This is a genomic window from Halosimplex litoreum, assembly GCF_016065055.1.
GTDB lineage: Archaea > Halobacteriota > Halobacteria > Halobacteriales > Haloarculaceae > Halosimplex > Halosimplex litoreum.
Genome location: NZ_CP065856.1, coordinates 1,617,729 through 1,673,545 on the forward strand (window position 1 = coordinate 1,617,729; position 55,817 = coordinate 1,673,545).

The following is a 55,817-nucleotide window of genomic DNA, read 5'->3' on the forward strand; positions in this document are numbered from 1 at the left end:
ACGGGACTGACGACGCCGAGGCCGAGGAGAGCGAGGACACCACCGCCGCGGACATCCGCGCGGAGCTCGCCGAGGAGGGCGTCTACGCCGGCCAGCCCCACGGCGAGGACGTGTACGCGCTCGTCCTCTACTCCGAGGCCGACCCCGAGACGCTGGACGAGGAAGTGTCGGACCTGCGCGACGGCTTCGGCCGCTACGACACCCACGTCAAGACCGCCGTCTACGGCGACGTAGCCGACGATTCTGACACGACGGCGGTTGTGAGCCTCTGGGACACCGAGAGCGCCGCCGACACCGCCGCTGACTTCCTCACCGATCTGCCGGGGATCGTCGGCCGCCCGCAGGACCGGGAGGGCTTCGGCACGATGGGGATGTTCTACACGGTCAAGCCCGACTACCGCGAGGAGTTCGTCGACACGTTCGGGACCGTCGGCGGACTGCTCGCCGAGATGGACGGCCACCGCGAGACCGCGTTGCTGGCCAACCGCGAGGACGAGACGGACATGTTCATCGCCAGCCGCTGGGACGCCAGAGAGGACGCGATGGCCTTCTTCCGCTCGGACGACTTCCGCGAGACCGTCCAGTGGGGTCGCGAAGTGCTCGCCGACCGACCGCGTCACGTCTTCCTCGCCTGAGCGTCGGCCGCGGTTCCCGACCGACTATCTAGTCCACCCTCGTCAACACTTTCCGCCTTCTACGGGGTCTTTGCCGGCCCCGAATAATGCTCTACGTGCATGTTGGAAGTCGAATCTATTACCTTCGCTTGTACCGAACCGCACGAACTCGCGGCGTTCTGGGAGGCGGCGCTGGACGGCGAGCGCCGCGACCTCCCCCCGTCGGTCGACGACACGGCGATCGTGGACCCGGCCGGGGACGCTCCGGACCTCCTGTTCAGGGAGGCGCCGAGAGGGACCGAGCGCGACCTGCCGATCCACCTCGATCTCTCGGCGGACGACCGGGAGGCGGCCGTCGACCGGCTCGTCGACCTCGGGGCGTCCGTCCGCGAGACGAAGACGGAGCGCCACGAGACGTTCACCGCGACCTGGACGGTGCTGGAGGACCCCGAGGGGAACGGGTTCTGCGTGAGCGAGTACTCGTAGCGACCGCCGACAGCTACAAGCCCGCGATAGCCGAACGCCGAGCCATGACAGGACGCGTGGCCGACAGCGTGGCCGTCGTCACCGGCGGCGCCCGGGGCATCGGCGAGGCGACCGCCCGGCGGCTGGCCGAGGGAGGCGCAGACGTGGTCGTCGCCGACGTACTGGGTGATCGGATCGAACGTGTCGCCGACGAGATCGCCGCCGACACCGGCCGCGAGACGCTGGCCGTCGAGTGCGACGTGGGCGAGGAGCGTGCAGTCGAAGCGATGGCCGACCGGGTCGCCGAGCGATTCGGTAGCGTCGATATTCTCGTCAACAACGCGGGGATCCGCGTCGACCCGAAACCGGTCACCGAGGCCGACGAGGACAGCTGGGATCGGATCCTCGCCGTGAATCAGAAGGGCGTGGCGTTCTGCGCGAAACATCTGATCCCGCTGATGACCGGCGAAGGGGACGGAGCCGAGAGCGGCGCGACCGAAGGGAACGGCTCGGTCGTCAACGTCGCGTCGATGGGCGCCGAAGTGGGCCGACCGGAGTGGGCCCAGTACGACTCGACGAAGGGCGCCATCGTCGCGATGACGAAGGACATGGCCTGCGACCACGCGCCCCAGGGAATCAGGATCAACGCGGTCTCGCCGGGCTACGTCGTCACCGAGTACCACCTGCCCGACGACCCCGAGGAAGCCCGCGAGTACCGCGACGAGCAGACGACGCCGAGCGCGGACGGACCGGGGATCCTCAAACGGGCGGCCGACCCCGGAGAGATCGCCGACGCCGTCCTCTTCTTGGCCTCCGAAGAAGCGTCGTTCGTCACCGGAACGAACCTGCGGGTCGACGGTGGGGTGTCGGCGGTCGGGACCGGCTTCGACTGGGACCCCGAGTAGGGGAGCGGTCACTCCGAGTCGGTGACCCACAGGACGAGCGTCAGCGCCGTCGCGGCGACGAGCGCAGCCGCGAGCAGCTGGAACGCGACGGTGAAGCCGGCGGTCTCGGAGAAGAATCCCACGACGGCGGGGGAGACGGCGCCGGCGACCATCAGCAGCGTCCGAACCACGCCGAGGCTGCCGCCGGCGACCGACTCGGGCGTGACCTCCATCAGGTACGCGCCCCGGACCGGTCGGTAGCCGTGGGCGCCCAGGCCGAGCAACACGACCGCGCCGCCTAGGACGAGGGCGCCGCCGGTCGCCGAGAACGCGAGCACGGCGATCATCCCGACGGTGGCGACCGCGAGCGTCAGGGCGAGGATCGGTTCGACCCCGAACCGGTCGCTGGCCTCGCCGGTGACGAGCTGGACGAGGCTGACCAGAAACAGGGCGCTAAAGAGGAGGTTCGCCGTCGCGGCGGAGACGGCGGTCTCCTCGGCGAGATACAGCGGGAGGAAAGCCACGGCGCCGTTGTACGTAAAGGAGAAGCAGATCGTGACGACGACGAACAGGGTGAAGCGGCGCTCGCGAAAGAGGGTGACGTATGCGCTCAGCGGGACGGACTCGTCGTCGCCGTCCTCGGCAGCCGCGGCGGCCGGTTCGTCGGGCAGCCGTCGCGGGGTGGCCCAGGCGAAGACGGCGGCGAGTCCGGCGCCGACGATTCCGGCGACCAGAAAGAGCGTCCGCCAGGGTGCGCCGAAGACGCCGGGGACCGCCGACGCGAGGACGACAGCGGCCGGCGCGGCGGCGCCGCCGAAGGTCCCGAACGTGTCGTAGATCCCCAGCGCGCGGCCGGTCCCGCGGGGGTAGGCGCGCGCGAGCAGGCTGACGCTGACGGTCTTGTAGGTGCCGGTCCCGGCGCCGACCAGCGCCATCGCACCGACGAGCGCCCACAGGGGGGTGTCGACCGCCAGCGCGAGCGCTGCGCCGGCGGTGACGAGTGCCCCGGCGGTGATCACCCGGACCGACCCGATCCGGTCGGCGAGCAGTCCCGACGGGAACTGCATCAGCGCGTAGACGAGCATCAGCGCCGTAAAGGCCGACCCGAGGACGGTCCGGGAGACGCCGTAGGTCGAGCCGATCGTCCCGAACAGCGGCGGGAAGGCGTAGCGGAGGAACTTCCCGAGAAACCACACCAGCGCGGTCGCGACGAGCGCGTCGAAACGGGCGAACCGGCGAGGGATCACCGGGTCGGCCCCCCTGCGGAGCGCGACCGCTGAGCGACGACGCGGTCCGGACGGTGGGTCGAACGCACGATATCGGAGAAGGCGGGCTCACGGGGAAATGCGTCCCGGTTCCGGCGAGCGCGACCCCGTCAGAGCCAAGGTTCTCGCGGCCGAATCCGTTGTCGTGCCAGACGATAGCGACGACGGGACCGACCGACCGAACGGCGGGCCGACACCGGAAATCGACGACACACCGACGGTCAGTTGCTCGCGCTGTGACCGCGAGTGGGACCTGGCCTACGAACTGGACGACCTCGGCGTCGGTAACCAGGCCGTCGAGCAGTTCGCGCTCGACCACAAGCGCCACACCGGCCACTTCCCCGACGACGTGCGTACCTGGCTCGCCTCCTGTCGCCGTTGTACCGAGCTGTCAGAACACCTCGCGCGCCACGCCGCCGAGCGCTGGGCGCAGACCCACGCCCGCCACACCCGCCACGTCGTCGAGATCCAACACGGAACCGGCGACGAGACGACCGTCGTCGAACCCGACGACGTGCAGTAAGCGAATCGGTGAGAGAACGGCAGTCCGTGGTCCGACCCGACCGGCGCGCGCGGTCAGTCCTCGTCGTCCTCGGTCGTCGTCTTCTCGACGTCCAGTTCGTCGAAGTAGATCTCCGCGCCGTCCTGTGCGACCTTCTCGGCGAGCACGGCGCACTTGACGCGCATCGGAGAGATGTCGACGCCGAGCATGTCGATCACGTCGTCCCTGTCCATCTCCTCCAGGTCCTCGACGGCCATCCCCGCCAGTTGCTCCGAGAGCATCGACGCGGAGGCCTGGGAGATGGCGCAGCCGTCGCCGCGGAACGCGACGGCCTCGATGACCTCCTCGTCGTCGTCGAGCACGACGTCCATCTCGATGGTATCGCCGCACATCGGGTTCTCGCCGACGTGGGTGAACGTGGCTTCCTCGATCTCCCCGTAGTTGCGCGGGTTCTTGTAGTGGTCGAGGATCTGCTGTCGGTACATGTCCGAGCCGCCGATACCCATTGTCGGCCGAGAGTATGCCCTACCGGCGGAAAAGGATTCCGAGGGAGCGGTTGTCACGCAACCGAACGATTTCACGGTATACGTTCTATACTGCCCGATCGGCCGGCGGCTTCGTGGCGTGAATCTACACCGAAGTTTATTACCTACCGTCCCGGAAATACAGCACAACCACAGGGCAATGTTCGACCGAGTAAACGACGCGATATCCGGTGGTGGGTCGGGGGAGGTCGACGCGGAGCACCTCGAAGGGCTGTTGCGCGACGGGGAGGAGCTGCAGCACGCGCTCGCCAACGACGGCACGATCGAGCACACGGAGGACGGTCGAACGACGACGATCGAATCGGGGGGCGGCCACGGGGCGTACATGCTCGTGACCGACGAACGGGTGCTGTGGGTGCTTGGCGACCAGCCCGAGGCGGCCGAGATCGTCTTCGAGATGAACCGGCTGCAGACCTGCCACGTCCGCAAGGGGCTGATCAACAGCAAACTCGAGATCCAGACCTACGACGAGACGGTCGTCTTCGACCCCGACGAGGGCGACGCCGAGGAGACCGAGGACTACATCAGCAACGTAGGCTCGTCGTGGGCGGACATGTCGAGCGCGCTCGCGCAGGCTCGTGACGCCATCGCCGCCTACGAGGACGCCTGCGAACGCGGCGACGACCCCAACCAGCACGCCCTGGCCGCTCGCTCGCAGTTCTCCCAGGCCCGCCGGTGTGCCACCCGCGAGGACCGCGCGCCCGAACAGAAGATCCGCGCGGAGATCCGTGAGGTGGTCGAGGAGCTGGCCCACACCCGCGTGACCGCCTGGCTCGACCGCGCCGAATCCAGATACGAGACGGTCGAGACGGCGCTCGACGAGGGACGCTACGGCGACGCCTGCGAGGCGTACGTCGACGCCGCCGAAGCCGTCGAGGAGAGTCGCGACATCGTCGACGACGTGGACGACGTACCGGAGGGCGCCGAGAGCCGGCTGGACGCCATCGAAGCCGATCTCAAGGAGGCCGGCGAGCGGTTCCTCGACGACGCCGCCGGCCGTTGCGAGACGGCGCTCGACGCCGAGGAGGCGACCGTCGCCGTCGACGCCTGGGAGGAGGCGTTCGACCGCTACCGCGCGGCCACCGACGCGGGCTGGAACGGCCACGCCCCCGTCTCGGGCGACGCGCTGGAGTACCAGCTCACCTGGGTGACCGCCGGCCTGCTCGAGGCGATGAGCACCCACGCCGCCGCGCTCGAACGCGAGGGCGACGAGGCCGACGACACCGACGAGGCCGGCGACCGCTACGGGGACGCCGAGGAGTGGTTCGAGCGCGCCCGGGACCTCGCCCGCGAACGCCCCCACCACGACGCCGACGAGTACGAAGCGGGACGGGACCGCGTCGAGGAGAAGCGCCTGGAGAGCGCCGGCTGGGAGTTCGGCGGCTGATCGCGGCGTTCGTTCGGTCCCACCGTCCGAGTCGTGCCTACCGCGCCACGACGACCACCCGCATCGACTCCAGCGTCAGATCGTCCCCGTCGAACCCGCCGAACAGCGTCACGTCCCCGAAGCCTGCGCGCTCGCAGAGTTCCCGGAGCACCGGCGGGGCGTACAGCCGATTCTCCCACTCCATCGTGTCGACGTGTTCGTAGCCGTCGCCGGTCGCGTCGAACACGTCCAGCGTCGTCGCGAACCGACTCGTCTCGACGTCGAACGCCTGACGGTAGACGGTCAGACGGTCGTCGTCCTCCGTGACCGTGGCCTCGTCGAACTCGGCGACGAACGCGTCTCGGTTCGACTGCTCGACAACGAGGACGCCGTCGTCGGCAAGCAGCGCGTGCGCGTCGGTCAGGACCGCCTCGTCGGTCTCGCGGCCGTAGTAACCCAGCGAGTTCCAGAACACCGTTATCAGGTCGTAACTCTCCGACAGTTCGTCCAGATCGCGCATGTCGCGGTGGCGGAAGGCGGTCCGGTCGGCGAGTCCGCGGTCGCTCGCCCGCTCGCGCGCCCGGTCGAGAAACGGCTCGGAGAAGTCCAGCCCCTCGGCCTCGACCCCGTGCTCGGCCAGCGCGAGGGCGTGCCGCCCGACCCCGCAGGCCACGTCGAGCGACCGCTCGGGCTCGCAGTCGTACTCCTCGGCGAGCACGTCGAGCAGGTCCGCGACCTCCGCGTCGGCCGCCGCGAACATGTCTTCGAACTGTTCCGCGAACAGGTCCGCCTGCTCGCGAAACAGGCGGTCGGCCCAGTGAGTCACGGTCGGCGAGACGGACCACGTCCGCAAAAATCCGGGGGAGCTGCGGTATCGGTCCCGGCGTCAGTCGTCGTGGGCCTGCTCGAACGGGCGCGGCGGGAGCAGCAGATCCTCCAGTTCGGGCATCGACTTGACGTTGTAGACGACCTGGAGTTCGTCGGTCACGGGCATCCCGTTGCAGGACAGCTGGAACCCCTCGTCGAGCATCTCTTGTGGGAGGACGTGGTCGACGCGGGTCCGCATGTCTCCTTTCAACACGATGATCGCGCAGTTCGCGCAGGCGCCGCCGCGACAGGCGAAGGGCCACGCGAACCCGTGGCGCTCGGCGGCTTCGAGCAGCGACTCACGCGGGCGGACCCAGAACTGGCCGTAGTCCTCGCGGTCGAGGCCGCCGTCTGCGGCGGTCTCCATGAGGTCCGCGTCGTCGAGGTCCCAGCCGTGGTCGTCGAGCACCGCGTAGTTGAGGTACTCGACCCGACAGCGCTGTTCGCGGCGCGGTTCCTCACCGTCTTCACCCGGCGACGCGGCGGCTTCGGCCCGCTCGGCCGGCGACCGGTCGTCGCCGTCGTCCTCGCCGACCGCCTCGCCGCCCCCGTCTTTGATCTCCTCGTAGGCGGACCTGACGAGCTGGAACTCGCGGGCCGACCCACCCTGGTCGGGATGGACGTCTTTGATCTTCTCCCGGTAGGCCTCCTTGATCGTCTCCTCGTCTGCGTCCGGCTCGACCGAGAGAACGTCGAACGGCGACTCCACGCGCGTCCCTAGCGGCAAGAGGCGCATAAACCCCATCTTTTTCGCGGAGGGGTGGGCAAACCGCGCCCACCCCTCCGCCAAAAACATGGGTGAAAAAGGCCGCATCTCGGCCTTCGGCCTCGATGCGGTGAACCGGCGCCTCCGGCGCCGGATGCTAACTACAGGCGATAGATTGAGCGATTGCGGTGGCGCGCGCTGGCGAGCGTGCCCGAGCACTGCGAGGGCCGCGAGTCCAAGCCGTGCGAGGGACGAACGAGCGAGCGGAGCGACCGAGTGAGTCGGCTGGGGAGGTGTGTGGCGCTGTGCGGTGCTGTGCGGTTCCTTGGAGGACTGAACGGGCGAGGCGCGCGTTGCGCGACCGAAGGGAGCGCAACGATCGGCCGAACGGGGAGCGAAGCGACCCGTGAGGCGCGCTCGCGCTTGCGTGGTCGCCTGAGCGGGCACTATTCGAGGGAGCGAAGCGACGGAGAATATCCCGTTCAGCGACCGCGAGCGCGGCGAGGGCTTTCATCGCTTGCTGTCCCTGATGAATGTGGTCGCTATCGGCTAACTTCCTTTCACACCACATCGACCAAAAACCACCGCTCAACTCGCATCACGCATTGATCCCTAGCCGGGAGGCAGTCGGTCGACTGGTCCGGATCGATTTCGCCCACCAACACTCACGCCGCGGACTCACAGGTCGAAGCGCAACACGTCGCCGACCTCGACGCCGCGGTCGGCCGTCCACCCGCGGTTGACCTCGAACACGTACTGGCCGCGGCCGGGATACGTCTGGTCCCCACCGTCCTCGTCCGGGCCGGGCGCGGGCGCGTGGTGTATCTCCGTGATAGCGCCCTCGTCGTCGGCGTAGACGATGTCGAGGCCGAAGTCCATCTCGCGCATCACGTAAGTGTGACTCCCCACCTCGTCGTAGACGAACAGCATCCCCATGTCTTCGGGCAGCGACTCCGTGTCGCTCAACCCGGTGTAGCGCAACTGGCCGGTGTCGGCGATCGCCGCCGTCACAGCCCCGAGTCGTTCCCCATCGGGCGTCGTCGCTCGAACAGTGGTCGTCTCGTAGCCGGGGAAGATCCCGCTGCCCGTTCCGGTATCGGTCACCGTCCCGGCCGCGCTCGGGGAGGCCGTCGCCGTGGGTGTCCCCGTCGGGGTCGACCCCTCCGTCTCGGTGGCCGTCGCGGTCGGGGTGGACGTCCCCGTCGACGTCGCCTCATCTCTCCCGTCGGTCGTCGTGTCGAGTCCCGCCCCGCCGTCGTCGGTTCCGCCGTCGGTCGACGCGCCGTCACCTCGACAGCCGGCCACCCCGGCGGCGACACACGCGGCGAGGAACGCTCGGCGTCGCATACTCGCCGTTAGAGCTGTCGGCTGATAAGCACGAGGTTAGCCGCTCCAGGACTCGGCGACCCCGCGGTAGATCCGGTAACAGCGGTCGAGGACGGGCAGTGAGACGCTCTCGGTCGCGGTGTGGGCTTCGCCGGGCTCGGAGGGGCCACAGACCACGCAGGTCGTCCCGGCGTCGGCGAGCCACCCGGCGTCGGTCGCGTGGGGTTTGACCACCTGCTCCGGCGCGCCGTCGCCGGGCGCATCTTCGTCCTCCCGTTCGTGTGCGTCGCGGGCCGCGGCCAGCACCGCGTCGGCGAAAGCGGCGTCGTCGCAAGCCATAGGCGGGAGGTCCTGGTCGACGGTCCAGGTGACGCCGTCGACCGTCTCCGTCCGCTCCAGCGGCGCGCGCTCGCCGGGTACGGTCCGCTCGTCGACGGTCACCTCGCAGCGCTCCGGGATCACGTTCCAGGCCGACCCGCCCTCGATCCCCGTGACCGCGACGCTCCCCGAGAGCTCGTGGCCCAGGACCTCTGTGGTGGGGAACGAGAGCTGGCGGACCGCGTCGACGGCGTCGGTCGCGCGGTAGACGGCGTTGACGCCCGAGTCGACCTCGCTGGCGTGGGCGGCCGTGCCCTCGGCGACGAGTGTCGACCCGCGCCGGCCCTTGTGGGCGACGGCGACGTCGGTGACGCCCGGCGCGGAGTAGCCGGTCGAGCCCTCGCCGACGACGGCGTAGTCGGGCGCGAACCCGTCGTCGATGGCCGCCCGCGCGCCGACGCCGCCGACCTCCTCGCCGACGAACGAGGCGAAGACGAGTTCGACCCCGTCCGGCACCTCGCTGTCCCGGAACGCGCACATCGCCGCGGCGACGGCGCCTTTCATGTCCGCGCTGCCGCGCCCGTGGAGCCGTCGGTCGGTGTCCCCGCCATCACCGTCGCTCTCCTCGCCCGCCGACTCCTCCCGAACGACGTACTCGCCGTCGTCGACCTGCGACTCGTCCGGCGGGACCACGTCGTGGTGGCCGACCAGCGCCAGCGAGGTCTCGCCCGAGCCCGTCCGGGCGATCACGTTGCCGCCGCGCTCGGTCTCGCCGGCGTCGTCGCGGGCCACCGCGGCGTCGGTGTGCTCGCGCAGCCAGCACTCGATGCGGTCGCCCGCCGCGACCTCCGACTCGTGACTGGGGATCGAGACGAGTTCGCGGGCGAGGTCCCGAACGTCCGCCTGCCGTTCCATGGCCGTCCCGTCGGGTCCCGTCGGCTTCAAGCCCCGCCTCCGGTGTCCGGAGCGCGTTCGGAACCCGAGCGGTGTCGCGCTGGGGGCGCGGTGCGTCGGAGCGGTCGCCACACTTAGGCGCCGGGGCGCAGTCACGGCCACGCATGGACGACTCCGCCGCCCTGCGCCTGACCCTCCGCCGCTGCACCGCGGTCGTCGTCGTCGGTCTCGGGTTGATCGCCGCGAACACGCACCCGTACGGCCCGAGCAACGGCTTCGGCTACCCCCTCGCCTACCTCGCCGTCGGCTACCTCGCACTGAGCTTCCTCGTCGGCTTCTTCGGGCGGGGCGCCGAGTCGGCCGACTCGGCTCGCGGGCCGCCGTCGGGTGGCGACGGCGGCGGGAACGGCGGAGACGACGCCGATTCCGACGACGGAACGGACGCCGACGGGGGCGACAGCGACGGCGACGGCTCGGAGCGCCCGCCGACCGCGACTGTCGGTGGCGGACGCTGGTAACCGAGCGAACGCCGGCGGTGTTCGGTTGACCGACAGATTTAGTCGTCTTCCGGTCGCGTCGGCGTGCATGGACGACGCGGCAAGTGCGGCCGATATCGCTGCCCTCGGCCGCACGATCCGGCGGTGTACGGCCGTGCTCGTGCTCACGATCGGTATCCATCTGCTGGCCATCACACCCGGTGAGAGCGACTGGGGCCTCGCGTTGGTGACCCTGGCCGGGTTCTACCTCTTCGCGAGCCTCACCTCCGTGGACGGAGAGGGCGCAGAGACCGACGGCGAGGAAACCGACGACGAGCCCGGAGAGGCGTCGCGGGTTCGGTCGGACCCGGGCGGCTGACGGCGAGCGAACGGACCGCCAGTTTTTCTCGGTGACCGACGCAGGGGCCTCTATGGACGAGACGGCCGCCCTCCGCACCACGATCCGCCGCTGTACGGCGCTGCTCATCCTCTTGCTCGCCTCGGCGTTCGGCCCGCTGAGCAACTACCAGTACGACGGGACGCCGTTCCTCGCGGGAGCGGTGATCTACCTCGTCGTGAGCGCGCTCGGTCGGTTCCCGGGGGAGGACCCGATCGTGGAGATCACCCCCGACGCGGGGACGGAGGCGGATCCGACCCCGAACTCGCCGACCGACTCGGAACCGGGGAGCGGGGCGGATCCGCCGACCGACTCGGACGGGACCGACCGCGAGCCCGGGACGTAGCCCTTAACCGGTCGGCTCGCGTACCCCGGGGTATGACCGACGACCGGGACGACCACGAGTTCTCTTCGGGGCAGGGCTTCGGCGACCCCTACGAGGGGTTCGACATCGACCCGCCGGAGTTCCACGTCGACACGAACAGAGTCGACCCCGTCGACTCGCGGGCCGTCACCGACCTCCTCGACGAGCGTAACCTCGCCGCCGACGAGGTCGACGCCGAACAGCTGCTCGACGTGGGGCTGAGCTACATCGGCATCAACCGCTACGAGCAAGCCACCGAGGCGCTCGAACGGGCCGCCCAGTTCGCCGACGACGAGAAGATCGAACAGGAGGCCCGGACGAACAAGGGCGCCGCCCACGCCGAGCTGGAGGAGTTCGACGCCGCCATCGGCGCCTACCGCGAGGCCCTCAACATCGACGACGACTCCGAACACGCCGCCACCGCCGAGACCAACCTCGCCTTCGCCCTCTGGGAGTCCGGTCGCACCGAACAGGCGCTCGAACACGCCGAGCGCGCCGTCGAGGTCGACCCCCGCTTCGCCCAGGGCTGGTACAACCGCGGCTTCTTCCTGCTGGAACGCGGCCTCGCCGAGGACGCCCGCAACGCCTTCGACAACGCGATCCGACTCGGCTTCCGCAACGCCGAGATCCTCGAAGAGAAGGCCCGCGCGCTGGAGGAACTCGGCGAGGACGACCGCGCCGAGGAACTGGCCGAGGAGGCCGACGAACTCCGCCAGGAGGCTGAGGCGGAGATGCTGGAGTAGGCGATGTTGCTCAACGAACGCGACACCGACGAGGGACTGCTCGTCTCCGTCTGCGACCCCGAGGACCTGGGCGAGACCTACGAGAACGGCAGTATCTCCCTGACCGTCGAACCGGACTTCTACGACGGCGAGGAGGCCAGCGAGGACGAGGTCGTCGACAGCCTCAAGCGCTGTACGACGGCCAACCTCGTCGGTGAGGAGACCGTCGACCTGGCCGTCGAACACGGCTTCGTCGACGAGGAGAACGTCCTCGACCTCGACGGGACGCGCCACGCGCAGTTGCTCTGGATGTGAGCGCGGCCACCGGAACGTTTCTGCCCTCCCCGTTGATACACAGACCTATGCCCGATCGCGGAAACTCCGGACGAGATCCCGACGGCGACGGCGAGCCGGACTCGAGTTTCCCGCTCCGGACTGCGAGCGCCGGTCGAAACGAGTGGTCGAACACGACACCGACGGACGCCGGCGAAGCGCTGTTGGGTTCTCTCGACTCGGACGAGGAGGCTTGATCGACCGCATCGGGACGAGGAGGCTCGATCGACCGCATCGACCCCGGGTTCGGCTGTTCATCTCGGTATCGTTGCGACCGCCTCTCGCTCGTCGACGGGTAGCTTTTCGAACCGCAAACGCGAGTTCGCGCGAACCGAAGGAATGTTGCCCGTCGAGCGCCTACTGTCGAGTAATGGGAGTGTCAGAATCGGAGTCGCTCGACGTCGAGCGCATCCGCGGGGACTTTCCGATCCTCGAACGGAAGTTCGCGGGGGAGCAACTCGCTTACCTCGACAACGCGGCGACCAGCCAGACGCCCGACCAGGTCGTCGACACCATCGCCGACTACTACCGCCACACGAACGCCAACGTCCACCGCGGGCTCCACCAGCTGAGCCAGGAGGCCTCGATCGCCTACGAGGACGCCCACGACCGCGTCGCCGACTTCATCGGTGCCGACGGCCGCGAGGAGGTCGTCTTCACCAAGAACACCACGGAGTCGATGAACACCGTCGCCTACGCGTGGGGGCTCGCGGAACTCGGCCCCGGCGACGAGGTCGTGATGACCGAGATGGAACACCACGCCGCGCTGGTCACCTGGCAGCAGATCGCCAAGAAGACCGGCGCCGAGGTCAAATACGCCCGCGTCGACGAGGAGGGGTATCTCGACATGGACCACCTCCGCGAGCTCGTCACCGACGACACCGAGATGGTCAGCGTCGTCCACGTTTCGAACACGCTGGGCACCGTCAATCCCGTCTCGGAGATCGCCGACGTCGCTCACGACCACGACGCGCTGTGTTTCGTCGACGGCGCCCAGTCGGTCCCGCACATGCCCGTCGACGTGAAGGACATCGACGCCGACTTCTTCGCCTTCTCGGGCCACAAGATGTGCGGCCCGACGGGCATCGGCGTCCTCTACGGCAAGGAGGAGCTGCTGGAGGAGATGCAGCCGTATCTCTACGGCGGCATGATGATCGAGAAGGTCACCTTCGAGGACTCGACGTGGCACGAACTGCCCTGGAAGTTCGAGGCCGGGACGCCGGTCATCGCCCAGGGCATCGCGCTCGCCGAGGCCTGCGACTACCTCGACGACATCGGCATGGAGAACGTGCAACGCCACGGCGAGCGGTTGGCCGAGTACGCCCACGACCGGCTCTCGGAGTTCGACGATATCGACATTCTGGGTCCGCCCGGCGACGACCGGGCGGCGCTGGTGTCGTTCAACCTCGGGAGCGTCCACGCCCACGACGCCTCGGAGATCCTCAACGACTTCGCCGTCGCGGTGCGAGCCGGCGACCACTGCACCCAGCCGCTGCACGACAAGCTCGGGGTCCCCGCCTCGACGCGCGCGAGCTTCTACATCTACAATACGGAGGAAGAGGTCGACAAACTGGTCGAGGCGCTCGACACCGCGCGGGAACTGTTCGCCTAACGGTCGGCGGCAGCGTTCGGCGCCGTAGGCGCCGATTCCTCGCGGTGAGCGAACGCAGTGAGCGAGCCGCGCTTTTTCACCCACGTTTTTCGAGGAGAGGTATCCGCAGCGAGCGAAGCGAGCGAGGATACCCGACGAGAAAAAGGTGGTCGCACGAACTGGTCGAGGCGCTCGACACCGCGCGGGAACTGTTCGCCTAGCGGTCGGCGGCAGCGTTCGGCGCCGTAGGCGCCGATTCCTCGCGGTGAGCGAACGCAGTGAGCGAGCCGCGCTTTTTCACCCACGTTTTTCGAGGAGAGGTATCCGCAGCGAGCGAAGCGAGCGAGGATACCCGACGAGAAAAAGGTGGTCGCACGAACTGGTCGAGGCGCTCGACACCGCGCGGGAACTGTTCGCCTAGCGGTCGACGGCAGCGTTCGGCGCCGATTCACCGCTCGACCGGGCGTTTCGCGCCTCGCGAACTGCGACGGGGGCTTATCTACGCGGGCGGGAAACGGGTGGATGTGAGCGATGCGCCGCCGCCGGACGAGACGCTCGCGCTGCTGGGCGACGAGTACGCCCGCGCGATCCTCATCGCCACACGGAGCGAACCCATGACAGCCGACGCGCTCGCGGAGGCGCTCGACGCCGCGCCCTCCACCGTCTACGACCGCATCGACGACCTGACCGGCGCCGGGTTCCTCTCCGAGGCGACCCGCACCGACGACAGGGGCAACCACTACGCGGAGTATCGCGCCCGCCTCGACCGGCTGGGCGTCGAACTCACCGACGAGGGGTTCGAGCTCGCGGTGAGCCACCGCGACCGCGACGAGACCGCCGCGCGACTGCACGCCCTCTGGGGTGATCTGCGGTGACTTCGGCCGGGACGCTGGCGATGCTCATGTCGCTGGTTCAGGGCCTGATCGTCGTCGGGACGCTCGTCGTCGTCGGCAAGGCCGCGGTCGCCTACCGCCAGCACGACAGTCGTCCCATGTTGCTGCTGGCGGCCGGCCTCTTCCTGGTGCTGATCGCGCCGCCGGCGTTCGAGACGCTGGCCGGCGCGCTGTTCGACGGGACGCTCCCGACGAGACGGGTCGGTGGCAGTCCCCCGACGGCGGCGACGGTGTTCGCGTTCGTCCTCGTCGAGGAACTCCTTCGTCTGGCCGGCGTCGCCGCGCTGCTGGGGTCGCTGTACGTCCGGGAGTGAGCGACTCCCCGATCGGGGGCGGTCGTTGACCCGTGTTTTGATACGGACAGGACCGCTATCGGACGGTGATGGCAACGGAATCCCCCGAATCGGAGTCCGACGGCGAGTCCGCACCGGAGCCCTACCCCGCCTTCGAGGCGCACGTGAAACAGCTCACCTACCTCAACGACGCCGGCGGAGTGTTAGGGTGGGACCAGCAGGTGACGATGCCCGAGGGCGGGACGCCCGCCCGGTCGAAGCAGTCGTCGGCGCTGTCGGCGGTCACCCACGAACGACTGACCGACGACCGGGTCGGCGAGTGGCTGGACGCCCTCGACGACACCGACCTGTCGGGCGGCCAGCGGGCCGTCGTCCGCGAGATCCGCCGCGAGCACGAGCGGGCCGTCGAAGTGCCCGAGGACCTCGTCACGGAGATCTCCGAGACGGCGTCGAACGCCCTGCCGGTCTGGGAGGAGGCCAAAGCCGAGGACGACTTCGACGCGTTCGCGCCGACGCTGGAGAAGATGATCGAGCTCAAGCGCGAGTACGCCGCGGCGATCGACCCCGACCGCGACCCCTACGAGGTGCTGTTCGAAGAGTACGAGCCGTATCTGGGTCTCGACACCGCCGAGCGAGTGCTCGAACGGTTGCGCGACGAACTCGTCCCGCTGATCGACGAGATCGAGGATAGCGACGCGACACTGGCGGACCCGTTCGCCGACGGCGAGTACGGCGAGGCCGCCCAGGAGGAGACCGTGCGTGCGGCGCTGGACGAGCTCGGGTACGACTGGGAGCGCGGCCGGCTCGACACCGCCCCGCACCCGTTCTCGACGGGGACGCAGTTCGACGCCCGCGTGACGACCCGGTTCGACCCGCAGGACCCGATGGGCGCCATCGGCTCGACGATCCACGAGTTCGGGCACGCCACGTACACGCAGGGCCTCCCCCGGGAACAGTACGGGACGCCGCTGGGCCAGTCCCGCGATCTCACCGTCCACGAGTCCCAGTCTCGGCTCTGGGAGAACCACGTCGGTCGCTCGCGCCCCTTCTGGGACCGCTTCGCCGACACCGTCGACGAACACCTGGGGACCGACGCGTCGGCCCGCGAGTTCTACGAGGCCGCCAACCAGATCTACCCCGACAACCTGATCCGCGTCGAAGCCGACGAACTCACCTACCACATGCACATCATCCTCCGGTTCGAGATCGAGCGCGACCTGATCGCCGGGGATCTCGACGTCGAGGAAGTCCCGGGCGTGTGGAACGACAAGATGGAGGAGTACCTCGGCGTGCGCCCCGAGACCGACAGCGAGGGCTGTCTCCAGGACATCCACTGGACCCACGGCTCGCTGGGCTACTTCCCGACCTATTCGCTGGGCAGCGTCCTCGCCGCGCAGCTGTACGCCAGCGCCGAGGAGGCCATCGACGACCTCGACGGAAAGATCCGGAGCGGCGAGTTCGACCCGCTGCACGAGTGGCTCACCGAGAACGTCCACCGCCACGGCTGTCGCTACGAGACCGACGATCTGGTCGCCGAGGCGACCGGCGAGAGCTTCACCGCCGACTACTTCCTCGACTACGCACACGGGAAGTTCGGCGACCTGTACGACCTCTGAGCGCGGGTTCCGACGGGTCACCCGCGCCGCCGTGTGGGAGCGCGTCGCTTAACCCGATCGACCGGGTACTCGCCGGTATGGCAGGGCCGGATCTCGACCCCGAGCAACTCGACCGGTACTCCCGGCACATCATCATGGACGAGGTGGGACCGGACGGCCAGGCGAACCTGCTCGACGCCGCCGTCCTCGTGGTCGGCGCCGGCGGCCTGGGCTCGCCCGTCCTCCAGTACCTCGCCGCCGCAGGCGTCGGGACCATCGGAATCGCCGACCACGACACCGTCGAGCGCTCCAATCTCCAGCGACAGGTCGTCCACGGCGATTCGGACGTGGGCCGTCCCAAAGTCGACAGCGCCGCCGAATTCGTCGCCGAGTTGAACCCCGACGTGACCGTCGACGCCCACCAGGTCGCCGTCTCGCCCGACACCGTCGCCGACCTCGTCGAGGGGTACGACTTCGTCGTCGACGCCTCGGACAACTTTCCCACGCGGTTCCTGATCAACGACTACTGCACGCTCGAAGGGGTCCCCTTCTCCCACGGCGCAATCTATCGCTTCGAGGGCCAGGTGACGACGTTCACCGGCGAGGGGCCGTGTTACCGGTGTCTGTTCCCCGAAGCGCCGCCGGAGGGCGCCGTCCCCGACTGCGCGACGACGGGCGTGCTCGGCGTCCTTCCGGGCACCGTCGGCGCCATCCAGGCCACCGAGACGGTCAAACAGTTCGTCGGCGTCGGCGAGTCGCTGGACGGCCGGATGGTCGTCTACGACGCCGCCGATATGTCCTTCGACGAGGTGACGCTGCGTCCGAACCCCGCCTGTCCGGTCTGCGGCGACGACCCCATCGACTCCGTCGACGACGTGGAGTACTCCGAGAGCTGCGCCGTCCCGGCCGACTGACCGCGAGTCGTCGCCGACGCTCGGTGTTCTCGTCACCGATACGGAGTATCAGCCGTGAGATTCGGTCCTGAGGATTTATCTGGAGGTACTCGAGAGATGGAGTCGAGCGAGAGACGCTCCTGATTGGATGTCAGAGACAGAGACGATCGGCGAGGCGCTCGATCTGTCCGAGATACGCCTGGAGATGCCCGGCTACGTCGAGCTGGTGCTGTCGCTGGTGATAATCTGGGGGTTCGGCGACGCCGTCTCGACGCTGGTGGCGGCCACCTTCGCCGGCCCCTCGCTGGAGGCCAACCCGTGGATCCGACTGTTGCTGGTGCACCACCCGCTGTTGATGGTCGCGCTGAAGGGCGCCGTCGTGCTCTACGCCGGCGTCGTCCTACTCGAATGTCGGTCGGTCGTCGAGCGGGTGCCCGGGTGGCGTGCCTGGTTCCTCGGCGTCATCGCCCTCGGCGCGGTCGTCGTCCTGACGAACGTCTACGTCGGGCTGGCCGCCGTGGCGGCGGTCTAGCTGGTTGATCTCGACCGTAGATCGGTCGGTCCGGTCCGTTCACGGCGCGTCCGCGCCCGATAGCTGTCTCCCGCGAGCGACGGCGTAGACGAGGACGACCGCGGCGCCGACCGCGAGGACGAACTGCCCGATCGCGGCCAGTACCACTCCGAGAAGCGAGTTGCCGAGCGCCAGGAACGTGAGGCCGAACGGGACGAGACTGAGCCCGACGAACAGTCCGACGAGCTTGCCGATCGGGACCGCTTCCGAGACGACCTGCGTCGTGTCCAGTTCGCCGGTTGTCGAGTCGATGAACGGTTTCGCGGAGGGCATGCAGTCCCAGGTCTCCGGGCTGCAATACGTAGGTTGTGGTCGCGGCATCTCAGGGCCTGGGACCCGTTCGCGCGGATTCGCCGGCAGACAGCTCGCGGGCGACCGAGTCGGACGGCGCCTCGAAGCGGTCGGGATGCAGGAGGCCGGCCAGGTGTTCCAGCGTATCGACGAGTCTGGGACCCGGTCGGTTGACGAAGTAGTGGCCGTCCATGGCGTAGACGCGGCCGGATTCGACGGCCGTCAGGTCAGCGAACCCCGGTCGACCCGTGAGGTCGTCGGCGGTGTCGAGCGTCTGGTCGAGCCCGAAGCCACAGGGCGCGGCGACGATAGCGTCGGGGTCGGCGTCGCGGACGCTGGCCCACTCCCGGGGCGTCGAGCGGTCGCCGGCGTCGGCCATCGGATAGGTCCCGCCCGCCGCCTCGACCAGTTCTGGCATCCAGTGGCCGGCGACCATCACGGGGTCGAGCCAGTCGAAGACGGCGACGCCAGGCCGCTCGTCGGCGGGGATCCCCTCTGTGCGCTCGCGGACGGCCGCCACGCGCTCGCGCAGGTCCGCGAGGAGGTCGGCGGCCCGGTCCTCGCGGTCGAACACCTCACCGAACCGTTCGATATCACCATAGAGGTCGTCGAGGCTGTGTACGTCGGTCGTGAGCACCTCGGCGTCGACGCCGGCCTCGGCGATGGCCTCCTCGACGAGCAGCGTGTCGACGGCGCAGACGTCACAGACGCCCTGGGTGACGACGGCGTCCGGGTCGACCGCGGCGAGGGCGTCGAGGTCGATCTCGTAGACGCCGCCGTGTTCCTGTTCGGCCTGGGCGACCTGTTCGTTGATGTCCGCGCTGGACTGATCGGGATCGACCCGCGAGCGGTCGAGCGTCGGCAGTTCGGCGGCCTCGGGCGGCCAGTCGCACTCGTGGGAGACGCCGACGGGTTCGACCCCGAGTGCGTAACAGATCTCGGTGGCCGACGGCAAGAGAGAGGCGACGCGCATACCGGAGGCTGGGGACGGGCGGACGTAAAACCACGGTGGCGGGTCGAAGCGAGGGGACACGGAGACGGTCCCGCCCGCTCGACCGTGTGTCCCGCTCCCAGCGAAGGGAAAGGTATAGCAACGTCGCTGTCCGACGTACGCGCATGACCGCCGGGACAGGAGAGCAACGCGAGCGAGAGCGAGGGTTCGATCACGCGGAGATCGAACCGCGGTGGCAGCGCACGTGGGACGAGGAGGGCGTGTTCCGCATCCCCGACGACGCCGAGGACCCCGAGTACGTCCTCGCGATGTTCCCCTACACGTCGGGCGAACTCCACATGGGCCACGTCCGCAACTACACCATCACCGACGCCTACGCCCGCTTTGAGCGCATGCGCGGCGAAGAGGTCCTCCACCCGATGGGGTGGGACTCCTTTGGCCTCCCCGCCGAGAACGCCGCCAACGAACGGGACACCAACCCTCGCGACTGGACGATGGACTGCATCGACTCGATGACCGAGCAGTTCGAGTCGATGGGCTTCGGCTACGACTGGGAGCGTGAGATCACCACCTGCGAACCGGAGTACTACCGGTGGAACCAGTGGCTGTTCAAGCGGTTCCGCGAGGAAGGGCTAGTCGAGCGCCAGGCCGCCGAACTGAACTGGTGTCCCTCCTGCGAAACGGTGCTGGCGGACGAACAGGTCGAAGAGGGCCCCGGCGGCGCCGAGATCTGCTGGCGCTGTGACACCCCCATCGACCACCGCGAGATGGACCAGTGGTTCCTGACGATCACCGACTACGCCGAGGAGCTGCTGGAGGCGCTGGACGGTCTCGAGGGATGGCCCAACAACGTCCGCGAGATGCAGCGCAACTGGATCGGCCGCCAGGAGGGCGCGAGCGTCGCCTTCGAGATCCCCGGTTACGGCGACGTGGACATCTTCACGACGCGACTCGACACCATCTACGGGGCGACGTTCTTCTCGCTGGCCCCGGGTCACCCGGTCGCACAGGAGATCGCCGAGGACAACGACGCGGTCGCCGAGTACATCCGCGAGGCCGAGGGCGCCGACGAGGACGAACTCGACGTGACCTCCGGCGTGTTCACCGGGGAGTACGCCGTCAACCCCGCCACCGGCGAGGAGATCCCGGTGTACGTCGCCGATTACGTGCTGACCGACGTGGGGACCGGAGCGCTGTACGCCGTCCCGGCTCACGACGAGCGCGACCACGAGTTCGCCGAGGCCCACGACATCGACATCGTGCAGGTCGTGGAGCCGACCGAAGACACCGTCGAGCACAGCTCGACGAGCCACGCAGACGCTGACGCGTCTGCGGACGCCGACGCCGACCCCGAGGACGTCGACGTGCAGGAGGTCGCCTACCCCGAGGATGGCCGCTTGGTCGACAGCGGCGAGTTCGACGGGCTGACTAGCGAGGAGGCGAGGGAGCAGTTCGTCGAGGAGTTCGACGGCGAACACCGCACCGAGTACAACCTCCGGGACTGGGGGATCTCCCGCCAGCGCTACTGGGGCACGCCGATCCCGATGATCCACTGCGAGGAGTGCGGACACGTCGAGGTTCCCGACGAGGACCTGCCCGTCGAGCTGCCGGAGTTCGTCCAGACGACGGGCAATCCCCTCGACGCCGCCGAGGAGTGGAAGTCCGTCGAGTGTCCCTCCTGCGGCGGGCCCGCCGAGCGAGAGACGGACACGATGGACACCTTCGTCGACTCGTCGTGGTACTTCCTGCGCTTTTGCTCGCCCGACCTCGATTCGGCGCCGTTCGACGCCGGGCGCGCCAGCGACTGGATGCCCGTCGACCGCTACGTCGGCGGCATCGAACACGCCGTGATGCACCTGCTGTACGCGCGCTTCTTCACCAAGGTGCTCGACGATATCGACCTCGTGGAGGGCGTTCGCGAGCCCTTCGCGAACCTCACCAACCAGGGCATGGTACTGGGCGAGGACGGCAACAAGATGTCCAAGTCCGGCGACAACGGCGTCTCGCCGACGGAGATCGTCGACGAGTACGGCGCCGACACCGCCCGCCTGTTCATCATGGAGGCGGCCCAGCCCGAGAAGGACTTCGCCTGGAGTCCCGAGGGCGTCCAGTCGGCCCACCAGTTCCTCCAGAACCTCTACGGGCTCGCGGCCGATCTCGCCGAGTCCGACCGCGACGCCGACGCCGACGTGGACGACTCGATCGCCGCCTACGTGGACCGCGAGACCGACGCCGCGGCCGCACGAGCCACCGAAGAGTTCGAGGACTTCCGGTTCAACCACGCGCTGCAGGCGGTGCGGGACCTCGTCTCGCTGCTCCGGCGCTACCACGAGCGACCGGACGCCGACCCCGCCGTCGTCGAGCGCGGCGTGCGCACGGTCGTCAAACTGCTCGGTCCGGTCGCGCCCCACGTCGGCGAGGAGGTCTGGAGCCTGCTCGACGGCGAGGGGCTGCTCGCAGAGGCCGAGTGGCCCGACGCGACTCTCCCGGAGGACTACGACGTGGCCAGCCGCCTGGTCGAGGACACCCGCGAGGACGTGCGCGACATCGTCGAGACCGTCGGTATCGAGGACCCCGAGCGGATCACGCTCGCGGTCGCCCCCGAGTGGAAGACCCGTGCCCACGAACTCGCCCGCGAGTCCGACGCCGACAACCTCATCGGCGACCTGATGGGCCACGACGAGATCCGGAGCCACGGCGACGCCGCCGCCGACTTCGCTCAGGATCTGCAGGCCGAGCGCGAGGCCCTTGCCGACGTGCTCGCCCCCGAGGCGGAGGTCGCGGCACTGGAACGTGCCGCGTGGCTCATCGAGGAGGAGTTCGACGCCGAGGTGGTCGTCCGGTCGGCCGAGGCGGCCGGCGACGACCTGGCCGGCAAAGCCGCGCCCGGCCGACCCGCGATCGACATCGAGTGAAGCGACAGTAGCGGTCCAGCAATTTCTGTGGCCGTCGATCCGTCCCGTCCCGTTCCCCGCGGAATCGCGAAAACGGCGTCCTCCGGCGGCCGCGGTTCAGAACTCTTCGACCAAGTCCAGCGAGTCGGCGTCGCCGTCGGTCAGTCGCACCGTTTCGCCGTACTCGACGAGTCCCGCATCTTCGAGCTTGGGCAGGTGAACGTGATGGAGCGCGATGCGGGCGTCTTCGTGGGAGAGGTCGTCGCTCCACTCGGCCAGGGCACCGGCGAGCGGGTCGAGCGCGGGCGGCGTCGCCCGCTGGGAGAGGTGCGCGAGGACGAACCGCCGGTTCGCACTCGATAGCACGGCGAACAGTTCGTCGGTCTCGGCGGTCGCGTTCGCGTCCGTCGCCGGTTCGAGGGCCTCGTGGTGGTGTCGTCCCATCTGTACCGATTTATACTCCCCTGCGGTATTCAGTGACGTGGCTAAACGGTTAGTGTCGCTGGGTCGTCGAGTCGTCGTCGAACCGGGCGGCGAGCAGCTTGCGCTCGGCGACTCTGAGGTGCTTGTGGAACGTCGGCGCCGAGACGCCGAGCGACTCGGCGACCTCCTCGCCGGTGGACTCGCGGGGCCACTCGAAGAAACCGGCGTAGTAGGCGGTCTCGACGGCCGTCCGCTGGCGGTCGGTCAGGTCTGCGTCGAACGACGGCGGCGAGGCGACCGAGTCGGTCTCGGAGCGCGGGCGGTCGCGCTGGGCCCGGACCTCGATGTCCGCGAAGGCATCGTCGAGCGCGTCGACGACGGCACGGACGTCCGCCGAGACCGGAAGTTCGGCCACCACTTCGCACTCGCCCTCCGCGGCCGAGGCCGAGCGGACGGCCCCGCCGTGGTCGGCGATCACGCCGAACGCGCTCCCGGCGTCGAGCGTCGCTTCGAGCAGCGACTCGCCCTCCGGACCGACGCTGACGATGCGAGCGGACTCGACGCCCGCGAACTCGTCGGCGAACGCGAGCACGTCGTCCGGGTTGGCTCCGGCGACCCGCAGGTAGTAGCGGAACGTCTCGTCGGCCTGGACGGTCGCCCCCTCGAAGGCCACCTCGCAGTCCAGAGCGGCCGATAGCGCCGCGAAAAAGTGGTCGTCGTCGTCGACCGCGAGCCGGAGTTCCGTCACGTGCTCGGCGACCAGCGCCTGTCGGGTCGTCACCGCGTTGATGGCGTGACCGATCGTCGCGCCGAGCTCGGCGAGTACGTCCTGCTCGGTGCCGTCGAAGGCGCCCGGCTCGTCCGCGTAGACGGTCACCACGCCGTATATCGTCCCGTCGTACACCAGCGGGACGCTGGCCGCCGAGCGGATGTCGTGGGCGGCCGCGGCCGCCCGTACCCCTTCGAACGCCGGATCCGTGTCCACGTCGTGGGTGACCTGCACCGACCGCGAGCGGATCGCCCGGCCGGCGGGGCCGGTGCCGTTGGGCTCGGCCGACCGCGTGACCGTGATCTCCTCGAGGTAGTCGGCCACGTCGCCGCCGTGGGCCCGCGGGGTCACCTCGTCGCTGCTGGCGTTGACGTCGCCGATCCAGGCCGAGTGGTACGGGTCCGCGGCCGCCAGCGCCTCGCAGACCGCCTCGTCGATCTCTCGGCGCGTGGTCGCCCGCACCAGCGCCTGGTCGATCCCGCGGATGACCGCGTTGATCCGGTCGAGGCGTTCGAGCTGCTCGTTCTGCTCGCGCAGCCGACGCTCCCGGGCCTTCTGATTGGAGATGTCCTCGACGACCACCACCACTCGACCGCTATCGTCGCCGTCCGACAGCGGTGCCGCGCTGACCCGCACCCAGACGCGCTCGCCGTCCGTCCGTTCGACCCGCTGTTCGACCTCTGTCACCGGTCGCCCCGAGTCGCGAGCCATCTGGAACACTCGCTCGTCGGGCGGAACCGGCTCGCCGTCGGCGTCGAGCAGCCGCCAGGCGTCCGTCTCCCGCGAGTCGCCGATCACGTCGGCGGGATCTGCGCCCAGGATCTCGCCCGCGCGGTCGTTCATCCGCTCGATGACGCCCTCGTCGGAGAGGACGACCAGCCCCGTCGGGACCGTCCGCAGGAGCTGCTCGGTCAGATCCCGCTCGCGGTGGCGTTCGACGCGCTCGGCGTGGCGGTCGGAGACGTCGCGGACCATAGCGGTCAACAACCACGCTCCGTCGTGGCGATGGGCGCCCAGGGAGAGCTCGATCGGGACGAGCCGACCGTCGCGGTGACGGCCGACCGTCTCGACGCCCTCCCAGTCCGACGGCGGCGCCGCGGTCGACTGTAGGGCGTCGAACGCCGCCCGGATACGTGGACGCTGGTCCTCGGGCACGAGCGCCGTCACCGACCGCCCGATCAGCGTCTCGGGATCGTATCCGAACGTCTCCTCGATGGCCGGGTTGGCGAAGACGATCCCACCGGTCTCGTCGACGGTCACGATCGCGTCCGACGCGCTCTCGACCAGCGTCCGGAAGAACGACTCGTCGCCCGTAACCGACGGATCGTACGCACACTCGCCCCCCGACCGCGCGTCTCCCCCCTCTGTCCGTGTCATTCCTCGGCCGCTACTGGTCGCTCCGCGCGTAAATATGTCGGGTTAGTAACTAGTATAGAACCGTACAACGACCGTACGTACCGGGGGTGTAGATCGAACGAGTCGCCGGGCGAACCGGCACGAACGGGGACCGGACACGCCGTCGCAGCGTCAGGCCGACGAAGTGGTGGCGTCGGGAGCCGGTTCGTCGGCGTCGGCGGTCTCGCTCACGGTTCCGACGTCGTCGCTCACCTGCGAGCGCTGGGGGGCGACGACGGTTTCGCCGCCGTAGAGGCGGTGGCCCACGTCGACGGTGAGATCGTCGGGACCGTACTCGGGCGGGAACACCATGTCGAAGCGGCTCCCGAAGGAGATGTGGCCGATGCGCTGACCGCGAGCGACCTCCTGGCCGGGGTCGACGTAGGAGTAGGTCCGGCGGGCGAACGTGCCGGCGATCTGTTCGAGGGTGTAGTCCTCGAACTCGAAGCGCAATCGCTCGTTCTCCTCGGCGTCTTTCGTGAACGCGAGCTTGTTCGCGCCCGGGATGTGTTCGACGTTCTCGACGGTTCCGTCCATCGCCGCGCGGTTGATATGCACGTCCCAGCCGCTCATGTAGATCCCCAGCCGGAGCCCGTCTTCCTCCTCCCGGACGACGGTGACCTTGCCGTCCGCGGGAGCGACGACGCCTTTCGGCGGGACGACTCGCGCGGGATCGCGGTGGAAGTAGACGACGCCCACGGCGGCGACGACGCACGCACCGCTGGCGAGCCGGGAGAAGGGGAACAGGACCGCCCCGGCGACCACCGCGAGCAGCGCGTATCTGAGACTACCGTTCGCGACGCTCATTGGCGATACTCCGGCCGCTTCCGATGATAAACCTTCTGAACGGACCGGTCGATCGGCCGACGATCCGACCCCGGTCGGTCGACGGCTCGGGTCCGGTCAGTCGTCGAGCGAGACGACGCCCGTCTCGACCAGGTCGGCGAGCACGTTCCGGGCGTGACCGTCGGCGTCGACGCCGGTGTAGGTCGCCTGGACGGACCCGTCGACGACGACGAACGTCGTTCGACTCGCGACGCCCCGGGTTCGCTCCACGTCGAAGGCGTCGACGACCTCGCCGTCGGGGTCGGCCAGCAGGTCGAACTCGATCCCGTACTCCTCGGCGAACTCGGCGTGGGAGGCGACGCCGTCGACGGAGACGCCGTAGACGGTCACGCCCGCGTCGCGATACGTCTCCAGTTCCGTCTGGAACTGCTCGGCCTCGGTCGTACAGCCGGGCGTGTCGTCTTTCGGGTAGAAGTAGACGACCGAGACGCCCGCCCAGTCGGGCTCGACCGTCTCGCCGTCCTGGTTCGGGGCCGCCACCTCGGGCGCCGGGTCGCCGGGTTCGAGTGCCATACCGACGGCTCGGACCGACGGCGAAAGCCGGTTTCGGTTCCGGCGACCGAGCGGTCGGGACCGCCGTCACCACGGGCGCGCTCCGTCGATCCCGGGCAGTCGGCGAGCGGCGTCAGTTGACCGGAATGTCGGTCCCGCCGTCGTCGCCCGTCGTCTGCTTCGGCAACGCGACGGTCAACACCCCCTGCTCGTAGGACGCACTCGCTTCGGACTCGACGACGGGTTCGGGGAGTCCGACCCGACGAGTGGTCGACTGACCGTGCCGTTCGCGCGTGACGTAGCGGTCGGCCTCCGCGACGGCCTCGGTCTCGCGGCTGGCCGACAGGGCGAGCGTCGTCGAGTCGGTCAGTTGCACGTCGATGTCCTCGCGTTCGTAGCCGGGGAGGTCGGCGACGACGACGAACGCCTCGCCGGTGTCGGCCACGTCGACCGCCAGATCGCCCGATTGCTCCATCCCGCCGGTCATCACGTCGATCAGCTCCTCGATGTCGCCGAACGGATCGGTAGATCCTGTCATTACCCGAGGATACAGGCCCGACGCCCTTAAGCCGCGCGCCGAGTGGGGCCGGGCCGAACGGCTTCGACGCAGCGCGAACGGTCGCCGTGCCGTGAGGTCCCGGTCGGAGACCCGACGTGCGGGCACCGAATACCATTTCCGTCTCAACGGCCGAGGACAGAGCGATGACCTCTCGCGAGCGGCGTGAGAACGAGCGGGACGACGACCCGCCGGCAGCCTCCGCCGACGCTCCCGCCGAATCACCGCCCGGCCACTCCGACGAGTACGAGACCATCTTCCGGACCGTCGACGACGCGGTCTTCCTCGTCGAGCTCGACGGCGCGGACTCGAGCGACACGTTCCGATATCGCCGCGTCAACCCTGCCTACGAGTCGCTCACCGAACTGGAGCCCTCGGAGATACTGCACATGACGCCCCGGGAGGTGTTCGGCGACTCCCTCGGGGACGCTATCGCCGCGGAGTACCGTCGCTGCGTCGAGGCGGACGAAACCGTCGAGTACGAGGAGACGCTCTCGCTGCCCGCCGGGCGCCGGAGGCTCGAGACGAAGCTGACGCCGGTCCACACCGACGGCGAGGTGACGCGGATCGTCGGAATCTCCCGGGACATCACCGAGCGGCGCGAGCGGGCGCGCGAGTTCGAGCGGAACCGCGACCTCCTCTCGAAGACCGAGCGGCTGGCGCACGTCGGCGGCTGGGAGCTCGACTGCCGCACCGACGACCTCCGCTGGACGGACGGGACGCGGTCGATCTTCGACACCGAAGACGGGTACGAACCGACGCTCGACGACGCGGTCGAGTTCTATCACCCCGAGGACCGCCCACGGATCCGACGGCTCGTCCGCCGGTGTCGGGAGGCCGGGACGCCGTACGACGTGGTGCTCCGGGCGCGCACCGACGCGGGCGACGAGCGATGGGTTCGCTCGTTCGGCGAGGCGGTTCCCGCGGACGGCGAAGCCGACGCCGGCGACGCGGCCGAGGCCCCGGGAAGCAGCGACGTGGTCGCAGTGCGCGGCGCCGTAATGGACGTGACCGAGCAGCGGTCGCGCGAGCGCGACCGTCGGGTGTTCGAGAAAGCCGTCGAACAGGCCGGTCACGGCATCGTGATCACCGATCCAGAGGGGACGATCGAATACGTGAATCCGGCCTACGCGGCCGATACCGGCTACGACCGCCAGGAGGCCATCGGGCTGAACCCGCGGATCGTCAAGTCCGGGAAACACGACCGCGAGTTCTACGAGGAGCTCTGGGAGACGGTCCTCGCGGGCGAGACCTGGGAGGCCGAGATCGTCAACCGCCGCAAGTCCGGCGAGCTGTATCACGTCGACCAGACGATCGCCCCGATCGCCGACGACGACGGGATAACCCACTTCGTCGGCATCGAGTCTGAGACCACCGACCGGCAGTTACGCGAACAGCGGCTGAGCGTCCTCAATCGCGTGTTGCGACACAACCTCCGCAACGCGATGACGGTCGTCCGCGGACACGCCTCGGTGCTCCGGCGCGAACTCGACGACGAAGAGTTGCGATCGCACGCGGGCACCATCGAGGCGTGGGCCGACGACCTGACCGCGCTCGGCGAGAAGGCCGCGACGGCCCGGTCGCTGTTCGAGCGCGAAGGCGACCCCGACACCGTCTGCGACGCGCGCGAGACGCTCTCGACCGTCGCCAGCGAGTTCGCGGAGTGTTACCCCGACGCCGAGATCACGCTCGAAGCCCCCGATTCCGTCCCCGCGAAGGCCGACGACCGACTCGCCGTCGCGGTTCGCGAACTCGTCGACAACGCGCTGGCTCACCACGATCGCACCCCGCCTGCGGTGACGCTCGGGGCCGCATCTGTCGGTGGCGGAGCGACGAACTGGGCCGAGATCACCGTCGCCGACACGGGCCCGGGGATCCCCGAGTCCGAGCGTGCGGCGATCGAGGCCGGTGAGGAGACCCAGGTCACACACGGGAGCGGGATCGGCCTGTGGCTCGCTCGCTGGGTGGTCGCGGGGTTCGGCGGGGAGCTCTCTATCGAGGACAACGACCCTCGCGGGACGGTCGTGCGACTCCGGCTCCCGGCACCGGTCGACGCGACCTAAAGTAGACTTTGAAAGCGTTTGCACGGTCGATCGCACGATGGCGTGCGATCGTCCGAGCGATGTCTTTCAAGTTCTACTATAGAGTTAGTCCAGCACGGTCTCGCTGTCGTAGGACCCGAGCCGGCGGACCCATCCCTCCTCGGCGATGGCTTCGATCTCCGCCAGCGCCGCCTGAGTGCGCTCCTCGTAGAGGCCCGCCTCGACGTCGATGTGGAAGACGTAGTCGCCCAGTCGCTCGCCGCTGGGCCGGGACTCGACGCGCGTGAGGTTGACGTCGCGGTCGGCGAACGGTTCGAGCAGTTCGAGCAACAGTCCCGGGTAGTCGACGTTCGGGTAGACGATGAACGACGTCTTGCCCCCGGCCTCGCTGCGCTCGCTCGCCGGCGCGACGACGAGGAAGCGGGTGGCGTTCGACGACTGGTCCTGAATATCCTCGGCGACTACCCGGAGGTCACTGTCGGTCGCGTCGCCAGACTCCGTCTGGCTGCTCGCGGAACTCGGTTCCGCGGCGTTCTGCGGGTGGCCGATAGCGGCGACGCTCGGGTCTTCGCTGGCGCGCTCGACGCCGGCGGCGGTCGAAGTCATCGACTCCAGCGTCGCGCTCGGGTAGTTCTCGTCGAGGTACTCGCGACACTGCGCGAGCGCCTGCGGGTGGCTCGCCACCACGTCGAACTCCGGCCCCTGCGCGATGAGCGCGTGACGGATCGGCGTGATGAGTTCGCGGACCGCGGCCACGTCGAACTCGGCGAACGCGTCGAGCGACTCGGTGACCGGCCCCTCGGTGCTGTTCTCGACGGGGACGACCCCGCGCTCGTACTCGCCGCTCGCGACCGCCTCGACGATAGCCGTCTTCGAGTCCGTGAAGACCACCTCGTCGGCCACCGCCTTCGCCGCCCGGTGGGAGTACGTGCCCGCCGGACCGAGCGTGAGTGCTTCCATTACCCCTCGATTCGCCGGTCGCCCTGAAAAGCCTCGTGGTCGCTCGCAGGGATTCTGGACGATAGATCGGGGCCGAAAGGCCGGAAGAACGGTTCGGCCGCTTCGAGAGAGCGTACCGCGAACAGCCCGAAGCCCCGACGCGTTCGGCCCGTTCACGCCGTTTTGCGGCCCGGTTCGAGCGGCGGCCCGGCACGATCGCTCTCTCCGAAAGCGACTCAGTCTTCGTCCGCGGCTTCGACCCGACCCGCGTACGTCTCCAGCTCCGCGGCGAGTTCCCGGGCCTGAGCCGCCGACAGCTCCACGTGGTCGGCGTGGGCCGTCACCTCCTCCAGGTCGGTGTTGTCCATCTCGACCTGGAGTTCGACGTGGTCCGGGTCGTCGCGGGTGTCCGTTGTGACGTTCAACACCGACAGCGCCTCGGTCTCGAAGCCGTGCCCCTCGACGCGGCCGTCGAGCAGATCGAAGGTCGTGTAGGCGTTGACCTTGAGGATGCGGTCGACCATACCGTCGGTCGGCGGCGCAGGCACTTAAGCGGCGGCGGGTCCCGGAGGCGCCGCGCTCAGCCGCTCCACTCGCCGCCCACGTCGCCGGCGATGTTCTCGCGCCAGTCGTCGAAACGCTCGCGGCAGGTGTCGGCCTCGTCGACGTGGTCTATGAAGCCCGCACCCCCGTCGGTGAGGCGCGCGCCGCAGAACGGGCAGAAGTCGGGGTCGTCCCAGTTGGGCGAGTCGGACGCTGGATGGGAGTGGTCGTCTTCGGACATACTCGTGACTACACGTCCGGGCCTGATAACGGTACAGTAAATACAGCGATCCGTCGACTGGACGAACGGCGGGGTAAACGACGGGTCAGTCGTCGGCGGGTGCGAGCGGTTCGCCGTCGCCGTCGGTCGGCGCGGGCGAGTCGCCCATGTCGTCTTCCTCGGCGTAGGGATACCACGTCATCTTCGTGTTGTGCATGTACGGGTCCTCGTAGGACGTCTCCTCGGCTTCGGCCAGGTCCTGCAGCGTCTCTTCGTCGCGCTCGGCGACGAAGTCGCGGAAGGTCTGCCCGTCGGCACGCTCGTCCTCGAAGCTGGCGAGCAGGTTCTCGATGTAACCTGGCACCTCGTCAGCGGGGACGCGCATCTCGACCCAGTCGGCGAACTGCGGCTCCTCACCCAGCCCGCCACCGAGGCCGATGTCGAGCGCCTCGACCGGCTCGCCGTCCTTGCGCGTCTTCATGCCGCGCAGGGAGATGTCGGCGATCTGCGGCTGAGCGCAGGACGCGGTACAGCCCGACAGGTGGATGTGGAAGTCCTCGACGCCGTCGGGCAACTCGACGTTGTCCTTGAGCCAGCGGGCGTAGCGGACCTGCCGGTTCTTCGTCTCGACGATCGACAGCGAGCAAAACTCCGTGCCCGTGCAGGCGATCGAGCCGCGCATGAACGGATGGGGGTCCGGCGAGTACGTCTCCAGCAGCGGCTCGTCGAGGAACTCGTCGAGTCGGTCGCTGTCGACGTCCGTGACGATGATGTTCTGTCGCTGAGTGAGTCGCACCTCGCCCGAACCGTACTCGTCGGCCAGTTCGGCGAGCTCGGACACGTCGTCGACGCCCATGCGGCCGACGAGGACGTCGAGACCGACGTAGTAGTTGCCGTCGGGCTGTTCGTGGACGCCCACGTGGTCGCCGTGCTCCTCCCCGCCGGCGTTGTACGTGTACGATTCGCGCATGTTCTCGCCCGCGGCCTCCAACTCGAAGTCGACGAACTCCTCCTGGAGCACGTCGCGCATCTTCTCGGGCCCCCACTCGTCGACGAGGAACTTGATGCGAGCGTTGAAGCGGTCCTCGCGGTCGCCGTACTCGCGGAACAGGGCGGACATCCCGGCACCGATGTCGGCGGCCTGCTCCGGCGGCACCCACACGTCGAGCGAGCGGGAGAAACGGGGTTCCTTGCGGGAGAGCCCGCCGCCGACGCGAATGTTGAAGCCCAGTTGCTCCTCGCCGTCGATCTCCTTCGTCGCGGGCTCGTAGGCCAGGTCGTTGATGTCGCCCTGACCGCAGCCCTGGTCGCAGCCGGTGACGGCGACCTTCCACTTGCGCGGGAGGTTCGAGAAGTCGTCGTTGCCCTTGAACGTCTCGTGGAGCTCCTCGGCGACCGGCCAGGCGTCGATGTGCTCGTGTTTGTCCTTGCCGGCCACGGGACAGCCGACGATGTTTCGCCACGAGTCACCGCAGGCCTGCTGAGTCCCCAGCCCGTTGGCTTCGAGCTTCTCGAAGATCTCCGGGACGTCCTCGAGTTTGATCCAGTGCAGCTGGATCGACTGGCGAGTCGTCCAGTCGCAGTAGGCGCCGCCGAACTCCGGGTTGTCGACCGGGCCGCGGGCGTACTCGTCGGCGATCTCGGCGACGACCTCCAGCTGGCCGGGCTTCAGGACGCCGTTGGGCGTCCCGATGCGCATCATGAAATAGGACTCCTGGCCCTTCCGCTGGTGGTACAGCCCCCACCACTTGAACCGCTCGAACCAGGCGTCGTGTTCGTCCTCCGGGATGGCGTCCCACCCCTCCTCGGCGAACTCCATCAGGTGTTCGCGGATCTCCGAGCCGTAAACCTCGCTCTTCCAGTTCTCTACTTTCGTCGGCATTCTTGTACAGGCCCACGACTCCCGGTGTTAAAGACGCGCGTATCTCGACAAGTGCCCCCACCTCTCCCGAGAAGAAGATAATATTGCCTACTTCTTCGGTCGGGCGAGCCGGGAGCGTTGTTCCGGTATCAGGACGCTGGCGGTATCGACGGGCGAAAAGTCGCCGTCCTCGGGGTCGATGACGCGACCGACGGTGAGCCAGCCGGTAACGCCCTCGCGGCCGCAGGTGATACAGCGACCGGAGACCTTCGCCTGGACGTCCGGGTGGTCGACACCCACTTCGGCGAACCCCTCGACGAGGAAGTCGGCAGTCTCGCAGTCACAGACCTCCTGGCGGGCGAGCAGCCACAGGTCGCTGACGTTGATGCGGCGCTCGTCGTTGACGCTGATCCAGGCACCGTCGTCGAGCTGGTGAACGTCGGTCGTCACTGCCGGTGGCTACGCCCCGGGTGACCCAGAGGCTGTCGGCCCGTACAACACTCGCCGCCTGCTGCGACGCTCGAGTACGACGCCCGCACACACCGTTCGATCACACCGGCTCCGGTCCGGCCCGTCGACGCGATCGGCCCGAACACGTGCGTCCGAGATAGGTGAAGCGATTGCCGGTAGGTCGAAGCCCGGGTAGCACTTACGGGAGCGCGACTGATTAAGAGGGTCGGGGGGATAGGTGGGTGTACGACGAACCGATGACCCAGGCAACCGACACTCACGACGACGACGCGCCCGAGCCGGACACCAGCCACCTCGACGACGTGGAGGACGGCTGTGGCTGTGCCGAAGTCTGGGAGCACCTCTCCGAGGAGCGCGCCGAGGTCTCGGACTGACGCGCCGGGAGAGTCGACGGTCGCCGCTCGGCACCGACGCACCCGCCGCCGGTCCGAACAGACGAGAGCCTTTTGACAAACCGTTCCAAAGAGAGAACTGATGAGCCACGAGGGGCCAGGCGAGCCGCCGACCGACCGCGAGTCACCGGTCGGTGCACCGGTCATCCGCGGCGATCCGAGCGTCACCGGACAGCGACCGGAGGAGGCAGTCGAGTTCGACCCCGACGACCCCGAGAGCCTCGAAACCGCCGCACAGACCGTCCGACAGTTCGCCAGCGACGCGGCCGGCGAGGCCGACACCGTCTTCATGCTCCGGGGAGCTGCCGCCTGTGCCGCCCTCGTCCGCGGCGAAGGATCGTACAAGGCCGCCGCCGAGCGCGCCGGCGGCGAGGCCACCGTCGCGTTCATCCGCAAGTGGTCCCGCGTCCACGACCTGCCCCGCTCGATCCGCAAACACGTCGCGATGGGCGAGATCGCCCCGACCGCCGCGAAACACATCGCCCGCGTCGCCGGCCCCGCTCGCCTCCAGCTCGCGTGGGCCGTCCTCGACCACGACATGACCGTCCGTCAGGTCCGCTCGGTCGCCAGCGACATCAACGACGGCACCGCCGTCGAGGATGCCCTCGTCACCGAGGGGATCACTCTCGGCGAGCTCACGATGGAACTCCCACCGGGGATCTACCGGGAACTCCGCAGACGCGCCGCGCTGGAGGACGTCGAGCCCGACGAGATCGTCGCAACCGCGCTCGAAGGGCGCTTCGAGCAAGGCTGATCGTAAGTACTTAATCGCCGTCTCCCTCATTCGGAGACGAAGGGCCGGTAGCTCAGTCAGGCAGAGCGTCTGGCTTTTATCGTGACTACGCGTTCGATCCGCGTGGTCGCGGGAGAGACCAGATGGTCGGGGGTTCAACTCCCTCCCGGCCCGCTTTTGCGACGAACGGACGTGAAGAGCAACGCGGCCAGTGGGAGTCGAACCCTGGAAGGCACGCGCAGCGAACGGACGTGAGCGAGCATGTCTTCCTCCGGTTCGACTCCCCCCGGCCCGTTTCCTTCCCGTATTATTTAATTTACACTATGTTAATACACCGGTATGGGAGAGAGTCATCCGAAGGCGCAGGGGCAAAAGAGTGAGGCAGCAGTGCTGCATGAATTAGTTCAGCGGAATCTCACAGTTCTGGAGCCCTTTGGAGACAACGAGCGGTATGACTTCGTGGTGGAAATCGACGACTCGTTCCAGCGTTTCCAGGTGAATACAGGACGGTTGGAGAACGGACGAGTTCAGTTCGAGACTCGGAGTTCCGGTACTCTCACACGAAAGGTCAAAAAGGAGGGATACGAAGGAGATGCGGACTATTTCGCAGTCTATTCTCCGGATCTAGAGGAGACGTATGTTGTCTCGGTCGCCGAGGCACCTGAAACGACAATGGGGCTTCGCGTAGAGGAGACAGAAAAGTCTTCACCGAACATCAACTGGGCAGAAGACTATCACATAGATACCTGGCGTGAGGAAGTTGCTTGAGGAGATTGGGAAATCAGTAGCGGACCGCAGATAGACCCACTAAACCGACTTAAATCACGGAAATTCTCCCTCACGGACGACCCGTTATAATCGGTCACGACTCCTGGAGTTGCGTGCAACCATGAACTTCGACATCCATAGACTCCGCAGCGCCGTCGGGACCGACACGGTCGAATCGGCGAGCAGGATCGTCTTCGGGATGGCGGCGCTCGCGGTCGTCCTCGCGCTGGCGTCGCTGCTGCCCGGACTCGACCTGCTGATACCGCGGACGTCCGTGACACTGGCCGCAGTCGTCGGCGCACTGGCGACACTGGCCGCCGTCGCGCTGTTGCTGTATCTCGCCCGCGCGCTGGCAGCGCTGACTCGACTGGCACTCGACGGGCCCGCCGAACTCGTCGAACACCTCGCGTCGGTCGCCCACTGGACGGTCGTCCTCGTCGCCGTGCTGGTCGCCCACGCCGGGCTCGCACCGGCCGTAGCGCCGTTGATCGAAGGCGCCCGCTGGGCCTACGACTCGGCGTTCCTCCTCGCGGCACTGGGACCGCTCGCGGCCGTCGCCGCTCGCCTCGCCGTCGCCGTCGACCCCCTGGCCGAGTTGGTCGCCGACGGCGTCGCCGGGACCGCGAACGACTCCGAAGCGGAGCCCCGAGGAGCGGACGAGGACACCGCTGGACCGAACCCCGACGGTGACCGGTCGGCGAACTGACGAGCGTCGCGAACCAAGGGACTTACCACGGTGAGCCGCGAGGGACCGTGTATGAACGAAACGAACCGATTCTCGGACCGGCTGGAGCCGGTCGGCATCGCCGTCGGCGTCCTGCTCGTGCTGGTCGCGGCCGCGACGCTCGCCGGCACGCCCTGGACGACGAAAGGCGACGTGCTCGCCTCGGCCCTGCAAGTCGTCGGCGCCGTCGGCACCGCCGCCATCGGCGCCCTTCTCGTCTGGCTCAGCCGCGCCGACTGACTCCGACTCGTTCTCCGATCCGGTCGACGACACCGTACAGCACCACCGTTCTCCGATATCCCACAGTGCCACCGTTTTTCGACACCGCACAGCGCCGCTGCTCGCCGGTCGAAGCGGTCGAAAATCGAACGGAGAGCGACTGTCGACGCTCAGCCCCGAACGGGCAGGTACGCGATAGCGACCAGGAGGATCGCCGCGAGGAGACAGAGCTGTGCGATGCCCCACAGGCCCGTCACCCGGTCGTTGTAGGAGGCGATCTCGTTTTCCTGTGCCTGGTAGTCACCGTATCGCTCGCTCGTCTGCATGAAGTACACCGACGAGTTGTCGGGGAAGTGCGCGAAGTACTGCGTGTCCGCGACCGTGAAGTTCGCACCCTCGGAGAAGCCGACGGTGACGGTGTTCTGACCTGGTCGCGTGAGCTCGACGCTCGTGTTGGTCACGGCGTCGACGGTCGTCTCGTTGCCCTGATACTCGAGCGTCTCGCCCTCGGCGATGGTGTGGCGCTCGACCGGCGGGAAGTACTCGTCGACGGCGACGTTGGTGTCGTTGGCGCGGTAGGTGACCTTCTCGACACCGTCCTGCGTGATCGTCTCGTTGTACAGCGCCGGGTCCGCGTCGACCATCGCAGCGATGTCGCGCTGCTCGACGAACGTCGCGTCCGTCGGGTCCGTCACGTTCTCCGCCTCGATGTCGAGCACGTACGGGCCGCCCCAGACGATGGTCGCCGCCTCGCCCGTGACGCTCGTCACCGTAGCCTCGTTGCCCTCGTAGGTCACCGTGTCGCCGACTGCGTAGCTCTCGTTGACCGACGCGTCACTCGCCAGCGCGAGCGTGAACGACCCCGCGCTCTCGTTGACGCTCACTTCGTAGTCGCTGCCGTTGTACTCGGTCGTCGACCCGGCCTCGAAGACCTGCTCCATCCGAGCCGACTGGTCCGACCAGCGCACGTCGGTCACCGGAACCTCGGTGCCGTTGTCGATGGTCGTCGAGACGACCGCCGACTCGTTGACCCACGCCAGCTCGCCGCTGTCGGTGTCTGCCTCGGCGACCTCCCAGGTCCGGTCGCCGAACTCCACCGTGTCACCCGCGGAGTACGCGGTGTCGCCTTCCAGTGAGATCGTCGGCTCCTCCACCGTCTGGATGAGGCCGTACGCCCCAGCCCCGATGACGAGGAAGAACACGAAATAAATCGCCGCGGCTCGTCGTTGCATACCCGGGTGGTCGGGCGGCCCCGCGTATAATGATTACCAATTCCGCCGCTACGCCGGCGTCTGTCCGCCCCTCGAACCGACCGACCCCGCCGCTCCTCGGGGCCGCTCAAGCCGCCGACCGACCAAAACCCCCTTTTCGATCCACACGATACCGATCCACACAGATGGTCCCCGATCCCGACCTCTCTCGCCGACAGTTCCTCCGGGCCGCCGTCGCCGTCGGCGGTGCCAGCGCCCTCGCGGCCTGCCGAGAGCGGACTGACGGCAGCGCCGTCCCCGCGGGCGACCCAGAGGCCAAGCCCGCGCGCCAGCACGCCTGGCGCGACCACGTTCCCCACGACGACAGCGGCAACTCCCTGCTTCCGGCGCATCAGGTTCTCCTGTACGTCGAGTTCGGCGGTGACGGCCCCCCGAGCGCGGACGCTCGCGAGACCCTGGAGGCCGCCCTCTCGACGATCGATCGAGCCTACGAGTGGAGCGCCGACGGCCTCCTCCACACCGTCGCCTACTCCCCCGCTTACTTCGACCGCTTCGACACCGCCCTTCCCCCCTCGTCGGTCGACCTCCCCGAACCGCGCGCGCTGTCGGATTTCGAAGACCCCACGTTCGACACCCAAGACGCCGTCGTCCACCTCGCGAGTAACCGCGCGGACGTGATCCTCGAAGCCGACGAGGCACTGACCGGCGACCGAGAGTCGGCAAACGGCGAACCCGTCGACGCGCGCCTGACCGACGTCGCGACCGTCGACTCGCGCCGCACCGGGTTCGTCGGCGCCGGTCTCCCCGCCGAACACCAGGACGCCGCGGGGATCCCCGACTCGAACCCCGTCCCCGAGGAGTCACCGCTGTTCATGGGTTTCAAAGCGGGCTTCGTCGGCAACCAGGCCACCGAAGACTACGTCACCGTCGACGAGGGACCGTTCGCCGGCGGAACCACGAAAGTGATCGCGAACCTCCGCCAACGACTCGACGACTGGTACGGCGAGCAGGATTACCCCCAGCGAGTCGCCGAGCTGTTCAGCCCCGGCCACGCCGAGAACGACCTCGTCGACGGCGTCGGTTCGAACCTCGGCGACGACAGCGGGATCGACCAGTTCCTCGACGACATCGAAGCGCAAGCGCGCGCCACCGGCCGCGTGGGCCACGCCCAGAAGGCCGCCCGCGCCAACCGCGACGACGAGGGCGACGTTCGCCTCCTGCGCCGCCACTTCGAGTCGACCGACGACATCGGCTCCGACCAGTCCGTCGCCAGCCTCCACTTCCCGTCGCTCCAGCGCCACATCTCCGAGTTCGAAGCCGTGCGAGAAGCGATGAACGGCACCGATATCACGGCTGCCACGCCGGCTGTCCGCCAACGCGTCAACAACGGCATCCTCGAGTACATCTTCGTTCGACGCCGCGGGAACTTCCTCGTCCCCCCGCGACGCCACCGGGCGCTCCCGACACCCCAGCCCGGAGAGTAGAACGGAGACATCCCCGCACGCGACGAATCACGACCGCTCGGCGAAGACGAACTCGCTCGAACTCCCCAGCGGATCGTCCACCGTCTCCATCTGGAGCCCGGTGAATCCCGCGTCTCGTAGCTGTTCGAGCGTCCGTTCGCGTCCGGGCGCCGAGAAGAACATCGACCCACCCATCCAGCCGCGTCGGACCGTCTCGAATCGCCCGCCTGGCAACGTCTGCAGGAGGAGCCCACCTGGCTTCAGGACTCGCGCGAGCTCGCGATACACCTCCGGATGCCGGTCCCGTGGGACGTGAAACACCGCGTGGTACGCCGTGACCGCGTCGACCGACCCGTCCGCCAGTGGGACCGCCGTCATATCCCCCTGCACCAACTGCGCGTCCGACAGTCGCTCGGCCGCAAGTTCCAACCCGCGTCGCGAGAAATCCAGCCCGAGACTGCCCGCGGGGAGGTTCGCGAGCGTCCGAGCACCGTCACCACAGCCGATATCCAGCACCAACGGGTCGGGCGGGCACCGCTCGAGCAGGTCCTCGATTAGCGCCGCATCCGACCCGTCCGGGTCGCGCCGCGTCGCGTACGTCTCCGCGATCTCGTCCCACGCCCGGCGCCGCTCGTTGCTGTCCATGCAATGGGTTACGCCGCCACACGCATCAACCCACGTCCGGACCGGTGTTACCACTCGGGAACAGACTCACGGCAAAAAGCCAAGGGCCGGATTTGAACCGGCGATGGGCGGCTCTGCAGGCCGCTGCGTTCGGCCGGACTCTGCCACCTTGGCGCGTCAACTAGTATCCGCCTGTGTCGCTTAAGCCCATCGGATTCGCCCACTGTTCGCGAGCGAGAGACGGAGATCCGCCGTCGGCACTGGGGAATTAAATACGGAGACCCCCGACCAGCGGTTGCTGGTCGAGGGTAGTGAATCCGGCCGAATGTGGCCGGGAGATGAGTGGAGGCGGCGAACCAGGTTTCCCAGAGACTCTCGTACTCCAGTACTCGCCGGAACGCAGGCGGGCTTAACGTCCGTGTTCGGGATGGGTACGGGTGTCGCCCCGCCGCTATGGCCGCCCTAACGCCGATCCGCGGAATCGAACCGCGTCCGAACGCTTCGTTCGGATACCAGTATCGGTGGTCGATAGGAACCGTATGTACGTGCGATCCAGATTGCGCCTGGACTCGTTCAACGAGTCGCAGTGCGTATGATTGGTGGCTTCGGTCGATTAGTACTCGCGGGCTGAACACCTCGTTGCCTCGGTGCGCACACCCCGAGTCTATCGAACTCGTCTTCTACGAGTGACCTCTGCGGTATCTCTTTTCCAGGTGGGTTTCCGGCTTAGATGCGTTCAGCCGTTACCCCGCGTGGCGTGGCTGCCCGGCAGCGCCCTCTCGGACGACCGGTACACCAGTGGCCACCATCCGTAGTTCCTCTCGTACTATACGGACGTTCCCGTCAGATACCAATGACACCCCCAATAGATAGCAGCCGACCTGTCTCGCGACGGTCTAAACCCAGCTCACGACCTCCTTTAATAGGCGAACAACCTCACCCTTGCCCGCTTCTGCACGGGCAGGATGGAGGGAACCGACATCGAGGTAGCAAGCCACTCGGTCGATATGTACTCTTGCGAGTGACGACTCTGTTATCCCTAAGGTAGCTTTTCTGTCAGCAATGGCCCGCATCGAGCGGGCGAATTGGTTCGCTAAACCACGCTTTCACGTCAGCGTTCCTCGTTGGGAAGAACACTGTCAGTCCATCTTTTGCTTTTGCACTCTTCGCCGCGTTTCCGACACGGCTGAGATGGACTTGGGGCGCGCTCGATATCTTTTCAAGCGCGTACCGCCCCAGTCAAACTGCCCGGCTACCGGTGTCCTCCGCCAGGAGTGAGGGTCGCAGTCACTACCGGGTAGTGTTTCATGGGTGCCTGGGTGGCCCGCTAGCGCGGGTACCTCTGTAACGGCTCCTACCTACACTGCACAGTAGCGACCACGTCCCAGCGACAGCCTGCAGTAAAGCTCTATAGGGTCTTCGCTTCCCCTTGGGGGTCTCCAGACTCCGCACTGGAACGTACAGTTCACCGGGCCCAACGTTGGGACAGCGAGGCTCTCGTTAATCCATTCATGCGAGTCGCTACTGAAGCGACAAGGTACTACGCTACCTTAAGAGGGTCATAGTTACCCCCGCCGTTAACGGGTCCTTCGTCCTGTTGTACCAGGTGTTCAGATACCCGCACTGGGCAGGATTCAGTGACCGTACGAGTCCTTGCGGATTTGCGGTCACCTATGTTGTTACTAGACAGTCGGAGCCTCCAAGTCACTGCGACCTGCCTCTTCCCGAGGCAGGCATCCCTTCTTCCGAAGGTACGGGACTAGATTGCCGAATTCCCTAACGTCGGTTGTTCCCGACAGGCCTAGGCTTTCTCCGCCATGGGCACCTGTGTCGGTGCTCGGTACGGACACGTCCTCGTCTTTTCACGGGCCCCAGGTTGAACCGAATTGCTCTATCCCGCCGTTCGTCCGCTTCGTGCCATTACGGCTTCCACGGAGTTGGACGGTTCGACCGGGCGATGGCCCGGCTCGGTCTACCCCAAGGCGTCGACTTTGAGTGGACGGTGGCACAGGAATATTAACCTGTTTCCCATTTCGACCTACGCGAGTTACGATGGGTCTTAGGACCGGCTAACCCTCAGCTGACGAACAGTGCTGAGGAACCCTTGCCCTTTTGGCCGTCAGGATTTCAACCCGACTTTCGCTGCTACTATGACCAGGATTTTCGTTTCTAGTCGGTCCACGCGAGCTCTCGCCCGTGCTTCCATCCGACCAGAACGCCGACCTACACAATCGCCGTGTTACGGGCGTGGTCAGGTATCGGTGGTGGACTTGAGCCCCGATCATTTTGGGCGCCTCAAACCTCGGCCGGTAAGCTGTTACGCTTTTCTTGGAGGGTAGCTGCTTCTAAGCTCACCTCCCGGCTGTCTAGGGCTTGAGACCACCTTCGATCGCACTTAGTCCACACTTGGGGACCTTAACCCGACTCTGGGTTGTCTCCCTCACGGTACACAGGCTTACCCCGCGCACCGAACTCCCTGCGTCGACGGCGTTCGTAGGTTCGGAGTTTGACAGCACGGCCGACCTCTCTCGAGGGCGGTCCGCGCAATCAGTCTCTCTACCCCACGAACTACCTCGACAGGGGTAATGCTTCGACATTTGTCGGTCGGAACCAGCTGTTGCCGAACTCGATGGGCCTTTCACCCCTACACGTAGGTCACGTGAGGGTGTTGTAAAACACCAACACTAGCAGACCTCCACGTGCCTTTCGGCACGCTTCGTCTTGCCCACGCGTAGATCGTCCGGTTTCGGGTCGTGCCCGTTTGACTCCCCGCGCTTGAACACGGCGGCCCTCACGCAAAGCGCTGCGGCCATGTCGGTTTCCCTGTGCCTTCCCGGATGAACCGGTTAGACTCGCCAAACAAGCACACTCCCTGGTTCGTTTTTCAAAACGTACGACGGAACATCGGCTCCCCTCCGGTCCTACTGTGCCCTCGCGGGCAGGTCGTTTTCGGAGGGGCCTTTCATGCCCCGTCGCTCCATCGCCACCTGATTTCAAGCCCTGTTTCGCCTCCCTTCTGAGGGTACTTTTCAGCGTTCGCTCGCGCTACTTGTTCGCTATCGGTCTCGAGGAGTATTTAGCCTTGGCAGTAGATGCCTGCCGTATTCACGAGGGATTTCCAACCCCCGCTACTCCGGAACCGGCTCACGTCATACTAGCTTCTGTTACGGGGTTTTCACCCTGTGTCACGCTCCGTTCCAGGAGACTTCACAGAAGTGTTCCGACGATGATCGCCGGCCCAATACACCACATCGGCCGAAGCCTTCAGTTTGGGCTGTATCGCGTTCACTCGCGGTTACTGACGATATCTCACTTGATTTCTTTTCCGACCGGTACTAAGATGTTTCAATTCCCGGCGTTCCCCATTGCGCGAAGCAATTGCGGTGGGGATTCCCATTCGGATATCCTGCGTTCTTCGCTTCCATGCAGCTCCCGCAGGCTTATCGCAGCTTGGCACGTCCTTCGTCGGCTCTCGAGCCGAGCTATTCACCAGGTGGCATAGCAGCCACGTTAGTGGAGAAGGTCCGGTGAGGGACCTTCGATGTGGAGGTCCGGTGAGGGACCTCCGAGTGTGTGGAGATCCAGTGATGGATCTCCTACGTCGTTGGACTCGATGAACGAGTCCAGTGGACGCCTGGATCGCACGTACACACAGTCTCATTTGCACACCCACGGGTGAGGTGGCGCGTGCATCGACCCTTCCCATCCGCGTTCGCACGGGATGGTGCACCGGTCTTCCGTACTACGATTCGAGTGGAGTATCCCACTTAAGGGACACGGTTCGAATCGCCGTACGTGACATGGACCCACTGGGATTTGAACCCAGGGCCTCCGCCTTGCAAAGGCGGCGCTCTGCCGCTGAGCTATGGGCCCGTCGTTAGCCCTGGCAGTTCATAGGTGCCCGGTCTGTGGGCGGTCGCGGGACGCTAGAAGGTGGGCTGGGGCGTCGCCCCAGTCCCGGTCAGTAGGAGGTGATCCAGCCGCAGATTCCCCTACGGCTACCTTGTTACGACTTAATCCCCCTTGCGGAGCCCAGATTCGACCATCGCATGATGGCCTCATCCGGACCCCACTCGGGTGATTTGACGGGCGGTGTGTGCAAGGAGCAGGGACGTATTCACCGCGCGCTTCTGACACGCGATTACTACCGAATCCAGCTTCATGAGGGCGAGTTTCAGCCCTCAATCCGAACTACGACCGGGTTTAGGGGATTAGCGTATCCTCTCGGATTAGCTTCCCACTGTCCCGGCCATTGTAGCCCGCGTGTTGCCCAGCACATTCGGGGCATGCTGACCTACCGTTGCCCGTTCCTTCCTCCACGTTAGCCGTGGCGGTCTCCCTAATGTACCCAGCCACCACGAGGGTGCTGCTGGCAATTAAGGATGCGGGTCTCGCTCGTTGCCTGACTTAACAGGATGCCTCACGGTACGAGCTGACGGCGGCCATGCACCTCCTCTCAACGGCGTCGGGTAAGGTCATCAACCTGACCATCATTACCGTTGTCGGTGCTGGTGAGATGTCCGGCGTTGAGTCCAATTAAACCGCAGGCTCCTCCGGTTGTAGTGCTCCCCCGCCAATTCCTTTAAGTTTCATCCTTGCAGACGTACTTCCCAGGCGGCTCGCTTCTCGGCTTCCCTACGGCACAGCGCAGGCTCGTAGCCTGCGGCACACCTAGCGAGCATCGTTTACAGCTTGGACTACCCGGGTATCTAATCCGGTTCGAGACCCAAGCTTTCGTCCCTCACCGTCGGGTCCATCTTCTCGAGGCGCTTTCGCCACCGGCGGTCCGTCCAGGATTACGGGATTTCACTCCTACCCCGGACGTACCCCTCGAGTCCTCTGGCCCCAAGCCGAACAGTTTCCGCTGGACGCCCACGCGTTGAGCGCGTGGATTTCCCAACGGACTTGCACGGCCGGCTACGGACGCTTTAGGCCCAATAAAATCGGCCATCACTCGTGCTGCCGGTATTACCGCGGCGGCTGGCACCGGTCTTGCCCAGCACTTGTTCCTGTACCACCTTACGGTGCAGAAAAGCGAGGACTGTATGCCCTCGCACTCGGAGTCCCCCTATCGCACTGTCGTGCAGTGTAAAGGTTTCGCGCCTGCTGCGCCCCGTAGGGCCCGGAATCTTGTCTCAGATTCCGTCTCCGGGCTCTTGCTCTCACAACCCGTACCGATTATCGGCACGGTGGGCCGTTACCCCACCGTCTACCTAATCGGCCGCAGCCACATCCTATGGCGCCGGAACGTTTCCAGCTCGCGCCACTCCAGGCTGCGAGCTGTATCGGATATTAGCCTCAGTTTCCCGAGGTTATCTCCGTCCATAGGGTAGTTTGGCCACGTGTTACTGAGCTATCTGCCGCGGGCCTGAACCCGCGCGACTAGCATGGCTAAATCGGACTCCGATAGCAATGGCCTCCGGCAGGATCAACCGGAATGTCCCCTGCGAAGCAGGGGGGTTAGGCGGGAACACACTCGATGTGAGTGTGATCTCGATCGCTATCGTTGTCTAGCATCCGGCGACACGCAGTCACAGACCGAGTGTCACCGAACTACCAGGGCTAACATCAGATCCCATCTGTACGGCGGACCGCAGGGGTGGAATCCTCATCTCCTTCGGACCTAGGTGTAGGCCGAGGAGGGTACATAACCCCTTCGACATCACCGTGGTCCGGACGGCCGGGTTTCGTCGGCCCCGACCGGGCCGCGCTTGCAATCCATCCGAGTGCCCTGTTACACTTAAGGGCGTCGGATCGAATCCCGTCGAAACCGCACGACGGGACCGGGATGGACGTCCGACGATCGACCGGACGACCCAGTCGACCGACGAGCGCATCCCGCGGCCCGGCGGGGGCGTGTGCCCCGCGCCGCTTCGTATCTATTCCGATGGGGGTGATTCACTTAAGGCCGTCGAATCGGTCCCCGCCACGTCATGCGATTTCATGGGAAGTGACCACACGAGCGGACGGGGAGAAACGACCGGCTCGTGTCGGCTGGCGGTAGCGGGACGCCCGGCTGGTCGGTTCGGATGTCGCGTGGCAGGAGGGCGGCCAGTCATCCCGCGCGTCGCGCGCTCGGTGTGGCCGAGTGGGAGCCACGCGTCTGTGAGACGGAGTGGCTCCCCTATGTAGTTCACGAACACCGGGCGCCGACGCGAGGGTGGCGGTCCCGCAGCTTGGACGGGATCGGGCGCCGGGAGGCTAGTCGGCGAAAACTGTTCGCGACCGGTTCAAATATCGTCGAGGTGTTCGACGCCCTGTTTGGACACGTTGGCCTTCGTGATCTCCTCGACCTGGTTCATCCACACGTCCGAGGGGTCTTCGGCGTCCCACTCGTTCATGTCGACGTCCGGTGGCGACTCCTTCCAGGACCACCCTTCGTAGATGTGGACCTTGTGCGTGCCTTTCTCCCGCAGCCGGATCGACTCCCGCTCGGCCGCGTCCTCGCTGCTCGCGGGTTCGAGCCGCCGCGCCGCTTTCAGTGCCGCCTGCCGAGGAGTGCTCCCCGAGAAGACGCTGTCTTCCTCGCCGTTCTCCGTCCTGAGCGCGAAGTTGCGCTTGTCGCTGTCGGGTGCCATGGATTCGACCGCTCCATGCCAACCCAGCACATGATTCATTATAAATATACCCCCCGATCGGGGCGCGTGCTGGCGATTCGTTTATAAAACCGACCGCTTGGTCGTCCGACGACGGGCGATTTCCGCCAGATTTCCGTCGGTGAGAGGGGGAATAAAACTCACGCGCACGGTCGGGGACGGCTTCGGGGAGCGATCACGGCCGACCACGCGGGCGCGCACGGTAGACTTAAGTGTATCCTGCGGCGAAGGGCCGAATAGGATAGCGCGATGGTGCGAAAGAAGAAGCTCAGCCCGAGTGGCGCCAAAGACGAGGACGGCGAGTACCACAACGTCCACATCAACATCCACGAGGACGAGCTGGCCGTCGCCGGCATGGAGATCGGCGACGAGGTGTTCGTCCGGGTCCGCGACAACAAGATCATCATTCAGAAGGCCGACCCGGACGACGTGGAACACGAGTTCTAGCGCCCGGGCCGGCCCCGCCCCGACAGGGGGCGAACTCACCCTATGAACGCGTACGATATCGCCAAACCACTGTTGTTCTCACTGCCCGCAGAGACCGCACACGGCCTCGGCCACGGCGTCGTCGGCCTCGCTGGCCACGCGCCAGTCGACCGTGCGCTCGCCCGGCACTACGCCGTCGACGACCCGCGCCTGCGCGTCGACGCGCTCGAGACGTCGTTCCCCAATCCCGTCGGGGTGGCTGCGGGCTTCGACAAGAACGCCGAAGCCGTCCGCGGGCTGGCCGCGCTGGGCTTCGGCTTCGTCGAGGTCGGCGGCGTCACCGCCGTCCCCCAGTCGGGCAACCAGCGCCCCCGGATGTTTCGCCTCCGGGCCGACGACGCCGTCATCAACCGGATGGGGCTCAACAACGACGGCGCCGACGCCGTCGGCGAGCGCCTCGCTGCCCTCGAGGCACCGGTCCCCGTGGGCGTCAACATCGCCAAGTCCGAACACGTCGACACCGCGGGCGCGCCCGCGGACTACCTCGCCACCTACGAGGAGGTGGCGGCCGGGGGCGACTTCTTCGTCGTCAACGTCTCCTGCCCGAACTCCCAGGGCTTCGAGGAGCTGCAGAACCGCGAGGCGATGGAAGCCATCCTCACAGAGCTGCAGGACGCCGGCGCCGCGCCGCTGCTCATCAAGCTCTCGCCGGACCTGCCCGAACCCGCCGTCGCGGACACGCTCGACCTCGTGACTGAGCTCGGGCTCGACGGTGTCGTCGCGACCAACACCTCGACGGACCGCCCGGACTCCCTGGAGAGTCCCAACCGCGTCGAGACCGGGGGTCTCTCGGGCGCGCCCATCGAGGCGCGCGCGACGGAGATGACCCGCTTCGTCGCCGAGCGCGTGGACGTACCGGTCGTCGGCGTCGGCGGCGTCGCCACCGCCGAGGACGCCTACCGGAAGATCCGCGCGGGCGCCTCGCTCGTCCAGCTGTACACCGCGTTCCTCTACCGCGGGCCGGCCATCGCTCGCGAGATCAACCTCGGCTTGCTCGAGTTGCTGGAGCGAGACGGGTTCGACTCCGTCGAGGCGGCCGTCGGCGCCGACCTGGACTGACGGCTCGGCGCACGCGCGGGTGGCCGACCGCTTCCGGACGCGGGCCTCGACCCGCCCCGCTCACTGGATGTCTTTCCGCCGAAATATCACGACCGCCAGCGCGACGAGCGACAGCGTCGCGACGGCGAGGACGGCAGCGTCGCCGAGGGCGTACTCGCTCTCCCGGAGGACGGCGTTGGGGTCGACGTACCGCGTGGGAGAGACGACGCCCACCGCTTCGAAGTCGGTCTCGGTGACGAGCGACTCGGCGAAAAAGAGGCCGACCAGCGCGCCGGCGGCGACGCGCTGTGCGATCCCTGCGCGGTCGAAGACGACCGAGGCCACGAGGCCGATCCCCGCGCAGGCCGTGAGATACGGGACCGAGAGGAGGTGGACGGCGGCCACGTCGACGGTAGAGACGGGATAGCCGACGAGCTCGGTGGCGACGACCACGACGACGGGGACGACCGTCGAGAGCGCGACCAGCGGGACGGCCAGCGAGGCGAACGCTTCGAGAACGACGCGCGCGCGCGAGACCGGCAGCGAGAGGAGCATGTCCATGCGCTCGCGTTCCACGTCGGCGGCGATCAGCGACGCGCCGGCGTAGGCGAAGTAGATGCCGACGACCAGGAGCCAACCGAACGTGTACAGCTCCGAGGCGAGATACCCCTCCATGGTCGCCAGCGACTGGACGCCGAAGGCCTTCGAGAGCGCCTCGGGGTAGGCTTCGAGCAGCTGGTCGATGTCGGCGCCGAGACTCTCGGCGAACGTGGGGTAGATGAAGATATACAGGAGGGCGAAGCCACCGAGCGCGGCGGTCGCGGCGGCGGCCCCACGCACCCGGTGGCGCCCCTCGTATCGGGCGAGCTCAAGCATCGTTACCTCCGTAGAACCGCATGAACACCTCTTCGAGCGGCGCCTCTTCGACGTCGAGGTCGAGGACTCGCCGTCCACCCAGCACTGCGATCAACTCGTTGACGTCGCCGGTGAAGGTGAACGTACACTCGGTGACCGGGCCTGCGACCCGGGGCGGGTCGGTGTCGGCGGTGTCGGAGGGAGCGGCCGCTGACGGGCCAGCGGTGCTGTCGTCGGGGTTGCCGTCGTCGGGGTCGTCGGCCTCGGTGCGGTCGTCGGCTCGCCCGCCGTCGGTCGTGCTACAGGACACGTCGTGGACGCCGTCGATGTCGAACGCGCTCGCGCTCACATCGCCCGCGACGCGCACGCGCACGAACTTCCCCGTGCGCTGGAGCAGGTCCTCGATCCGCTCGGTCGTGACGAGTCGGCCCTGGCGGATGATGCCCACGCGGTCGCAGACCCGGCGGACCTCGCTGAGGACGTGCGAGGAGAGGAAGACGGTCAGCCCTCGTTCCTTCTCGGCCTCGACGAAGTCGTTGAACGCCCGCTGCATGAGCGGGTCGAGCCCGGCGGTGGGCTCGTCCATCACCACCAAGTCGGGGTCGTGCATGAACGCCTGGACGAGGCCGAGCTTCTGGACGTTGCCCGTGGAGTAGTCCCGTACCTTGCGGTCGATCGGCGGGTCGAACGTCTCCAGCAGATCCGCGCGGCGCTCGTCGCCCTTGATCGACGCGTGCAGGTCGAGGACCTCCCGGCCGGTCACGCCCTCGTCGAACGCGGGGTTGGCGGGGAGGTAGCCGATCCGCCGCTTGGCGGCGATCAGGTCGGTCTCGTCGGTCACGTCGTGGCCGAGAACCGTCCCGCCGCCGCTGGTCGGCGACTGAAAGCCCATCAGGGTCCGGATGGTCGTCGTCTTCCCCGCGCCGTTGGGCCCGAGGTAGCCGAACACCTCGCCTTCCTCGACGGCGAACGTCACGTCGTCGTTGGCGAGGACCTCGCCGTAGTCCTTGGTAAGTCTCTCGACTTCGAGCGCGGCCATAGCCCGAACTGCGACGGGAGCGCACAAATAATCTCGCTGGACCGTTCCGGCCGCGGGTTTATCTTTTCGCGAGACCTACAGGAACTATGAGCGAGCCCGCAGAGCTAGAGGAGCCGAGCGCTCCGCGGAAAGTGCTCCGGACGGTCACCCCCGGGTCGAAGCCACGACCCGACGTGGAGATGGACTCGATCGGCTGGGCTATCTTCCTCGGACTGGTGGTCCTGCTGGTCCCGTTGTTTCCGTTTATCGCGATCGTCTGGGGACTCTCGAAGGCGCTGGACTTTCTCGCGCGCCAGCGCGGGGAGTGACCGTCGGGCGCGTCCGAGAGCGAGCTACTCCCCGGCGTCGCGAACCGCCGACCGGACGGAGTCCCCGGTGAGCGGCATGTCGACGTGGTCGATCCCGAGGGGAGCGAGCGCGTCACAGACGGCGTTGACGACGGCTGGTGGCGCCGCGATGGTGCCGGCCTCGCCGATGCCCTTGACCCCGAGGTCGTTGGTGGGGCTGGGCGTGACGGTCGCCTCGGTCTCGATGTCGGGGACGTGGAAGGATCGGGGAACGGCGTAGTCGAGCATCGAATCCGTTTCGAGGGTGCCGTCGTCGGCGTACACGGCTTGCTCGTAGCGGGCCTGGCCGATGCCCTGGGCGACGCCGCCGCGGACCTGTCCCTCGACGATGGTGGGGTTGATCCGCTCGCCGCAGTCGTCGAGCGCGACGTAGCGCTCGATGTCGACGGCGCCGGTCTCGGGGTCGACGGCGACGGCGACGACGTGCGTGCCGAAGGTGTAGGCGGTCTCGTCCTGCTCGAAGAACGTCGTCGCTTCCAGACCTGGGTCCATCCCGTCGGGGACGCCCCAGCCGTAGGCCGCCTCGGCCACGTCGGCGAACGTGCGAGTCTCGTCGGTGTGGGCGGGCGCCGAGAAGACGCCGTCGCGGTACGCCAGGTCGTCGACGGGCGCGTCGAGCAGGTTCGCGGCCAGCGCACGCGCTTTCTCGCGGACGGCGCGTGCGCTCTCGGCGACGGCGTTACCCCCGGTGATGGTCGAGCGGCTGCCGAAGGTGCCCGTGCCCTGTGGGATGGCGTCTGAATCGCCCTCCCGCACGCCGATTGCGTCGGCGTCGACACCCAGTTCGTCGGCGACGATCTGGGCGTAAGTGGTGGCGTGGCCCTGGCCGTGGGAGTGAGTCCCCGCCGAGACCGTGACGGTCCCGTCCGAGTGTGCGCGCACGACGCCGCTCTCCATGCCTCCACCGGTGGACTCGACGTAGCACGCGAGGCCGACCCCGAGGTAGCGGCCCTCGTCGTCGCGGTCCGGCCGACTCCGGAGGTCGTCCCAGCCGGCAGCGTCGAGCGCCTCGTCGAGCCCGAGCTCGTAGTCGCCGCTGTCGTAGGTCGCGCCGACGGCCGTCTCCGTCGGGAACTCGGTGATCTGGTTCCCCCGTCGGAGTTCGGCTGGGTCGAGGTCCAGTTCCCGGGCGGCGGCGCCGACGAGGCGCTCGGCGACGTAGTTCGCCTCCGGTCGGCCCGCGCCGCGGTAGGAGTGGATCGGCGCCGTGTTCGTGAAGACGGCGCGGGTCTCGCAGTGGATGGCTGGGATGTCGTACTGGCCGGACAGCAGCGAGCCGTACCAGCCGGGCATGCCGAGGCTGCTGCCGAGGCCGTAAGCGCCGACGTTGGCGTCGGTTTCGACGCGAAGCGCTCGGAGGGTCCCGTCGTCGTCGACTCCCAGTTCGGCGGCCGTGCGGTGGTCGCGGCCGTGGGCGCCTGCGAGGTAGTTTCCGCTCCGCGTCGCGGTCCACTTGACGGGGACACCGAGATCCATCGCGGCGAACGCCGCGGCGGCCTCACCGGGGTGGTGGTGGCCTTTGTGGCCGAAGCCGCCGCCGACCGAGGGCGCGACGACGCGGATGTCGCTCTCGGGCAGGTCGAGGGTGGTCGAGAGCTTCCCGCGGTGGCCGTGGGGCGACTGGCTCGTCAGATCGACGGTCAACCGCTCGTCACCGGCGTCCCAGCGGGCGACCGCGGCCCGTGGTTCGAGCGCGGTCGGGATCAGGCGGTTGTTCGTCAGGTCGAGTTCGACGACGTGGTCTGCGTCGGCGATGGCGTCGTCGGTCGTCTCTCGGTCACCGAGTTCGGAGGTGGCCGCGACGTTGTCCGGGGCGTCCTCGTACAGCGTCGGTGCGTCGGGCCGCTGGGCCTCGCGCTGGTCGACGACCGCGGGGCACGAATCGGCGGTGACGTCGACGGCGTCGGCGGCGTCGCTGGCGCGATAGCGGTCCTCGGCGACGACCGCGGCGACGGGCTGGCCCTGATACCGGACCCGGTCGCGGGCGAGCACCGGGTGGCCCGGCGGGTCGCAGTCCAGTCCGTGCGTCGAGATGGGGAGCACGCCCGGGACCTCGGAGTCCGCGACGTCGTCCCAGGTGTAGACGGCCAGCACGCCCGCCATCGACTCGGCCGCGGTGGTGTCGATGGACTCGATGTCGGCGTGAGCCACTTCGCTCCGGACGAACGTGAGAGAGGCGAGATCCGGACGGGCGATGTCGTCGGTGTAGGTGGCGTCGCCGGTCAGCAGGGCGGCGTCCTCCCGGCGGTCGACCCCCTGGCCGACCAATCGTTCGGCGTCCCCCGGTCCGTCTCTGGCCCGGTCCGCCCGCGCGTCGTCGGTCATGAACAGTACGTGCGGCGACAGCGGCTAAACTGTTGTCCCGGTGGTGGAGGCCTATCCCAGCGACACGGCGCTGACCGACTGGGAGTGCTCGGCGTCCCAGAACTGCAGCCGTTCGACGGTCCAGTCGATCGGTTCGATCGGGGTCTCACGGAGGTCGGCGGCCCGCTGAACCGAGCCGCCGCGGGCGACGGTGACGTGCGGGACGTAGTCGTCGCCTTCCACGTCGTCCACGGGGTCGAAGCGATCGCACAGGCGGTCGTGGAGCGATTCGAGGCCCGGGCTCTCGACGGCGAGGTAGACGACGGGACCCTCCCCGCGGGGCACGTCGGTGAAGGCGTCGACGCCGGCGACGCGGACCTCGAAGGGGGCTTCGCCCCGGAGGGCCTCGCGGGCACGGGCTTCGAGTTCGTGGTAGGCGGCGGCGTCGCCGCGGCCGAGGCGCTTGGCGACGAGCGTGTGCTCACCGCGAACGCGTACGTCGGCGGTGCCGAGGCGGGTGCCCAGGTCGCGGGCGAGCGCGGCGACCGTCCCGGGGACGGGAACGTTCAGGCTGTACACGCTCCTCGGGAGGGACCAACGGGCAAAAAGACCGTCGTTCGCAGCGTTCGAAGCGCGAGTCGCGGGCCCGACGGTCAGATCCGGTCGAGCAGCCAGAGGACGATGAGGACGACGATCACCAGGCCGAACAGCGACTGGAAGGGCCCGAGGACGATGTCGATGAGGAGGTCGAGCACCTCCAGCCCGAGCCAGACGACGACCAGCCCGAGCACGATCTTCAGCAGGGTCTCGACTTCGATATCAGCCCGTGTGTCCATGCCCGCCCGGTCGAAAGCGTCAGGCAAGTACCTTGGGGCACGTGTCACTCGAACTCGACTCGCGCGCAACCACGAAAGACTTTCCGCCGTTCGCGCCGACGCGACTGACGATGCAAGACGCGTCGCGGGGGGTCGCCGTGTCGGTCGTCGTCGTACTGTGCTGTCTGTCGGTGGTCGGACCCGCGGTCGGAGCCGCCGGCGGGTCGCCGGCACCGGCGGCGACCGGGCAGGGAGTCGTCGGAGCGGTCCAACCGGGGGGAGTCCAGCCGTTCCAGTCGGCAGTCGACCCCGACGTAGTCGTCCTCCGCGCGGCGGTCGACGGAAACGGGACGGCGGCCTGGACCGTCGAGTTCCGCGTGCGACTGGACGACGAGAACGCGACCGACGCCTTCGAATCGGTCCAGGACGACGTCCGGGCGAACGCCTCGGCGTTCACGAGCCAGTTCGCGACCGGCATGGCCCGGACGGTCGCCAGCGCCGAGAACACCACCGGTCGCGAGATGACGCTATCGACCGTCACCGTCACCGCGACCCGGGAACAACTGCCCCAGGAGTACGGGGTGCTCACCTACCGGTTCGCGTGGACGAACTTCGCGGCGACCGAGGGCGACCGGCTGCGGATCGGCGACTCGCTGTCGGGCTTTTTCCTCGACCGCGAGTCCTCGCTCGTGGTGTCGTGGCCCGCGGGCTACGAACCCGAGTCGGTGGCGCCCGACCCCGACGGGACCGGCAACGGGTCGGTCACCTGGCGCGGGCCCGCCGACTTCGGGCCGAACGAGCCACGCGTGGTCGTCGCGCCCGCGAGCGGCGGCCTCCCGGCGACCGCACTCGCCGGTCTGGTCGTCGTGCTCGTCGCCGCGGCCGCCACCGGCGGGTGGCTCTACCGCTCGCGGGCGGGTGACAGCGGGACGGACGCCGACACGGAAGCGCCGGAGGGGCCGACCGCCGCCACGAGCGGGGCCGGTGACGGCGACGCAGCCGGGGGTGACGACGGCGGTCGCGACGAGCCGCCGGCGGAGCTGCTCAGCAACGAGGAGCGGGTGGTCCGTCTGCTGGAGGACAACGGCGGGCGGATCAAACAACAACAGATCGCCGGGGAGTTCGACTGGACCGACGCCAAGACCAGTCAGGTCGTCGGGAACCTCCGCGACGAGGACGCCGTCGAGACGTTCCGCATCGGTCGCGAGAACGTCGTCGCGCTGCCCGAAGAGAGCGACTTGTAGCTTTCGACGCTTCAGCGGCCCGTCGCCAGGCGTAGGCGTGGAAACCGGACGATAGCAGCGGCGCACGCTCCGGACGAAAACCGGCTTGATCGGGATTGATCCGGTTTCGGGATTGTGGATTTATATGGTGAACGGGGAACAACGTGGGAGCGAGATGGCCGAAACGTCACCCGTCGTCGCGGTGGTGCTCGTGGCGGTAGCGGCGGTCGGCGCGGTGCCGGTCGCCGCGCTGGCCGGTGCCGGCGCCCCGGCACAGGGGACCGCGACGGACGGTGTCGCAGCGAACGAGAACGCGAACGGATCGCTGGCGCCCGGCGAACGCTTCGCCGGTGTGGTCGGCGTGCAACAGGCCGACGTGCAGGGCGAGATCGAGGCGCGGACGTTCGGTCAGCGCGTGGCCGCCGCGGCGTCGAACGGTTCGGTCGCCGGCGTCGTCGCCACCGAGGTCACGGACCTGGAGGGGCGCCTCGGCGAACTCGACGGCGAGATCGACGAGCTGGAGCGGGCCCGCGAGAACGGCACCGTGAGCGAGGGCGCGTACCGCGCTCGCCTCGCGCAGTTACACGCGAGACAGCGCGCAGTCGAGCGGCGCCTCGACCAGACGGCCGCCGTGGCTCGGGGTCTCCCCGCCGACGATCTCGAAGCCAGGGGCGTCAACGTGACCGCGATCCGGACGCTCAGGTCGCAGGCCAGCGAGCTCACCGGGCCAGAGGTCGCCGAGATCGCGCGGGGCATCGCCGGCGAGGGCGCCGGCAGGGGTGTGGGCGGCCCGCCCGCGTTCGTCGCGAACCGAACCGGTCCGCCTGAAGACCGGGGGAACGGCAACGGCCCGCCCGCTGACGCCGGGCCCGGCAACGACACCGGCCCACCGGCGGATAGAGGTCCCGACGACGACACCGGACCGCCCGAGGACGCCGGATCGAACGACGAGGCAGGTTCGCCCGAGGATGCTGGGTCGAACGACGACACCGGACCGCCCGAGGACGCCGGGTCGAACGACGACACCGACTCACCGGGAGCTACCGGGTCAGACGACGGAACCGGCCCACCGGAGGGAGACAGGTCCGGTAACGCAACGAACGGCAACGCCTCCGAGGGTCGCGGGAACGGAGCGAATCCCGAGGACGACGCCGGTGACGATGCGGGCGACGGCGGGAACGGCGACGATGCGAGCGAGCGCGGCGAGAGCGAAGGGAACGAGGCGGACGAGAGCGACGACGATGCGGACAGCGGTGGCGATACGGGCGATGACGACGGCGGTGATGGGGCCGGCGCCGGCGGAGCAGCCAGTCCGAACGGTGAGAGCGACGATGCGAGCGAGCGTGGGTGAGAGACGGGTCACACGGACCTGCCGTCGGACGAGCGAGTGGCCGGTCCCCGTTCGGTGCGGTCCGGGTCCGTTTCCGTGTCGTCGTGTGACACGCTAACAGAGCGTAGCGGGCCGCTCGGCGCCGGTTCGGAAGCTTTTAGTAGCGAGTTGTCGGTAGTAGCAGGTACATGGCTCCGACCCGCGCTCACGGCACGCAGGCCGCGACGAGTCGCGGGTCCGCCGACCGACTTTTCGCGCGTCGGACGGCGGCGCCGGCAGGCGTCGACGCCCGACGACCGCGGCGACGACGACCGGGCCGTTAGGCCCGAAACTACCTCTCCCATCGTCGCCACGTCTCGTTTCCGACTCCCGCCACCGTCGGGTTCCGGGCGGACATCTCACCCGACAGTCACCACACGACACATGACATCCGACCCATCCGGCACCGTCGCGCTCGCCTTCTCCGGCGGGCTCGACACGACAGTCTGCGTCCCGCTCATCAAGGAAGAGTACGGCTACGACGACGTCATCGGCGTCACCGTCGACGTCGGCCAGCCCGCCAAAGAGTTCGACGAGGCCGAGGAGACGGCCGAGGAGCTCGGGCTCGACCACTACGTCGTCGACGCCAAAGAGGAGTTCGCCGATCTCTGTCTCCAGTCGGTCAAAGCCAACGGCACCTACCAGGGCTACCCGCTGGGCACCGCGCTCGCGCGCCCGGTCATCGCAAACGCCATCCTCGAAGTCGCCGAGGAACAGGGCTGTAGCGCTCTCGCCCACGGCTGCACGGGGAAAGGCAACGACCAGCTCCGCTTCGAGGCGGTCTGGCGCGCCTCGGACCTGGACGTGCTCGCGCCCGTGCGCGAACTCGGCCTGACTCGCGAGTGGGAGAACGAGTACGCCGCCGAAAAGGGCCTGCCTGTCGAGGGCGGCGACGGCGGCCGCTGGAGCATCGACACCAACCTCTGGAGCCGCTCGGTCGAGGGCTCCGAACTCGAAGACCCCGCACACGTTCCGGGCGAGGAGATCTACGACTGGACCCAGGCACCGGGGTCGGCGGAACCGGAGACGGTCGAGAT

The 55,817-nt window shown here is 67.9% G+C and carries 57 protein-coding genes, 3 tRNA genes and 3 rRNA genes (2 of these 63 cut by a window edge); 32 read left to right on the forward strand and 31 right to left on the reverse strand.

All coding sequences use genetic code 11. The features are described 5' to 3' along the window. From I7X12_RS08040 to I7X12_RS08050, 3 genes are all read left to right on the forward strand, one after another. Positions 1-635 carry the final stretch of a heme-binding protein gene (locus tag I7X12_RS08040; protein ID WP_198063319.1) on the forward strand. The gene continues 1,402 nt to the left of window position 1, outside the view, so the window shows 635 of its 2,037 coding nt (coding positions 1,403-2,037); the start codon falls outside the window, past its left edge; the stop codon is at positions 633-635. 99 nt (positions 636-734) lie between these two features. Beyond that, entirely contained in the window at positions 735-1,100 is a 366-nt protein-coding gene (locus I7X12_RS08045) for a VOC family protein (protein ID WP_198063320.1), read from the forward strand. A 44-nt stretch (positions 1,101-1,144) separates the two neighbouring features. Then, positions 1,145-1,984, forward strand: a complete 840-nt coding sequence (locus I7X12_RS08050; RefSeq protein ID WP_198063321.1) for an SDR family NAD(P)-dependent oxidoreductase — start codon at positions 1,145-1,147, stop codon at positions 1,982-1,984. Positions 1,985-1,992: 8 nt separating this feature from the next. On the opposite strand, the gene I7X12_RS08055 is transcribed toward I7X12_RS08050, so the two are convergent. Beyond that, a complete protein-coding gene (locus I7X12_RS08055; protein ID WP_198063322.1) occupies positions 1,993-3,210 on the reverse strand; it encodes an MFS transporter in 1,218 nt (405 codons plus the stop codon). A 163-nt stretch (positions 3,211-3,373) separates the two neighbouring features. On the opposite strand from I7X12_RS08055, the gene I7X12_RS08060 reads away from it, so the two are divergent. Continuing rightward, a complete protein-coding gene (locus I7X12_RS08060) occupies positions 3,374-3,751 on the forward strand; it encodes a hypothetical protein (protein ID WP_198063323.1) in 378 nt (125 codons plus the stop codon). A gap of 53 nt (positions 3,752-3,804) precedes the next feature. On the opposite strand, the gene sufU is transcribed toward I7X12_RS08060, so the two are convergent. Continuing rightward, positions 3,805-4,236: a Fe-S cluster assembly sulfur transfer protein SufU gene (gene sufU / locus I7X12_RS08065; RefSeq protein WP_198063324.1), complete on the reverse strand. Its 432-nt coding sequence runs from the start codon at positions 4,234-4,236 to the stop codon at positions 3,805-3,807. Positions 4,237-4,414: 178 nt separating this feature from the next. Here sufU and I7X12_RS08070 point away from each other — a divergent pair, with 178 nt between their 5' ends. Continuing rightward, positions 4,415-5,662 carry a hypothetical protein gene (locus I7X12_RS08070; protein WP_198063325.1) on the forward strand — a complete coding sequence of 416 codons (1,248 nt, stop codon included), beginning with the start codon at positions 4,415-4,417 and terminating at the stop codon, positions 5,660-5,662. A gap of 37 nt (positions 5,663-5,699) precedes the next feature. Here I7X12_RS08070 and I7X12_RS08075 read toward each other — a convergent pair whose 3' ends face one another. The 4 genes from I7X12_RS08075 to I7X12_RS08090 form a co-directional block, all read right to left on the reverse strand. Beyond that, positions 5,700-6,467, reverse strand: a complete 768-nt coding sequence (locus I7X12_RS08075) for an SAM-dependent methyltransferase (protein ID WP_198063326.1) — start codon at positions 6,465-6,467, stop codon at positions 5,700-5,702. A gap of 60 nt (positions 6,468-6,527) precedes the next feature. Beyond that, on the reverse strand, positions 6,528-7,217 hold the full coding sequence (gene fer / locus I7X12_RS08080) for a ferredoxin Fer (protein WP_198063327.1): 690 nt from the start codon (positions 7,215-7,217) through the stop codon (positions 6,528-6,530). 675 nt (positions 7,218-7,892) lie between these two features. After that, a complete protein-coding gene (locus I7X12_RS08085) occupies positions 7,893-8,561 on the reverse strand; it encodes a DUF192 domain-containing protein (protein WP_198063328.1) in 669 nt (222 codons plus the stop codon). Positions 8,562-8,597: 36 nt separating this feature from the next. Next, positions 8,598-9,773, reverse strand: a complete 1,176-nt coding sequence (locus I7X12_RS08090; protein ID WP_198063329.1) for a M20 family metallopeptidase — start codon at positions 9,771-9,773, stop codon at positions 8,598-8,600. A 143-nt stretch (positions 9,774-9,916) separates the two neighbouring features. On the opposite strand from I7X12_RS08090, the gene I7X12_RS08095 reads away from it, so the two are divergent. The 12 genes from I7X12_RS08095 (at position 9,917) to I7X12_RS08150 (ending at position 17,841) form a co-directional block, all read left to right on the forward strand. Continuing rightward, entirely contained in the window at positions 9,917-10,270 is a 354-nt protein-coding gene (locus I7X12_RS08095) for a hypothetical protein (protein ID WP_198063330.1), read from the forward strand. Between the two features lie 67 nt (positions 10,271-10,337). Further along, complete coding sequence (locus I7X12_RS08100) at positions 10,338-10,607, forward strand: hypothetical protein (RefSeq protein ID WP_198063331.1); 270 nt, start codon at positions 10,338-10,340, stop codon at positions 10,605-10,607. A gap of 52 nt (positions 10,608-10,659) precedes the next feature. Further along, positions 10,660-10,971 (forward strand): hypothetical protein, encoded by a 312-nt coding sequence (locus tag I7X12_RS08105; protein WP_198063332.1) that lies wholly within the window; start codon positions 10,660-10,662, stop codon positions 10,969-10,971. 32 nt (positions 10,972-11,003) lie between these two features. Further along, positions 11,004-11,732, forward strand: coding sequence for a tetratricopeptide repeat protein (locus I7X12_RS08110; RefSeq protein ID WP_198063333.1), 729 nt, complete (start codon positions 11,004-11,006; stop codon positions 11,730-11,732). A gap of 3 nt (positions 11,733-11,735) precedes the next feature. After that, positions 11,736-12,026, forward strand: coding sequence for a DUF424 domain-containing protein (locus I7X12_RS08115; RefSeq protein WP_198063334.1), 291 nt, complete (start codon positions 11,736-11,738; stop codon positions 12,024-12,026). Between the two features lie 47 nt (positions 12,027-12,073). Further along, a complete protein-coding gene (locus I7X12_RS08120) occupies positions 12,074-12,241 on the forward strand; it encodes a hypothetical protein (protein ID WP_198063335.1) in 168 nt (55 codons plus the stop codon). Between the two features lie 173 nt (positions 12,242-12,414). Continuing rightward, positions 12,415-13,656: an aminotransferase class V-fold PLP-dependent enzyme gene (locus I7X12_RS08125; protein ID WP_198063336.1), complete on the forward strand. Its 1,242-nt coding sequence runs from the start codon at positions 12,415-12,417 to the stop codon at positions 13,654-13,656. A 503-nt stretch (positions 13,657-14,159) separates the two neighbouring features. After that, entirely contained in the window at positions 14,160-14,510 is a 351-nt protein-coding gene (locus I7X12_RS08130) for a helix-turn-helix domain-containing protein (RefSeq protein WP_198063337.1), read from the forward strand. Next, on the forward strand, positions 14,507-14,842 hold the full coding sequence (locus tag I7X12_RS08135; RefSeq protein ID WP_198063338.1) for a hypothetical protein: 336 nt from the start codon (positions 14,507-14,509) through the stop codon (positions 14,840-14,842). Before I7X12_RS08130 ends, I7X12_RS08135 begins: the two co-directional genes overlap by 4 nt. A 68-nt stretch (positions 14,843-14,910) precedes the next feature. Next, positions 14,911-16,437, forward strand: coding sequence for a carboxypeptidase M32 (locus I7X12_RS08140; RefSeq protein ID WP_232343111.1), 1,527 nt, complete (start codon positions 14,911-14,913; stop codon positions 16,435-16,437). Between the two features lie 77 nt (positions 16,438-16,514). Next, positions 16,515-17,330, forward strand: coding sequence for an SAMP-activating enzyme E1 (gene ubaA / locus I7X12_RS08145; RefSeq protein WP_198063339.1), 816 nt, complete (start codon positions 16,515-16,517; stop codon positions 17,328-17,330). A 127-nt stretch (positions 17,331-17,457) separates the two neighbouring features. Further along, positions 17,458-17,841, forward strand: coding sequence for a hypothetical protein (locus I7X12_RS08150; protein WP_198063340.1), 384 nt, complete (start codon positions 17,458-17,460; stop codon positions 17,839-17,841). 39 nt (positions 17,842-17,880) lie between these two features. Here the strand turns inward: I7X12_RS08150 and I7X12_RS08155 are convergent, their stop codons facing one another. Together I7X12_RS08155 and I7X12_RS08160 are read right to left on the reverse strand one after the other, a co-directional pair. After that, entirely contained in the window at positions 17,881-18,153 is a 273-nt protein-coding gene (locus I7X12_RS08155) for a hypothetical protein (protein WP_198063341.1), read from the reverse strand. A gap of 49 nt (positions 18,154-18,202) precedes the next feature. Further along, positions 18,203-19,144 (reverse strand): ABC transporter substrate-binding protein, encoded by a 942-nt coding sequence (locus I7X12_RS08160; protein ID WP_198063342.1) that lies wholly within the window; start codon positions 19,142-19,144, stop codon positions 18,203-18,205. Positions 19,145-19,287: 143 nt separating this feature from the next. On the opposite strand from I7X12_RS08160, the gene leuS reads away from it, so the two are divergent. Next, complete coding sequence (gene leuS / locus I7X12_RS08165; RefSeq protein WP_198063343.1) at positions 19,288-22,038, forward strand: leucine--tRNA ligase; 2,751 nt, start codon at positions 19,288-19,290, stop codon at positions 22,036-22,038. A 96-nt stretch (positions 22,039-22,134) separates the two neighbouring features. Here leuS and I7X12_RS08170 read toward each other — a convergent pair whose 3' ends face one another. The 5 genes from I7X12_RS08170 to I7X12_RS08190 form a co-directional block, all read right to left on the reverse strand. Continuing rightward, the gene (locus I7X12_RS08170) at positions 22,135-22,461 is read right to left on the reverse strand and encodes a DUF7344 domain-containing protein (RefSeq protein ID WP_198063344.1); all 327 of its coding nucleotides are present in this window, start codon (positions 22,459-22,461) and stop codon (positions 22,135-22,137) included. 49 nt (positions 22,462-22,510) lie between these two features. After that, positions 22,511-24,586 (reverse strand): bacterio-opsin activator domain-containing protein, encoded by a 2,076-nt coding sequence (locus I7X12_RS08175; protein ID WP_198063345.1) that lies wholly within the window; start codon positions 24,584-24,586, stop codon positions 22,511-22,513. Between the two features lie 150 nt (positions 24,587-24,736). Next, positions 24,737-25,411, reverse strand: coding sequence for a protein sorting system archaetidylserine decarboxylase (locus I7X12_RS08180; protein ID WP_232343112.1), 675 nt, complete (start codon positions 25,409-25,411; stop codon positions 24,737-24,739). A gap of 96 nt (positions 25,412-25,507) precedes the next feature. Next, on the reverse strand, positions 25,508-25,963 hold the full coding sequence (locus I7X12_RS08185) for a peroxiredoxin (protein WP_198063346.1): 456 nt from the start codon (positions 25,961-25,963) through the stop codon (positions 25,508-25,510). A gap of 112 nt (positions 25,964-26,075) precedes the next feature. Next, a complete protein-coding gene (locus tag I7X12_RS08190; RefSeq protein WP_198063347.1) occupies positions 26,076-26,480 on the reverse strand; it encodes an Hsp20/alpha crystallin family protein in 405 nt (134 codons plus the stop codon). Between the two features lie 164 nt (positions 26,481-26,644). Between I7X12_RS08190 and I7X12_RS08195 the strand changes: the two genes are divergently transcribed. Next, positions 26,645-28,561, forward strand: coding sequence for a PAS domain-containing sensor histidine kinase (locus I7X12_RS08195; protein ID WP_198063348.1), 1,917 nt, complete (start codon positions 26,645-26,647; stop codon positions 28,559-28,561). Between the two features lie 84 nt (positions 28,562-28,645). Here I7X12_RS08195 and pheA read toward each other — a convergent pair whose 3' ends face one another. The 5 genes from pheA to I7X12_RS08220 form a co-directional block, all read right to left on the reverse strand. Then, positions 28,646-29,500: a prephenate dehydratase gene (pheA, locus tag I7X12_RS08200; protein WP_198063349.1), complete on the reverse strand. Its 855-nt coding sequence runs from the start codon at positions 29,498-29,500 to the stop codon at positions 28,646-28,648. Between the two features lie 215 nt (positions 29,501-29,715). Further along, positions 29,716-30,003 (reverse strand): DUF6360 family protein, encoded by a 288-nt coding sequence (locus I7X12_RS08205; RefSeq protein WP_198063350.1) that lies wholly within the window; start codon positions 30,001-30,003, stop codon positions 29,716-29,718. A gap of 56 nt (positions 30,004-30,059) precedes the next feature. Then, on the reverse strand, positions 30,060-30,263 hold the full coding sequence (locus I7X12_RS08210; protein ID WP_198063351.1) for a DUF7501 family protein: 204 nt from the start codon (positions 30,261-30,263) through the stop codon (positions 30,060-30,062). Between the two features lie 85 nt (positions 30,264-30,348). Then, a complete protein-coding gene (locus I7X12_RS08215) occupies positions 30,349-32,124 on the reverse strand; it encodes a nitrite/sulfite reductase (RefSeq protein WP_198063352.1) in 1,776 nt (591 codons plus the stop codon). Between the two features lie 87 nt (positions 32,125-32,211). Beyond that, positions 32,212-32,553 carry a hypothetical protein gene (locus I7X12_RS08220; protein WP_198063353.1) on the reverse strand — a complete coding sequence of 114 codons (342 nt, stop codon included), beginning with the start codon at positions 32,551-32,553 and terminating at the stop codon, positions 32,212-32,214. A gap of 257 nt (positions 32,554-32,810) precedes the next feature. On the opposite strand from I7X12_RS08220, the gene I7X12_RS08225 reads away from it, so the two are divergent. The 6 genes from I7X12_RS08225 (at position 32,811) to I7X12_RS08250 (ending at position 35,431) form a co-directional block, all read left to right on the forward strand. Next, on the forward strand, positions 32,811-32,948 hold the full coding sequence (locus I7X12_RS08225) for a hypothetical protein (protein WP_198063354.1): 138 nt from the start codon (positions 32,811-32,813) through the stop codon (positions 32,946-32,948). Between the two features lie 100 nt (positions 32,949-33,048). Beyond that, positions 33,049-33,720: a DUF7119 family protein gene (locus tag I7X12_RS08230; RefSeq protein WP_198063355.1), complete on the forward strand. Its 672-nt coding sequence runs from the start codon at positions 33,049-33,051 to the stop codon at positions 33,718-33,720. A 41-nt stretch (positions 33,721-33,761) separates the two neighbouring features. After that, positions 33,762-33,873 (forward strand) — tRNA-Lys (locus tag I7X12_RS08235). Positions 33,874-34,038: 165 nt separating this feature from the next. After that, positions 34,039-34,467 (forward strand): group I intron-associated PD-(D/E)XK endonuclease, encoded by a 429-nt coding sequence (locus I7X12_RS08240; RefSeq protein WP_198063356.1) that lies wholly within the window; start codon positions 34,039-34,041, stop codon positions 34,465-34,467. A 121-nt stretch (positions 34,468-34,588) separates the two neighbouring features. Further along, positions 34,589-35,173, forward strand: coding sequence for a hypothetical protein (locus I7X12_RS08245; RefSeq protein WP_198063357.1), 585 nt, complete (start codon positions 34,589-34,591; stop codon positions 35,171-35,173). A gap of 51 nt (positions 35,174-35,224) precedes the next feature. Continuing rightward, positions 35,225-35,431 carry a hypothetical protein gene (locus tag I7X12_RS08250; RefSeq protein ID WP_198063358.1) on the forward strand — a complete coding sequence of 69 codons (207 nt, stop codon included), beginning with the start codon at positions 35,225-35,227 and terminating at the stop codon, positions 35,429-35,431. Positions 35,432-35,580: 149 nt separating this feature from the next. Here the strand turns inward: I7X12_RS08250 and I7X12_RS08255 are convergent, their stop codons facing one another. Beyond that, positions 35,581-36,642: a hypothetical protein gene (locus tag I7X12_RS08255; protein WP_198063359.1), complete on the reverse strand. Its 1,062-nt coding sequence runs from the start codon at positions 36,640-36,642 to the stop codon at positions 35,581-35,583. 164 nt (positions 36,643-36,806) lie between these two features. On the opposite strand from I7X12_RS08255, the gene I7X12_RS08260 reads away from it, so the two are divergent. Then, positions 36,807-38,105, forward strand: coding sequence for a DUF7405 family protein (locus I7X12_RS08260; RefSeq protein ID WP_198063360.1), 1,299 nt, complete (start codon positions 36,807-36,809; stop codon positions 38,103-38,105). A 27-nt stretch (positions 38,106-38,132) separates the two neighbouring features. On the opposite strand, the gene I7X12_RS08265 is transcribed toward I7X12_RS08260, so the two are convergent. From I7X12_RS08265 to I7X12_RS08295, 7 genes are all read right to left on the reverse strand, one after another. Next, positions 38,133-38,729, reverse strand: coding sequence for a class I SAM-dependent methyltransferase (locus I7X12_RS08265; protein WP_198063361.1), 597 nt, complete (start codon positions 38,727-38,729; stop codon positions 38,133-38,135). A gap of 77 nt (positions 38,730-38,806) precedes the next feature. Then, positions 38,807-38,882: transfer RNA gene (locus I7X12_RS08270), tRNA-Cys, on the reverse strand. Between the two features lie 169 nt (positions 38,883-39,051). Continuing rightward, positions 39,052-39,173, reverse strand: a 5S ribosomal RNA gene (gene rrf, locus I7X12_RS08275). Between the two features lie 129 nt (positions 39,174-39,302). Continuing rightward, a 23S ribosomal RNA gene (locus I7X12_RS08280) occupies positions 39,303-42,222 on the reverse strand. A gap of 287 nt (positions 42,223-42,509) precedes the next feature. Beyond that, a tRNA-Ala gene (locus I7X12_RS08285) sits at positions 42,510-42,581 on the reverse strand. 93 nt (positions 42,582-42,674) lie between these two features. Further along, positions 42,675-44,147 (reverse strand): 16S ribosomal RNA (locus I7X12_RS08290). The 16S, 23S and 5S rRNA genes sit together here with 2 tRNA genes alongside, the layout of an rRNA operon. A gap of 791 nt (positions 44,148-44,938) precedes the next feature. Continuing rightward, positions 44,939-45,286 (reverse strand): non-histone chromosomal MC1 family protein, encoded by a 348-nt coding sequence (locus tag I7X12_RS08295; protein ID WP_198063362.1) that lies wholly within the window; start codon positions 45,284-45,286, stop codon positions 44,939-44,941. Between the two features lie 267 nt (positions 45,287-45,553). Between I7X12_RS08295 and I7X12_RS08300 the strand changes: the two genes are divergently transcribed. Then, positions 45,554-45,751: a hypothetical protein gene (locus I7X12_RS08300; RefSeq protein WP_006882158.1), complete on the forward strand. Its 198-nt coding sequence runs from the start codon at positions 45,554-45,556 to the stop codon at positions 45,749-45,751. Between the two features lie 42 nt (positions 45,752-45,793). Continuing rightward, on the forward strand, positions 45,794-46,849 hold the full coding sequence (locus I7X12_RS08305; protein WP_198063363.1) for a quinone-dependent dihydroorotate dehydrogenase: 1,056 nt from the start codon (positions 45,794-45,796) through the stop codon (positions 46,847-46,849). Between the two features lie 60 nt (positions 46,850-46,909). Here the strand turns inward: I7X12_RS08305 and I7X12_RS08310 are convergent, their stop codons facing one another. After that, the gene (locus I7X12_RS08310) at positions 46,910-47,704 is read right to left on the reverse strand and encodes an ABC transporter permease subunit (protein ID WP_198063364.1); all 795 of its coding nucleotides are present in this window, start codon (positions 47,702-47,704) and stop codon (positions 46,910-46,912) included. Further along, positions 47,697-48,722: an ABC transporter ATP-binding protein gene (locus I7X12_RS08315; RefSeq protein WP_198063365.1), complete on the reverse strand. Its 1,026-nt coding sequence runs from the start codon at positions 48,720-48,722 to the stop codon at positions 47,697-47,699. The genes I7X12_RS08310 and I7X12_RS08315 overlap by 8 nt, the downstream gene beginning before the upstream one ends. Positions 48,723-48,808: 86 nt before the next feature. On the opposite strand from I7X12_RS08315, the gene I7X12_RS08320 reads away from it, so the two are divergent. Then, a complete protein-coding gene (locus I7X12_RS08320) occupies positions 48,809-49,030 on the forward strand; it encodes a DUF7535 family protein (RefSeq protein WP_198063366.1) in 222 nt (73 codons plus the stop codon). A gap of 24 nt (positions 49,031-49,054) precedes the next feature. On the opposite strand, the gene I7X12_RS08325 is transcribed toward I7X12_RS08320, so the two are convergent. The 3 genes from I7X12_RS08325 to I7X12_RS08335 all read right to left on the reverse strand — a co-directional run bounded on the left by I7X12_RS08325 (position 49,055) and on the right by I7X12_RS08335 (position 52,209). Next, positions 49,055-51,394 carry a xanthine dehydrogenase family protein molybdopterin-binding subunit gene (locus tag I7X12_RS08325; RefSeq protein WP_198063367.1) on the reverse strand — a complete coding sequence of 780 codons (2,340 nt, stop codon included), beginning with the start codon at positions 51,392-51,394 and terminating at the stop codon, positions 49,055-49,057. A gap of 51 nt (positions 51,395-51,445) precedes the next feature. Then, the gene (locus I7X12_RS08330) at positions 51,446-51,952 is read right to left on the reverse strand and encodes a 2'-5' RNA ligase family protein (protein WP_198063368.1); all 507 of its coding nucleotides are present in this window, start codon (positions 51,950-51,952) and stop codon (positions 51,446-51,448) included. Between the two features lie 74 nt (positions 51,953-52,026). Continuing rightward, complete coding sequence (locus I7X12_RS08335) at positions 52,027-52,209, reverse strand: DUF7554 family protein (RefSeq protein WP_198063369.1); 183 nt, start codon at positions 52,207-52,209, stop codon at positions 52,027-52,029. 110 nt (positions 52,210-52,319) lie between these two features. Here I7X12_RS08335 and I7X12_RS08340 point away from each other — a divergent pair, with 110 nt between their 5' ends. From I7X12_RS08340 to I7X12_RS08350, 3 genes are all read left to right on the forward strand, one after another. Further along, entirely contained in the window at positions 52,320-53,432 is a 1,113-nt protein-coding gene (locus I7X12_RS08340) for a helix-turn-helix transcriptional regulator (RefSeq protein WP_198063370.1), read from the forward strand. Between the two features lie 154 nt (positions 53,433-53,586). Next, positions 53,587-54,762 (forward strand): hypothetical protein, encoded by a 1,176-nt coding sequence (locus I7X12_RS08345; protein ID WP_198063371.1) that lies wholly within the window; start codon positions 53,587-53,589, stop codon positions 54,760-54,762. Between the two features lie 402 nt (positions 54,763-55,164). Continuing rightward, a protein-coding gene (locus I7X12_RS08350; RefSeq protein WP_198063372.1) for an argininosuccinate synthase crosses the window boundary here: on the forward strand, positions 55,165-55,817 show its 5' portion. The gene runs 607 nt beyond the window's last position; the window shows 653 of its 1,260 coding nt (coding positions 1-653); its start codon is at positions 55,165-55,167; its stop codon lies off the right edge, out of view.

Coding starts and splice junctions, on each gene's coding strand:
- I7X12_RS08045 (WP_198063320.1), top strand. CDS start 735: ATGTTGGAAGTCGAATCTATTACCTTCGCTTGTACCGAACCGCACGAA.
- I7X12_RS08050 (WP_198063321.1), top strand. CDS start 1,145: ATGACAGGACGCGTGGCCGACAGCGTGGCCGTCGTCACCGGCGGCGCC.
- sufU (WP_198063324.1), bottom strand. CDS start 4,236: ATGGGTATCGGCGGCTCGGACATGTACCGACAGCAGATCCTCGACCAC.
- I7X12_RS08070 (WP_198063325.1), top strand. CDS start 4,415: ATGTTCGACCGAGTAAACGACGCGATATCCGGTGGTGGGTCGGGGGAG.
- I7X12_RS08085 (WP_198063328.1), bottom strand. CDS start 8,561: ATGCGACGCCGAGCGTTCCTCGCCGCGTGTGTCGCCGCCGGGGTGGCC.
- I7X12_RS08090 (WP_198063329.1), bottom strand. CDS start 9,773: ATGGAACGGCAGGCGGACGTTCGGGACCTCGCCCGCGAACTCGTCTCG.
- I7X12_RS08095 (WP_198063330.1), top strand. CDS start 9,917: ATGGACGACTCCGCCGCCCTGCGCCTGACCCTCCGCCGCTGCACCGCG.
- I7X12_RS08100 (WP_198063331.1), top strand. CDS start 10,338: ATGGACGACGCGGCAAGTGCGGCCGATATCGCTGCCCTCGGCCGCACG.
- I7X12_RS08105 (WP_198063332.1), top strand. CDS start 10,660: ATGGACGAGACGGCCGCCCTCCGCACCACGATCCGCCGCTGTACGGCG.
- I7X12_RS08110 (WP_198063333.1), top strand. CDS start 11,004: ATGACCGACGACCGGGACGACCACGAGTTCTCTTCGGGGCAGGGCTTC.
- I7X12_RS08115 (WP_198063334.1), top strand. CDS start 11,736: ATGTTGCTCAACGAACGCGACACCGACGAGGGACTGCTCGTCTCCGTC.
- I7X12_RS08120 (WP_198063335.1), top strand. CDS start 12,074: ATGCCCGATCGCGGAAACTCCGGACGAGATCCCGACGGCGACGGCGAG.
- I7X12_RS08125 (WP_198063336.1), top strand. CDS start 12,415: ATGGGAGTGTCAGAATCGGAGTCGCTCGACGTCGAGCGCATCCGCGGG.
- I7X12_RS08140 (WP_232343111.1), top strand. CDS start 14,911: ATGGCAACGGAATCCCCCGAATCGGAGTCCGACGGCGAGTCCGCACCG.
- ubaA (WP_198063339.1), top strand. CDS start 16,515: ATGGCAGGGCCGGATCTCGACCCCGAGCAACTCGACCGGTACTCCCGG.
- I7X12_RS08150 (WP_198063340.1), top strand. CDS start 17,458: ATGTCAGAGACAGAGACGATCGGCGAGGCGCTCGATCTGTCCGAGATA.
- I7X12_RS08155 (WP_198063341.1), bottom strand. CDS start 18,153: ATGCCCTCCGCGAAACCGTTCATCGACTCGACAACCGGCGAACTGGAC.
- I7X12_RS08160 (WP_198063342.1), bottom strand. CDS start 19,144: ATGCGCGTCGCCTCTCTCTTGCCGTCGGCCACCGAGATCTGTTACGCA.
- leuS (WP_198063343.1), top strand. CDS start 19,288: ATGACCGCCGGGACAGGAGAGCAACGCGAGCGAGAGCGAGGGTTCGAT.
- I7X12_RS08170 (WP_198063344.1), bottom strand. CDS start 22,461: ATGGGACGACACCACCACGAGGCCCTCGAACCGGCGACGGACGCGAAC.
- I7X12_RS08175 (WP_198063345.1), bottom strand. CDS start 24,586: ATGACACGGACAGAGGGGGGAGACGCGCGGTCGGGGGGCGAGTGTGCG.
- I7X12_RS08180 (WP_232343112.1), bottom strand. CDS start 25,411: ATGAGCGTCGCGAACGGTAGTCTCAGATACGCGCTGCTCGCGGTGGTC.
- I7X12_RS08185 (WP_198063346.1), bottom strand. CDS start 25,963: ATGGCACTCGAACCCGGCGACCCGGCGCCCGAGGTGGCGGCCCCGAAC.
- I7X12_RS08190 (WP_198063347.1), bottom strand. CDS start 26,480: ATGACAGGATCTACCGATCCGTTCGGCGACATCGAGGAGCTGATCGAC.
- I7X12_RS08195 (WP_198063348.1), top strand. CDS start 26,645: ATGACCTCTCGCGAGCGGCGTGAGAACGAGCGGGACGACGACCCGCCG.
- pheA (WP_198063349.1), bottom strand. CDS start 29,500: ATGGAAGCACTCACGCTCGGTCCGGCGGGCACGTACTCCCACCGGGCG.
- I7X12_RS08205 (WP_198063350.1), bottom strand. CDS start 30,003: ATGGTCGACCGCATCCTCAAGGTCAACGCCTACACGACCTTCGATCTG.
- I7X12_RS08210 (WP_198063351.1), bottom strand. CDS start 30,263: ATGTCCGAAGACGACCACTCCCATCCAGCGTCCGACTCGCCCAACTGG.
- I7X12_RS08215 (WP_198063352.1), bottom strand. CDS start 32,124: ATGCCGACGAAAGTAGAGAACTGGAAGAGCGAGGTTTACGGCTCGGAG.
- I7X12_RS08225 (WP_198063354.1), top strand. CDS start 32,811: ATGACCCAGGCAACCGACACTCACGACGACGACGCGCCCGAGCCGGAC.
- I7X12_RS08230 (WP_198063355.1), top strand. CDS start 33,049: ATGAGCCACGAGGGGCCAGGCGAGCCGCCGACCGACCGCGAGTCACCG.
- I7X12_RS08240 (WP_198063356.1), top strand. CDS start 34,039: ATGGGAGAGAGTCATCCGAAGGCGCAGGGGCAAAAGAGTGAGGCAGCA.
- I7X12_RS08245 (WP_198063357.1), top strand. CDS start 34,589: ATGAACTTCGACATCCATAGACTCCGCAGCGCCGTCGGGACCGACACG.
- I7X12_RS08250 (WP_198063358.1), top strand. CDS start 35,225: ATGAACGAAACGAACCGATTCTCGGACCGGCTGGAGCCGGTCGGCATC.
- I7X12_RS08255 (WP_198063359.1), bottom strand. CDS start 36,642: ATGCAACGACGAGCCGCGGCGATTTATTTCGTGTTCTTCCTCGTCATC.
- I7X12_RS08260 (WP_198063360.1), top strand. CDS start 36,807: ATGGTCCCCGATCCCGACCTCTCTCGCCGACAGTTCCTCCGGGCCGCC.
- I7X12_RS08265 (WP_198063361.1), bottom strand. CDS start 38,729: ATGGACAGCAACGAGCGGCGCCGGGCGTGGGACGAGATCGCGGAGACG.
- I7X12_RS08295 (WP_198063362.1), bottom strand. CDS start 45,286: ATGGCACCCGACAGCGACAAGCGCAACTTCGCGCTCAGGACGGAGAAC.
- I7X12_RS08300 (WP_006882158.1), top strand. CDS start 45,554: ATGGTGCGAAAGAAGAAGCTCAGCCCGAGTGGCGCCAAAGACGAGGAC.
- I7X12_RS08305 (WP_198063363.1), top strand. CDS start 45,794: ATGAACGCGTACGATATCGCCAAACCACTGTTGTTCTCACTGCCCGCA.
- I7X12_RS08310 (WP_198063364.1), bottom strand. CDS start 47,704: ATGCTTGAGCTCGCCCGATACGAGGGGCGCCACCGGGTGCGTGGGGCC.
- I7X12_RS08315 (WP_198063365.1), bottom strand. CDS start 48,722: ATGGCCGCGCTCGAAGTCGAGAGACTTACCAAGGACTACGGCGAGGTC.
- I7X12_RS08320 (WP_198063366.1), top strand. CDS start 48,809: ATGAGCGAGCCCGCAGAGCTAGAGGAGCCGAGCGCTCCGCGGAAAGTG.
- I7X12_RS08325 (WP_198063367.1), bottom strand. CDS start 51,394: ATGACCGACGACGCGCGGGCGGACCGGGCCAGAGACGGACCGGGGGAC.
- I7X12_RS08335 (WP_198063369.1), bottom strand. CDS start 52,209: ATGGACACACGGGCTGATATCGAAGTCGAGACCCTGCTGAAGATCGTG.
- I7X12_RS08340 (WP_198063370.1), top strand. CDS start 52,320: ATGCAAGACGCGTCGCGGGGGGTCGCCGTGTCGGTCGTCGTCGTACTG.
- I7X12_RS08345 (WP_198063371.1), top strand. CDS start 53,587: ATGGCCGAAACGTCACCCGTCGTCGCGGTGGTGCTCGTGGCGGTAGCG.